General features: G+C 63.6%; 65 protein-coding genes and 1 pseudogene (2 of these 66 only partly in view). 52 read left to right on the top strand and 14 right to left on the bottom strand.

Annotated elements, in window-relative coordinates; translation table 11 throughout:
• From fusA to SALB1_RS19400, 31 genes are all read left to right on the top strand, one after another.
• Positions 1-1,900, top strand: the 3' portion of a protein-coding gene (gene fusA / locus SALB1_RS03115; protein ID WP_109992531.1) for an elongation factor G. 215 nt of this gene lie to the left of the window's left edge; only the last 1,900 of its 2,115 coding nucleotides appear in the window; its start codon lies off the left edge, out of view; it ends in the stop codon at positions 1,898-1,900.
• A gap of 12 nt (positions 1,901-1,912) precedes the next feature.
• Positions 1,913-3,103 carry an elongation factor Tu gene (gene tuf / locus SALB1_RS03110; protein WP_109992530.1) on the top strand — a complete coding sequence of 397 codons (1,191 nt, stop codon included), beginning with the start codon at positions 1,913-1,915 and terminating at the stop codon, positions 3,101-3,103.
• Positions 3,104-3,118: 15 nt separating this feature from the next.
• Positions 3,119-3,433: a 30S ribosomal protein S10 gene (rpsJ, locus tag SALB1_RS03105; RefSeq protein ID WP_006913628.1), complete on the top strand. Its 315-nt coding sequence runs from the start codon at positions 3,119-3,121 to the stop codon at positions 3,431-3,433.
• Positions 3,434-3,580: 147 nt separating this feature from the next.
• Positions 3,581-4,285 (top strand): 50S ribosomal protein L3, encoded by a 705-nt coding sequence (gene rplC, locus SALB1_RS03100; protein WP_109992529.1) that lies wholly within the window; start codon positions 3,581-3,583, stop codon positions 4,283-4,285.
• Positions 4,286-4,315: 30 nt separating this feature from the next.
• Complete coding sequence (gene rplD, locus SALB1_RS03095; protein ID WP_109992528.1) at positions 4,316-4,924, top strand: 50S ribosomal protein L4; 609 nt, start codon at positions 4,316-4,318, stop codon at positions 4,922-4,924.
• Entirely contained in the window at positions 4,921-5,223 is a 303-nt protein-coding gene (gene rplW, locus SALB1_RS03090; RefSeq protein WP_109995243.1) for a 50S ribosomal protein L23, read from the top strand. Before rplD ends, rplW begins: the two co-directional genes overlap by 4 nt.
• A gap of 25 nt (positions 5,224-5,248) precedes the next feature.
• Positions 5,249-6,085, top strand: a complete 837-nt coding sequence (rplB, locus tag SALB1_RS03085) for a 50S ribosomal protein L2 (protein ID WP_109992527.1) — start codon at positions 5,249-5,251, stop codon at positions 6,083-6,085.
• Positions 6,086-6,112: 27 nt separating this feature from the next.
• Complete coding sequence (gene rpsS / locus SALB1_RS03080; RefSeq protein ID WP_109992526.1) at positions 6,113-6,382, top strand: 30S ribosomal protein S19; 270 nt, start codon at positions 6,113-6,115, stop codon at positions 6,380-6,382.
• A 15-nt stretch (positions 6,383-6,397) separates the two neighbouring features.
• The gene (gene rplV, locus SALB1_RS03075; RefSeq protein ID WP_109992525.1) at positions 6,398-6,730 is read left to right on the top strand and encodes a 50S ribosomal protein L22; all 333 of its coding nucleotides are present in this window, start codon (positions 6,398-6,400) and stop codon (positions 6,728-6,730) included.
• 26 nt (positions 6,731-6,756) lie between these two features.
• Positions 6,757-7,434, top strand: coding sequence for a 30S ribosomal protein S3 (rpsC, locus tag SALB1_RS03070; protein ID WP_109992524.1), 678 nt, complete (start codon positions 6,757-6,759; stop codon positions 7,432-7,434).
• Between the two features lie 6 nt (positions 7,435-7,440).
• Entirely contained in the window at positions 7,441-7,854 is a 414-nt protein-coding gene (gene rplP / locus SALB1_RS03065; protein ID WP_109992523.1) for a 50S ribosomal protein L16, read from the top strand.
• Positions 7,855-7,862: 8 nt separating this feature from the next.
• Positions 7,863-8,057, top strand: coding sequence for a 50S ribosomal protein L29 (rpmC, locus tag SALB1_RS03060; protein WP_109992522.1), 195 nt, complete (start codon positions 7,863-7,865; stop codon positions 8,055-8,057).
• A 5-nt stretch (positions 8,058-8,062) separates the two neighbouring features.
• Positions 8,063-8,362 (top strand): 30S ribosomal protein S17, encoded by a 300-nt coding sequence (gene rpsQ, locus SALB1_RS03055; protein ID WP_109992521.1) that lies wholly within the window; start codon positions 8,063-8,065, stop codon positions 8,360-8,362.
• Between the two features lie 8 nt (positions 8,363-8,370).
• On the top strand, positions 8,371-8,736 hold the full coding sequence (rplN, locus tag SALB1_RS03050; protein WP_109992520.1) for a 50S ribosomal protein L14: 366 nt from the start codon (positions 8,371-8,373) through the stop codon (positions 8,734-8,736).
• Positions 8,733-9,065, top strand: a complete 333-nt coding sequence (gene rplX, locus SALB1_RS03045) for a 50S ribosomal protein L24 (RefSeq protein ID WP_109992519.1) — start codon at positions 8,733-8,735, stop codon at positions 9,063-9,065. Before rplN ends, rplX begins: the two co-directional genes overlap by 4 nt.
• A gap of 7 nt (positions 9,066-9,072) precedes the next feature.
• Positions 9,073-9,636 carry a 50S ribosomal protein L5 gene (rplE, locus tag SALB1_RS03040; protein WP_109992518.1) on the top strand — a complete coding sequence of 188 codons (564 nt, stop codon included), beginning with the start codon at positions 9,073-9,075 and terminating at the stop codon, positions 9,634-9,636.
• A 2-nt stretch (positions 9,637-9,638) separates the two neighbouring features.
• Positions 9,639-9,944, top strand: a complete 306-nt coding sequence (gene rpsN, locus SALB1_RS03035; protein WP_109992517.1) for a 30S ribosomal protein S14 — start codon at positions 9,639-9,641, stop codon at positions 9,942-9,944.
• A gap of 26 nt (positions 9,945-9,970) precedes the next feature.
• On the top strand, positions 9,971-10,366 hold the full coding sequence (rpsH, locus tag SALB1_RS03030) for a 30S ribosomal protein S8 (RefSeq protein WP_037341330.1): 396 nt from the start codon (positions 9,971-9,973) through the stop codon (positions 10,364-10,366).
• Between the two features lie 25 nt (positions 10,367-10,391).
• On the top strand, positions 10,392-10,922 hold the full coding sequence (gene rplF, locus SALB1_RS03025; RefSeq protein WP_109992516.1) for a 50S ribosomal protein L6: 531 nt from the start codon (positions 10,392-10,394) through the stop codon (positions 10,920-10,922).
• A gap of 36 nt (positions 10,923-10,958) precedes the next feature.
• Positions 10,959-11,318, top strand: a complete 360-nt coding sequence (rplR, locus tag SALB1_RS03020) for a 50S ribosomal protein L18 (protein ID WP_109992515.1) — start codon at positions 10,959-10,961, stop codon at positions 11,316-11,318.
• A gap of 12 nt (positions 11,319-11,330) precedes the next feature.
• Positions 11,331-11,840, top strand: a complete 510-nt coding sequence (gene rpsE, locus SALB1_RS03015) for a 30S ribosomal protein S5 (protein ID WP_037341324.1) — start codon at positions 11,331-11,333, stop codon at positions 11,838-11,840.
• An 11-nt stretch (positions 11,841-11,851) separates the two neighbouring features.
• On the top strand, positions 11,852-12,037 hold the full coding sequence (gene rpmD / locus SALB1_RS03010; protein WP_109992514.1) for a 50S ribosomal protein L30: 186 nt from the start codon (positions 11,852-11,854) through the stop codon (positions 12,035-12,037).
• Complete coding sequence (rplO, locus tag SALB1_RS03005; RefSeq protein ID WP_109992513.1) at positions 12,038-12,466, top strand: 50S ribosomal protein L15; 429 nt, start codon at positions 12,038-12,040, stop codon at positions 12,464-12,466.
• Positions 12,467-12,468: 2 nt separating this feature from the next.
• On the top strand, positions 12,469-13,812 hold the full coding sequence (gene secY / locus SALB1_RS03000; protein ID WP_109992512.1) for a preprotein translocase subunit SecY: 1,344 nt from the start codon (positions 12,469-12,471) through the stop codon (positions 13,810-13,812).
• A gap of 61 nt (positions 13,813-13,873) precedes the next feature.
• Entirely contained in the window at positions 13,874-13,990 is a 117-nt protein-coding gene (gene rpmJ, locus SALB1_RS02995; RefSeq protein WP_006913650.1) for a 50S ribosomal protein L36, read from the top strand.
• Positions 13,991-14,108: 118 nt separating this feature from the next.
• Entirely contained in the window at positions 14,109-14,465 is a 357-nt protein-coding gene (gene rpsM, locus SALB1_RS02990) for a 30S ribosomal protein S13 (protein ID WP_037341317.1), read from the top strand.
• A 37-nt stretch (positions 14,466-14,502) separates the two neighbouring features.
• Entirely contained in the window at positions 14,503-14,904 is a 402-nt protein-coding gene (gene rpsK / locus SALB1_RS02985) for a 30S ribosomal protein S11 (protein WP_109992511.1), read from the top strand.
• A 27-nt stretch (positions 14,905-14,931) separates the two neighbouring features.
• Positions 14,932-15,555, top strand: coding sequence for a 30S ribosomal protein S4 (rpsD, locus tag SALB1_RS02980; RefSeq protein WP_109992510.1), 624 nt, complete (start codon positions 14,932-14,934; stop codon positions 15,553-15,555).
• Positions 15,556-15,594: 39 nt separating this feature from the next.
• On the top strand, positions 15,595-16,581 hold the full coding sequence (gene rpoA, locus SALB1_RS02975) for a DNA-directed RNA polymerase subunit alpha (RefSeq protein WP_109992509.1): 987 nt from the start codon (positions 15,595-15,597) through the stop codon (positions 16,579-16,581).
• A 52-nt stretch (positions 16,582-16,633) separates the two neighbouring features.
• A complete protein-coding gene (rplQ, locus tag SALB1_RS02970; protein ID WP_109992508.1) occupies positions 16,634-17,017 on the top strand; it encodes a 50S ribosomal protein L17 in 384 nt (127 codons plus the stop codon).
• 231 nt (positions 17,018-17,248) lie between these two features.
• Complete coding sequence (locus SALB1_RS19400) at positions 17,249-17,377, top strand: hypothetical protein (protein WP_255414483.1); 129 nt, start codon at positions 17,249-17,251, stop codon at positions 17,375-17,377.
• Here the strand turns inward: SALB1_RS19400 and SALB1_RS02960 are convergent.
• Entirely contained in the window at positions 17,374-20,379 is a 3,006-nt protein-coding gene (locus tag SALB1_RS02960; protein WP_109992506.1) for a DUF748 domain-containing protein, read from the bottom strand. The two genes, SALB1_RS19400 and SALB1_RS02960, sit on opposite strands and share 4 nt — an antisense overlap.
• Before the next feature lie 71 nt (positions 20,380-20,450).
• On the opposite strand from SALB1_RS02960, the gene SALB1_RS02955 reads away from it, so the two are divergent.
• A complete protein-coding gene (locus SALB1_RS02955) occupies positions 20,451-21,317 on the top strand; it encodes an NAD(P)-dependent oxidoreductase (protein WP_109992505.1) in 867 nt (288 codons plus the stop codon).
• A gap of 120 nt (positions 21,318-21,437) precedes the next feature.
• Here the strand turns inward: SALB1_RS02955 and argH are convergent, their stop codons facing one another.
• Positions 21,438-22,829 (bottom strand): argininosuccinate lyase, encoded by a 1,392-nt coding sequence (argH, locus tag SALB1_RS02950; RefSeq protein ID WP_199678676.1) that lies wholly within the window; start codon positions 22,827-22,829, stop codon positions 21,438-21,440.
• 89 nt (positions 22,830-22,918) lie between these two features.
• Here argH and SALB1_RS02945 point away from each other — a divergent pair, with 89 nt between their 5' ends.
• The 8 genes from SALB1_RS02945 (at position 22,919) to cynS (ending at position 31,071) form a co-directional block, all read left to right on the top strand.
• On the top strand, positions 22,919-23,974 hold the full coding sequence (locus tag SALB1_RS02945; RefSeq protein WP_109992503.1) for a sensor histidine kinase: 1,056 nt from the start codon (positions 22,919-22,921) through the stop codon (positions 23,972-23,974).
• 5 nt (positions 23,975-23,979) lie between these two features.
• Positions 23,980-24,702, top strand: a complete 723-nt coding sequence (locus SALB1_RS02940; RefSeq protein ID WP_255414482.1) for a LytTR family DNA-binding domain-containing protein — start codon at positions 23,980-23,982, stop codon at positions 24,700-24,702.
• Positions 24,703-24,765: 63 nt separating this feature from the next.
• Positions 24,766-25,686, top strand: a complete 921-nt coding sequence (gene hemC / locus SALB1_RS02935; RefSeq protein ID WP_109995242.1) for a hydroxymethylbilane synthase — start codon at positions 24,766-24,768, stop codon at positions 25,684-25,686.
• Positions 25,687-25,702: 16 nt separating this feature from the next.
• On the top strand, positions 25,703-26,473 hold the full coding sequence (locus SALB1_RS02930; protein WP_109992501.1) for a uroporphyrinogen-III synthase: 771 nt from the start codon (positions 25,703-25,705) through the stop codon (positions 26,471-26,473).
• A gap of 33 nt (positions 26,474-26,506) precedes the next feature.
• The gene (locus SALB1_RS02925) at positions 26,507-28,387 is read left to right on the top strand and encodes a uroporphyrinogen-III C-methyltransferase (protein ID WP_109992500.1); all 1,881 of its coding nucleotides are present in this window, start codon (positions 26,507-26,509) and stop codon (positions 28,385-28,387) included.
• Entirely contained in the window at positions 28,387-29,565 is a 1,179-nt protein-coding gene (locus tag SALB1_RS02920) for a heme biosynthesis HemY N-terminal domain-containing protein (protein WP_109992499.1), read from the top strand. The genes SALB1_RS02925 and SALB1_RS02920 overlap by 1 nt, the downstream gene beginning before the upstream one ends.
• A 27-nt stretch (positions 29,566-29,592) precedes the next feature.
• Positions 29,593-30,471, top strand: coding sequence for an SDR family oxidoreductase (locus SALB1_RS02915; RefSeq protein WP_109992498.1), 879 nt, complete (start codon positions 29,593-29,595; stop codon positions 30,469-30,471).
• A 168-nt stretch (positions 30,472-30,639) separates the two neighbouring features.
• On the top strand, positions 30,640-31,071 hold the full coding sequence (gene cynS, locus SALB1_RS02910; protein WP_109995241.1) for a cyanase: 432 nt from the start codon (positions 30,640-30,642) through the stop codon (positions 31,069-31,071).
• A 109-nt stretch (positions 31,072-31,180) separates the two neighbouring features.
• On the opposite strand, the gene SALB1_RS02905 is transcribed toward cynS, so the two are convergent.
• A complete protein-coding gene (locus SALB1_RS02905; RefSeq protein WP_158590594.1) occupies positions 31,181-31,819 on the bottom strand; it encodes an EF-hand domain-containing protein in 639 nt (212 codons plus the stop codon).
• A gap of 216 nt (positions 31,820-32,035) precedes the next feature.
• Between SALB1_RS02905 and SALB1_RS02900 the strand changes: the two genes are divergently transcribed.
• The 6 genes from SALB1_RS02900 (at position 32,036) to SALB1_RS02875 (ending at position 39,774) form a co-directional block, all read left to right on the top strand.
• Positions 32,036-32,758, top strand: coding sequence for a response regulator (locus SALB1_RS02900; protein ID WP_109992496.1), 723 nt, complete (start codon positions 32,036-32,038; stop codon positions 32,756-32,758).
• Positions 32,755-34,089 (top strand): ATP-binding protein, encoded by a 1,335-nt coding sequence (locus tag SALB1_RS02895; RefSeq protein WP_109992495.1) that lies wholly within the window; start codon positions 32,755-32,757, stop codon positions 34,087-34,089. Before SALB1_RS02900 ends, SALB1_RS02895 begins: the two co-directional genes overlap by 4 nt.
• A 399-nt stretch (positions 34,090-34,488) precedes the next feature.
• Positions 34,489-35,481 (top strand): zinc-dependent alcohol dehydrogenase family protein, encoded by a 993-nt coding sequence (locus tag SALB1_RS02890; protein ID WP_109995240.1) that lies wholly within the window; start codon positions 34,489-34,491, stop codon positions 35,479-35,481.
• Positions 35,478-35,984, top strand: coding sequence for a GNAT family N-acetyltransferase (locus tag SALB1_RS02885; protein WP_255414480.1), 507 nt, complete (start codon positions 35,478-35,480; stop codon positions 35,982-35,984). Before SALB1_RS02890 ends, SALB1_RS02885 begins: the two co-directional genes overlap by 4 nt.
• Positions 35,985-36,017: 33 nt before the next feature.
• On the top strand, positions 36,018-37,487 hold the full coding sequence (locus tag SALB1_RS02880) for a RimK family protein (RefSeq protein ID WP_109992494.1): 1,470 nt from the start codon (positions 36,018-36,020) through the stop codon (positions 37,485-37,487).
• A gap of 118 nt (positions 37,488-37,605) precedes the next feature.
• Positions 37,606-39,774, top strand: a complete 2,169-nt coding sequence (locus tag SALB1_RS02875) for a malate synthase G (protein WP_109992493.1) — start codon at positions 37,606-37,608, stop codon at positions 39,772-39,774.
• Between the two features lie 107 nt (positions 39,775-39,881).
• On the opposite strand, the gene SALB1_RS02870 is transcribed toward SALB1_RS02875, so the two are convergent.
• Genes SALB1_RS02870 through SALB1_RS02855 form a run of 4 tightly spaced genes read right to left on the bottom strand, consistent with a single transcriptional unit; the run spans position 39,882 to position 44,010 of the window.
• The gene (locus tag SALB1_RS02870) at positions 39,882-40,229 is read right to left on the bottom strand and encodes a hypothetical protein (RefSeq protein ID WP_109992492.1); all 348 of its coding nucleotides are present in this window, start codon (positions 40,227-40,229) and stop codon (positions 39,882-39,884) included.
• Entirely contained in the window at positions 40,229-40,861 is a 633-nt protein-coding gene (locus tag SALB1_RS02865) for a cytochrome c oxidase subunit 3 (protein WP_109992491.1), read from the bottom strand. The genes SALB1_RS02870 and SALB1_RS02865 overlap by 1 nt, the downstream gene beginning before the upstream one ends.
• Before the next feature lie 30 nt (positions 40,862-40,891).
• Positions 40,892-42,985, bottom strand: coding sequence for a cbb3-type cytochrome c oxidase subunit I (locus SALB1_RS02860; RefSeq protein WP_109992490.1), 2,094 nt, complete (start codon positions 42,983-42,985; stop codon positions 40,892-40,894).
• Positions 42,986-42,999: 14 nt separating this feature from the next.
• Positions 43,000-44,010: a cytochrome c oxidase subunit II gene (locus SALB1_RS02855; protein WP_109992489.1), complete on the bottom strand. Its 1,011-nt coding sequence runs from the start codon at positions 44,008-44,010 to the stop codon at positions 43,000-43,002.
• A 374-nt stretch (positions 44,011-44,384) separates the two neighbouring features.
• Between SALB1_RS02855 and SALB1_RS02850 the strand changes: the two genes are divergently transcribed.
• The 5 genes and pseudogenes from SALB1_RS02850 to SALB1_RS02830 all read left to right on the top strand — a co-directional run bounded on the left by SALB1_RS02850 (position 44,385) and on the right by SALB1_RS02830 (position 47,156).
• Positions 44,385-44,771 carry a YidH family protein gene (locus SALB1_RS02850; RefSeq protein WP_109992488.1) on the top strand — a complete coding sequence of 129 codons (387 nt, stop codon included), beginning with the start codon at positions 44,385-44,387 and terminating at the stop codon, positions 44,769-44,771.
• The gene (locus SALB1_RS02845) at positions 44,764-45,093 is read left to right on the top strand and encodes a DUF202 domain-containing protein (protein ID WP_109992487.1); all 330 of its coding nucleotides are present in this window, start codon (positions 44,764-44,766) and stop codon (positions 45,091-45,093) included. Before SALB1_RS02850 ends, SALB1_RS02845 begins: the two co-directional genes overlap by 8 nt.
• Before the next feature lie 75 nt (positions 45,094-45,168).
• Positions 45,169-45,339 carry an ArsB/NhaD family transporter gene (locus SALB1_RS19815; protein WP_370453241.1) on the top strand — a complete coding sequence of 57 codons (171 nt, stop codon included), beginning with the start codon at positions 45,169-45,171 and terminating at the stop codon, positions 45,337-45,339.
• Positions 45,336-45,742, top strand: a pseudogene (locus SALB1_RS19810) (ArsB/NhaD family transporter). Before SALB1_RS19815 ends, SALB1_RS19810 begins: the two are co-directional and overlap by 4 nt.
• Positions 45,743-46,214: 472 nt before the next feature.
• Complete coding sequence (locus SALB1_RS02830) at positions 46,215-47,156, top strand: ABC transporter substrate-binding protein (protein WP_109992485.1); 942 nt, start codon at positions 46,215-46,217, stop codon at positions 47,154-47,156.
• 67 nt (positions 47,157-47,223) lie between these two features.
• Here SALB1_RS02830 and SALB1_RS02825 read toward each other — a convergent pair whose 3' ends face one another.
• From SALB1_RS02825 to tcuA, 7 genes are all read right to left on the bottom strand, one after another.
• Positions 47,224-48,282, bottom strand: coding sequence for an AbrB family transcriptional regulator (locus SALB1_RS02825; RefSeq protein WP_109992484.1), 1,059 nt, complete (start codon positions 48,280-48,282; stop codon positions 47,224-47,226).
• A gap of 7 nt (positions 48,283-48,289) precedes the next feature.
• Positions 48,290-49,597 (bottom strand): TRAP transporter large permease, encoded by a 1,308-nt coding sequence (locus SALB1_RS02820; protein WP_109992483.1) that lies wholly within the window; start codon positions 49,595-49,597, stop codon positions 48,290-48,292.
• Between the two features lie 61 nt (positions 49,598-49,658).
• Entirely contained in the window at positions 49,659-50,219 is a 561-nt protein-coding gene (locus SALB1_RS02815) for a TRAP transporter small permease (protein WP_109992482.1), read from the bottom strand.
• Between the two features lie 12 nt (positions 50,220-50,231).
• A complete protein-coding gene (locus tag SALB1_RS02810; protein WP_109992481.1) occupies positions 50,232-51,263 on the bottom strand; it encodes a TRAP transporter substrate-binding protein in 1,032 nt (343 codons plus the stop codon).
• Positions 51,264-51,393: 130 nt separating this feature from the next.
• Positions 51,394-52,071 (bottom strand): GntR family transcriptional regulator, encoded by a 678-nt coding sequence (locus SALB1_RS02805; protein ID WP_109992480.1) that lies wholly within the window; start codon positions 52,069-52,071, stop codon positions 51,394-51,396.
• Between the two features lie 66 nt (positions 52,072-52,137).
• Positions 52,138-53,265, bottom strand: coding sequence for a tricarballylate utilization 4Fe-4S protein TcuB (gene tcuB, locus SALB1_RS02800; RefSeq protein WP_199678674.1), 1,128 nt, complete (start codon positions 53,263-53,265; stop codon positions 52,138-52,140).
• The gene (tcuA, locus tag SALB1_RS02795) at positions 53,258-54,649 is read right to left on the bottom strand and encodes an FAD-dependent tricarballylate dehydrogenase TcuA (protein WP_109992479.1); all 1,392 of its coding nucleotides are present in this window, start codon (positions 54,647-54,649) and stop codon (positions 53,258-53,260) included. Before tcuA ends, tcuB begins: the two co-directional genes overlap by 8 nt.
• Positions 54,650-54,880: 231 nt before the next feature.
• On the opposite strand from tcuA, the gene SALB1_RS02790 reads away from it, so the two are divergent.
• Positions 54,881-55,259: the 5' portion of an IS481 family transposase gene (locus SALB1_RS02790; protein WP_109992478.1), read on the top strand. It continues 569 nt past the right edge of the window; only the first 379 of its 948 coding nucleotides appear in the window; the start codon lies at positions 54,881-54,883; the stop codon falls past the right edge of the window.

The raw sequence follows: 55,259 nt of genomic DNA, 5'->3' as shown, positions 1-55,259 counted from the left end.
GCAGGGCATGGAGCAGCAGTACCCGGAGCAGTATCGCGTCAACATCATCGATACACCGGGCCACGTCGACTTCACCATTGAGGTCGAGCGCTCGCTGCGTGTGCTCGACGGGGCGGTGTGCGTGCTTGACGCCAACGCCGGTGTGGAGCCGCAGACCGAGACGGTCTGGCGTCAGGCCGACAAGTACCACGTGCCGCGCATTACGTTCGTCAACAAGATGGACAAGCTGGGTGCGGACTACTGGCGCTGCATCGACATGATGAAAAAGCGTCTGGCCACCTATCCGGTGACCATTCAGCTGCCGATCGGTGCCGAAGACCAGTTCGAAGGCATTGTCGACCTCATGCGCATGCAGGCGATCTACTGGAATCAGGAAGATGCCGGGCGCACCTTCGAGGCGCGCGACATCCCCGCGCATCTCCAGGCCGATGCCGAAAAGTATCGCGAAGAGATGATCGAGGCGGCGGCCGAGGCCGACGAAGAGATCATGGAGATGTATCTCGAGAACGGCGAGCTGACCAACGACCAGATCAAGTCCGGTCTGCGCAAGCGCGTGATCAACAACGAGATCACCCTCTGTCTGTGCGGCACCGCCTTTAAGAACAAGGGCGTGCAGGCGATGCTGGACGCCGTGATCGATTATCTGCCGTCGCCGACTGAGGTGCCGCCGATCAAGGGCCAGGACGCCAACGATCCGGACAAGCCGATCGAGCGTCATGCCTCCGACGATGAGCCGTTCGCCGCGCTGGTGTTCAAGATCGCCACCGATCCGTTCGTGGGTTCGCTGTCGTTCATTCGTGTGTATTCGGGTGTGCTGCAGTCGGGCGATTCGATCTACAACCCGATCGAGAACAAGAAGGAGCGCGTCGGCCGTATTTTGCAGATGCACTCCAATACGCGTGAAGAGATCAAGGAAGTGCGTGCAGGCGACATCGCCGCCGTGGTCGGTCTCAAGAACGTGACGACGGGTTACACGCTGTGCGCACCCGATTCGCAGGTCATCCTGGAGCGCATGGAGTTTCCGGAGCCGGTGATCGCGGTCGCCGTCGAGCCCAAGTCGAAGTCCGACCAGGAGAAGATGGGCGTGGCCCTGTCGAAGCTGGCACAGGAGGATCCGTCCTTCCGTGTGCGCACCGACGAGGAAACCGCGCAGACCATCATCTCCGGCATGGGCGAGTTGCATCTCGAGATCATCGTCGATCGCATGAAGCGCGAGTTCGGTGTCGAGGCGAACGTCGGTGCGCCACAGGTGGCCTATCGCGAAACCATTCGCAAGAAGGTCGAGCAGGAAGGCAAGTTCGTGCGCCAGTCGGGTGGTCGCGGCCAGTACGGTCACGTCTACCTGCGCATCGAGCCGCAGGAAGAAGCCGGCGCCGGTTATGAGTTCGTCAACGCCATCGTCGGCGGCGTCGTGCCCAAGGAATACATCGGCGCGGTCGACAAGGGTGTGCAGGAGGCGATGACCAACGGTGTGGTCGCGGGCTACCCCATGGTCGATGTCAAGGTCACCCTGTACGACGGGTCGTACCATGATGTTGACTCCAACGAGGCGGCGTTTAAAATAGCTGGCTCGATGGCGCTCAAGGATGGGGCCCGCAAGGCTTCGGCCGTGTTGCTCGAGCCGATGATGGACGTCGAAGTCGTCACGCCCGAGGAGTACATGGGCGACGTCATGGGCGATCTTAACCGGCGTCGCGGCAATCTGAAGGGCATGGAAGACATCCCCACCGGCAAGCAGATTTCGGCTACGGTGCCGTTGTCCGAGATGTTCGGTTATGCGACCGATTTGCGCTCCATGAGCCAGGGTCGTGCCACCTACACCATGCAATTCGACAATTATGCAGAAGCGCCCCGAAATATCGTCGAGGCGTTGACTCGCAATCAACCGGAAAAGGCATAAGAGGAAGTCGCCGTGTCCAAATCAAAATTCGAGCGTAACAAGCCGCACGTCAACGTCGGCACGATTGGTCACGTGGACCATGGTAAGACGACGCTGACGGCCGCGCTGACGGTGGTGTCGAACCGGTTGTTCGGTTCAGAGCTGTCGGCGTTTGATGCCATCGACAAGGCGCCGGAAGAAAAGGCGCGTGGTATCACGATCTCCACCTCGCACGTCGAGTACGAGAGCGAAGCGCGTCACTATGCGCACGTGGACTGCCCGGGGCATGCGGACTACGTCAAGAACATGATCACGGGTGCTGCGCAGATGGACGGCGCGATCCTGGTCGTGTCGGCGGCCGACGGCCCCATGCCGCAGACGCGCGAGCACATTCTGCTGGCGCGCCAGGTGGGCGTGCCGTTCATCGTCGTGTACCTGAACAAGGCCGACATGGTGGACGACGAAGAGCTGCTCGAGCTGGTGGAAATGGAAGTCCGCGAACTGCTGGACGCCTACGACTTCCCGGGCGACGACACCCCGGTGATTGTCGGCAGTGCGCTCAAGGCGCTGGAAGGCGACGAAGGCGAGCACGGATCGGAATCGATCGCCAAGCTCGTGCGGGCCATGGACGAATTCATTCCCGACCCCGAGCGTGCCGTGGACGGCGCCTTCCTGATGCCGGTCGAGGACGTCTTCTCGATCTCCGGTCGTGGCACGGTCGCCACCGGTCGTGTCGAGCGCGGCGTGATCAACGTGGGTGACGACATCGAAATCGTGGGTATCAACCCCACGACCAAGACCACCGTCACCGGCGTCGAGATGTTCCGCAAGCTGCTGGACCAGGGTCAGGCGGGTGACAACATCGGCGCGCTGCTGCGCGGCACCAAGCGCGAAGACATCGAGCGTGGCCAGGTGCTGGCCAAGCCGGGCTCGATCACGCCGCACACCAACTTCGAATGCGAAGTGTACGTGCTGAAGAAGGAAGAGGGCGGTCGCCACACGCCGTTCTTCAAGGGCTATCGTCCGCAGTTCTACTTCCGGACGACGGACGTGACGGGCGCTTGCGAGCTGCCGGCGGACACCGAGATGGTGATGCCGGGCGACAACGTGACGATGAACGTCGAGCTCATACATCCGATTGCGATGGAAGAAGGCCTGCGCTTCGCCATTCGTGAAGGCGGTCGCACCGTGGGTGCGGGCGTCGTGACCAAAATTACGGCCTGAGGCATTTGAATCGTCATGGCAGCTAGTCAGAACATTCGTATTCGTCTCAAGGCGTTCGACCATCGATTGATCGATAAGTCGGCCCGGGAGATCGTCGAGACCGCCAAGCGCACCGGTGCGCAGGTCCACGGCCCGATCCCGCTGCCGACGCGCAAGGAGCGCTATACCATCCTGATTTCGCCGCACGTCAACAAGGACGCCCGGGATCAGTATGAAATCCGCACGCACAAGCGGATGATGGATATTGTCGAGCCTACCGAGAAGACGGTCGACGCGTTGATGAAGCTCGACCTTGCTGCGGGCGTCGACGTCCAAATTAAATTGCAGTAAGGGCGACACAAGTCCCCGGGGCGTGTTATACTTCTCGCCCTCTTGTTGGAAGAGGCCCGCGATCACGCGGGCCCTTTGCACTGGAAAACCATACTTGAACTGTCGCCCCCTCTAGCGAGTGGCGATAAGCGAGAAGGTACTTAATAAATGGCTATTGGATTGGTAGGTCGCAAGCGCGGCATGACGCGCGTGTTCGACGACAACGGCGTGTCCGTGCCTGTCACGGTCGTCGAGGTCGAGCCGAACCGCGTCGTCCAGAAAAAAGATGTCGAAACCGATGGCTACCGCGCACTGCAGGTTACGACCGGTACGCGTCGCGCAAACCGCGTGACCAGGCCGGCCGCCGGGCACTTCAAGAAGGCCGGTGTCGAGGCAGGTCGCGGTATCTGGGAGTTTCGCGTGGACGGTGATTGGCCCCGGGTTACGGCCGGCGCACCCGGCACGGCCGATGGCGAAGAAGCCGTCGCGCCGGAGCAGGTCGAGATCGAGGTCGGCGGTGAGCTGACGGTATCGGTCTTCGCCGCCGGGCAGTACGTCGACGTAATCGGGCGCTCCATCGGTAAGGGCTACGGCGGTGTGATCAAGCGTCACAATTTCCGTTCCCAGCGGTCGACACACGGTAACTCGAAGGCGCATCGCGCGCCGGGCTCGATTGGTCAAAACCAGTCGCCGGGTCATGTGTTCAAGGGCAAGAAGATGGCCGGCCAGCTGGGTAACGCCCGTACCACGGTCCAGAACCTGGAAGTGGTTCGCGTGGACGAAGAGCGGGGTCTCATTCTTGTTCGCGGCGGTGTGCCGGGTGCCAAGAACGGTGACGTCATCATTCAGCCGGCGGTCAAGAAGGCCGGTTAACGGCGTGCTGGCGAATAGGCAGGTTTAAGCATGGAACTGAATCTCGCAAGCGGCGACAAGTCGGTTTCGGTGTCGGACGCCGTTTTCGGTCGCCCGTTCAACGAAACCCTGGTGCATCAGATCGTCACGGCATATCTCGCCGGTGGTCGTGCGGGCACGAAGGCGCAGAAAAATCGTGCGGAAGTGCGCGGCGGCGGCAAAAAGCCGTGGCGTCAGAAGGGCACGGGCCGCGCCCGGGCTGGCACTATTCGCAGTCCGATCTGGTCCGGTGGCGGCGTCACGTTCGCAGCCAGTCCCCGCGATTTCTCGCAGAAGGTCAATCGCAAGATGTATCGCGCTGGCATGAGTGCGATCGTCTCGGAGCTGGTTCGGCAGGATCGCTTTTCGGTGGTTCCGGACCTGGCGCTCGAGTCGCGTAGCACCAAGGGCCTGCTCAAGGCCCTGTCCGAGCAGTCGGTTGAGGCGCGTGGTGTGCTGGTTGTGTCCGAAGTCGACGACAAGCTCGGCTATTCGGCGAACAATATCGTCGGCTTCGACGTGGTCGCGGTCACGGACCTCGATCCGGTCACGCTGGTCGGCGCCGAGCATGTATTGATGACGGAAAGCGCGCTGCAGGCGTTCGAAGGATGGCTGGCATGAATAAAGAGCGCATCTATCAGGTGCTGCGTTCGCCGCTCGTCTCGGAAAAGGCATCGGTGGTTGGCGACTCGGCCAACCAGGTGGTCTTCCAGGTTGCCGGCGACGCGAACAAGCACGAGATCGCCGAAGCGGTCGCATCCCTGTTCAACGTCAAGGTCGTGGGTGTGACCACGTTGAACAACAAGCCCAAGCAGAAGCGTTTTCGCGGCCAGGCCGGTTTGCGAAGCGGTTTCAAGAAGGCTTATGTGACGCTGGCCGAAGGCGACGAAATCGATTTTCTTGACGGCGCCGCCCAGTAGGGCGACGTAGCGGAGCTAGAATACTATGGCACTCAAGAAAGCCAATCCGACATCAGCGGGCCGGCGGTTTGTGGTCAGCGTCAAGCGCCCGGATCTGCACAGCGGCAGGCCGCATGAGGCGCTGCTGGTCAAGAAGCACAAGCACGGTGGTCGCAACACGCACGGCCGGATTACGGTTCGTCATCGCGGCGGCGGTCATCGTCAGCACTATCGGCTGATCGATTTCAAGCGCAACAAGGATGGCGTTCCGGGCAAGGTCGAGCGTCTGGAGTACGATCCGAATCGCAGCGCGAACATCGCGCTCGTGCTCTATGCCGACGGCGAGCGCCGGTACATCATCGCGCCGCGCGGCGTCGAAGCCGGGACGCCGATCGTGTCCGGTCCGCAGTCGCCGATTCGCCCGGGTAACGCATTGCCGCTGGCTAGTATCCCGGTGGGTACGACGGTGCACTGTGTGGAAATGCGTCCCGGCAAGGGTGCCCAGTTGGCGCGCAGCGCCGGCACCAGCATTCAGATCGCGGCGCGGGCCGGTGAGTATTGCGTGTTGCGCCTGAAGTCCGGCGAAACCCGTCGCGTGCACATCAACTGCAAGGCGACTGTCGGCGAGGTTGGTAATAACGAGCACAGCCTGCGTCAGCTCGGCAAGGCCGGCGCCACACGCTGGCGGGGCAAGCGTCCCACCGTTCGCGGTGTGGCCATGAACCCGATCGACCATCCGCATGGTGGTGGCGAGGGCCGCACCAGCGGTGGTCGGCATCCGACCAGTCCCTGGGGTTGGAAGACCAAGGGCTTCAAGACTCGTTCGAACAAGCGCACCGACGGCATGATTGTCCGTCGGAGCTCCAAGCGCAAGAAGCGCTAGGGCGCCAGACAAGGTACGGGATAAGTTATGCCACGTTCTCTCAAGAAAGGTCCCTTCGTCGACCTGCATCTGGCCAAGAAGGTCGAGGCGGCTCAGGGTGCGAGCACGAAGCGTCCGATCAAGACCTGGTCGCGTCGCTCGATGGTGACGCCGGACATGATCGGCCTCACCATCGCGGTCCACAACGGCCGCCAGCACGTTCCGGTATTCGTGTCCGAAAATATGGTCGGGCACAAGCTGGGTGAATTTTCGCCGACCCGGACCTTCAAGGGTCATCTCGGCGATCGCAAGGGTTAACGCGGAGATATCGAGATGGAATCTGTCGCAAAATTGCGGTTCGCGCGTATCTCGCCGCAGAAGGCCCGCCTGGTCGCCGACGAAGTCCGCGGCATGCCGGTTGAGCGGGCGCTCGAAGTGCTTGAGTTCTCGACCAAGAAGGCGGCGCGGATCGTGCACAAGGTGCTCGAGTCGGCGCTTGCCAATGCCGAGCACAACGAGGGTGCGGATATCGACGAGCTCAGGATCGCGGCCATCATGGTCGACGAGGGGCCGACGATGAAGCGAATGAAGCCGCGCGCCCGCGGCAGCGCCGATCGCATCCTGAAGCGGACGAGTCACGTCACCATTCGAGTGGCCGACCGCTAGGCGGTCCAACGACAGCGGATAAAGATATGGGTCATAAAGTACATCCCGTCGGTTTCCGGCTCGGCATCACGACCGAGTGGTGCTCGCGCTGGTACGCCGAGGGTCAGGGTTACGCCGATGCGCTGAACACCGATCTGGCGGTGCGCGAATTCATTCGCGAAAAGCTGTCGCATGCGTCGGTCAGTCGTATTCAGATCGACCGTCCGGCCCGTTCGGCTCGCATCACGATTCACACCGCACGGCCGGGTATCGTGATCGGCAAGAAGGGCGAGGACATCGACAAGCTGCGGTCCGAGGTCGCGGCACGCATGGGTGTGCCGGTGCATCTGTCGGTCGAAGAGATTCGGCGTCCCGAGCTGGATGCCTATCTCGTCGCGCAGAATATCGCGCAGCAGCTCGAGCGTCGCATCATGTTTCGCCGCGCCATGAAGCGCGCGGTGGGCAACGCCATGCGCCTGGGCGCTGGCGGTATCCGCGTGAACGTTGCGGGCAGGCTGAACGGGGCCGAGATTGCGCGTACCGAGTGGTACCGCGACGGCCGTGTGCCGCTGCATACGCTGCGCGCCGACATCGATTATGGCCTGGCGGAAGCCAAGACTACGTACGGTGTCATCGGCGTCAAGGTCTGGATCTTCAAGGGCGAAGTGTTCGACACCGAGCCTAAAGTCGAAGAAAGCGCCGAGTCCGGCGCTGCAGCGGGGTAAGGCGTTATGTTGCAACCCAAGCGAGTCAAGTTCCGCAAAGTGCAGAAAGGTCGTAACCGCGGCCTGGCGCAGCGTGGCAACGAAGTCAGCTTCGGCGAATTCGGCCTCAAGGCCGTGGAGCGCGGTCGGCTGACGGCGCGGCAGATCGAGGCCGCACGTCGCGCCATGACCCGCTACATCAAGCGTGGCGGCAAGACCTGGATCCGCGTGTTTCCGGACAAGCCGGTAACCAAGAAGCCCATCGAAGTGCGTATGGGCAAGGGCAAGGGCAATGTCGAGTTCTGGGTCGCCAAGGTCCAGCCCGGCTCCATGCTCTACGAAATGGAAGGCGTTTCGCGTGAAGTGGCGCAGGAAGCGTTCCGGCTTGCCGCTTCCAAGTTGCCGGTCAAGACCGTGTTCGTCGAACGCAAGGTGATGTAGAGGCGATCATGAAAGCGACAGATCTGAGACAGAAATCGGCTGACGAGCTGAACGACGAACTGGTGGCGCTGCGGCGCGAGCAGTTCAACCTGCGCATGCAGCAGGGCAGCGGTCAGCTGGCGGCGACGCATCAGTTCGGACGTATCCGGCGCGATATCGCCCGTATCAAGACCGTGCTCAACGAAGCACGCAATCAGGGTTAACTCCGATGAGCGATACCAACACGCAACCCGAAGCAGGCGAAAAGCGCCAGCGCGCGCTCGTGGGCCGCGTGGTCAGCAACGCGATGGACAAGACCATCGTGGTGTCGATCGAGCGGCGCATGCAGCATCCGCTGTATGGCAAGTACGTCAAGCGCAGCACGCGACTCAAGGCACACGACGCAGACAATGTCTGCAATGTCGGCGACTGGGTCGAGATTCGTGAGGGTCGCCCGATCTCTCGTCACAAATCGTGGTCGCTCAGCCGTGTCGTAGACAAGGCTGGCGAGTTCGATACTGCAGGATAGCCAAGGTCATGATTCAGACAGAATCGGAACTCAGCGCAGCCGACAACAGCGGTGCCCGTCGCGTCCAGTGCATCAAGGTGCTGGGCGGTTCGCACCGGCGCTATGCTCGTGTCGGCGACATCATCAAGATCACGGTCAAGGATGCCATTCCGCGTGGCCGTGTGAAAAAAGGCGATGTGATGAACGCGGTCGTGGTGCGCACCAAGCGTGGCGTGCGTCGTGTGGATGGCTCGGTCATCCGCTTCGACAGCAACGCCGCCGTGCTGCTCAACGCCAACAACGAGCCGGTCGGGACCCGTATCTTCGGGCCGGTGACTCGTGAACTGCGTGCCAAGTTCATGCGCATCATTTCGCTTGCGCCGGAGGTGCTATGAGCTCCAGCAAAATCCGTAAGGGCGACGAAGTCATGGTGGTGGCCGGTAAGGACCGGGGCCGCCGCGGCACCGTCACGCGTGTGCTCGACAACGGCAAAGTGGTGGTCGAAGGCCTGAACATGGTTAAAAAGCATGTCAAGCCGGACCCCAACCAGGGTGTACAGGGTGGTATCGAGGAAAAGGAGATGCCACTTCACGTGTCGAACGTGATGCTGTACAACCCGCAGACCGAAAAAGGCGAGCGTGTTGGTTTCAAATGGCTGGGTGAAGGTGAAGACCGGCGCAAGGTGCGCTTCTTCAAGTCTTCCGGCGAAGTAGTGGACGCGTAGGCGAGTCATGGAAAACGCAGAACAGACAATTGCGCCGCGGTTGAAGGCCGTTTACAGGGATCGCATTGTCGGCGAGCTGGTCGAGAAGTTCGGCTACAGCAGCCGCATGGCGGCGCCGCGGATTGCGAAGATCACGCTGAACATGGGCGTGGGCGAAGCGGTGTCGGATCGCAAGGTGATCGAGGCCGCGATGGGCGATATGGAAAAGATCGCCGGGCAGAAGCCGGTGATGACGCGTGCCCGCAAGTCGGTCGCCGGGTTCAAGATCCGCGAAGGCTGGCCCATCGGCTGCAAGGTAACGCTCCGCCGCGCCCGGATGTATGAATTCCTAGACCGCCTGGTCAACGTGACGTTACCGCGTATCCGCGATTTTCGCGGTCTGAATCCGCGTTCCTTCGACGGGCGGGGCAATTACAGCCTCGGCCTCAAGGAGCAGATCGTGTTTCCCGAGATCGATTACGACCGTGTGGACACGCTGCGCGGCATGGATATCGTGATCTCGACCACCGCGTCGAGCGATGAAGAGGGGCGGGCCCTGCTTGAAGGGTTCAACTTCCCCTTCCGGAGATAATTATGGCGAAGAAAAGCATGATTGCGCGTGATGAAAAGCGCATGAAGATCGTAGCCAAGTACGCGGCCAAGCGTCAGGCGATCAAGGCCCGGATCGACGATCCGCAGGCCACGCCCGAAGAACGTTATGCCGCTGCCCAGGAATTGCAGGCGTTGCCGCGCGACGCGAGCCCGACCCGGGTTACGCGCCGTTGTCGAGTGACCGGGCGCCCGAAGGGTGTCTATCGCAAGTTCGGTCTGTCCCGTAACAAGCTGCGCGAAGCTGCGATGCGGGGCGAAGTGCCCGGCCTCGTGCTCTCGTCCTGGTAGTTCACAGTTAATAGGTATCGGTACGCATGAGTATGACTGACCCCATCGCCGACATGCTGACCCGTATTCGTAACGGGCAGTCGGCGGACAAGGAAAGCGTTGAAATGCCCTCCTCGAAGCTCAAGCTCGCGATTGCGAAGGTGCTCGAGGATGAAGGCTACATCAGTGGCTACGAAACGGCCGAGGTCGACGGCAAGCCGCGGTTGCGGATTGGCCTGAAGTACTTCCAGGGCCACGGCGTGATCGAGTATATCGAGCGTGCGTCGAAGCCCGGGCTGCGTCTTTACTGCAACAAGAACGATGTGCCCGAGGTCGTGGGTGGCCTGGGTATTTCGATCATCTCGACGTCGCAGGGCGTGATGTCCGACCGGGCGGCCCGCGCGGCCGGCCACGGCGGCGAAGTCCTCTGCTACGTATCGTAAAGCCGGTCAGGCGAGGAGCAATAAGATGTCGAGAGTAGCCAAAGCGCCGGTGAATATCCCCAGCGGCGTCGAATGTGTCGTCAATGGGCGCGATATCACGGTCAAGGGCAAGGGCGGCGAGCTCGCGTTCCGTCTGCCGCTGGGTGTGGATCTGGAAGTTTCGGATGGCGTGGCACGAGCCCAGGCCACCGGTCGCCAGCCGAACATGGCCATGGCCGGCACGGTGCGGGCGACGGTCGCCAACATGGTGCACGGCGTGACTGAGGGTTTCGAGCGCAAACTGCAGCTCGAAGGCGTCGGTTATCGCGCCCAGGCCCAGGGCAGCAAAGTGAATCTTTCGCTGGGCCTGTCGCACCCGGTGGTCTACGAAGTGCCCGCGGGCGTGACGGTGGAAACGCCGAGCGCGACCGAAATCGTACTCAAGGGTGCCGATAAGCAGGTCGTGGGTCAGGCCGCGGCCGAGATTCGCGCCTGGCGTCCGCCCGAGCCCTACAAGGGCAAGGGTATTCGCTATGCGGGCGAACGAATCATCCGCAAAGACGCCAAGAAGAAGTAGCGCGTTTTCGCCTACAGCAACGGATTCAGGATCGTTATGCACAAGAAAACGGTTTCTCGTCTGCGGCGTGCGCGCCGGGCCCGAATGCACATGCGCAAGCTGGGCGCGCACCGCCTGTCGGTGCATCGCACGCCGCAGCACATTTATGCACAGATCGTGTCGCCGGACGGCGGCCAGACCTTGGTGTCGGCCTCGACGGTCGACAAGGATCTGCGGGGCGAAGTCGCGGGTCATCGCGGCAACAAGTCAGCCGCCGAGCTGGTCGGTCGCACGATCGCCGAGCGCGCCAGGGCCGCGGGCATTCAGGAGGTCGCCTTCGATCGCTCGGGCTTTGCCTATCACGGTCGCATCAAGGCGCTGGCGGATGCCGCGCGTGAAAACGGCCTGCAGTTCTAACGGATACGAGATATGGCAACACGTAACGAACAACGCACCGAAGGCGACCTGCTCGAAAAGCTGGTCACCGTCAATCGCGTGGCCAAGGTGGTCAAGGGCGGCCGTCAGTTCGGCTTCACGGCGCTGACCGTAGTCGGCGACGGCGAGGGTCGCGTCGGCTATGGCTATGGCAAGGCCCGCGAAGTGCCGCTCGCCATCGCCAAGGCGATGGAGGCCGCGCGCAAGAGCATGGTGCGCGTGCAGATCAAGGAAGGCTCCACGCTGCAGCACGCCATTGTCGGCGAGCACGGCTCCAGCAAGGTCATCATGCGCCCGGCCTCGGAAGGTACCGGTGTGATTGCGGGCGGCGGCATGCGCGCGGTGTTCGAGGTTGCGGGCGTGAACAACGTACTGTGCAAGAGCTACGGCTCGCGTAATCCGATCAACCTGGTGCGGGCGACCATCAACGGTTTGCGCAACATGCATGATCCGGAATTCATCGCGGCCAAGCGCGGCAAGTCCGTCGAAGACATTACGGCGTAAACGAGGCGGTCATGGCAGACAAGCGGATCAAAGTGACGCTGATCAAGAGCCCTATCGGCCGCATTGCGCGACATCGCGCCTGCGTGCGGGGCCTGGGTCTGCGTCGTGTGAATCACTCGGTCGAAGTGACCGACACCCCGGAAAATCGCGGCATGATCAACAAGGTTGCTGACATGCTTGCGGTCGAGGAGGTTTAAATGAAGCTCAACGACCTGCATTACACCGATGGTTCGCGTCCGGACGCCAAGCGCGTTGGCCGCGGCTCCGGTTCGGATCTCGGCAAGACCGCGGGCCGCGGTCACAAGGGCCAGCATTCGCGCAGCGGCGGCTACACGAAGGTCGGCTTCGAAGGCGGCCAGATGCCGCTGCAGCGCCGTATTCCCAAGCGCGGCTTTCATGCGACCGGGTCGGGTGTGGTCGAAGTCCGTCTGGACAGTCTGAACAAGTTGAGCGGCGAGATCGACCTGGCGGCGCTCAAGGCGGCCCATCTGGTGCCGCGCCAGGCGCGGGGTGCCAAGATCATCGCTTCCGGTGAACTGTCCTCGGCGGTGACGCTGAAGGGTGTGGCGGCGACAGCCGGCGCCCGTCAGGCGATCGAATCGGCGGGCGGTTCGGTCACCGTATAGACATGGCCAAGCGTCCCAACAACGCAGGCGGCGGCATGATGCCCAATGCCGGCAATCTCACCGAGATCCGGCAGCGGCTGTTATTCCTGCTCGGCGCGCTAGTCGTGTTCCGTATCGGGAGCTTCATTCCCGTGCCCGGTATCGATCCGGCGGAGTTGGCCCGGTTGTTCCAGCAGCAATCGGGAACGATTCTCGACGTCGGTGTCATGTTCACCGGCGGTGCGTTGAAGCGGTTATCGATCTTCGCGCTGGGCGTAATGCCTTATATCTCCGCGTCGATCATCTTCCAGCTCCTCACGGCGACCGTTCCGTCGCTCAAGGAGCTCAAGAAGGAAGGTGAATCGGGCCGGCGCAAGATCACGCAGTACACGCGTTATGGGACCGTTGTGCTGGCCAGTTTCCAGTCGGTCGGCACCGGTGTGGCGCTGTGGAACCAGGGCATCGCCCTGAACGGGGTGAGTGAATTCAGTTTCATCTTCACCACGGCGATCACACTCACGACCGGCGCGCTGTTCCTGATGTGGCTCGGTGAGCAGGTGACCGAGCGCGGCATCGGCAACGGCATCTCGATGTTGATCTTTTCGGCGATCGTGGCCGGACTGCCGTCGGCCATCGGCGGCACACTGGATCTGGTGCGGACCGGCGAGCTCAGTTTTTTCTTCGTCGTCGCGTTGTTCGTCGGTGCGCTCGCGGTGCTCGCGTTCGTGGTGTTCGTCGAGCGTGCACAACGGCGGATACCGGTGCATCATGCGCAGCGCCAGAGCGGTCGGCGGATGTATTCCGCCCAGACACAGCATCTGCCGTTGAAGCTGAATATGGCCGGTGTCATCCCGCCGATTTTTGCCTCCAGCATCATCCTGTTTCCGGCAACGATCATCCGCTTTCTCGGTCAGGGCGGGAGTGTCGCGAACTGGGTGTCGAATGCGATCGCGCCGGGGCAGCCGCTGTATGTGCTGTTCTATTCCGGGATGATCATCTTCTTCTGTTTCTTCTATACCGCGTTGGTGTTCGACTCGCGCGAGACAGCAGATAACCTGAAGAAGTCCGGTGCATTCATTCCGGGGGTTCGGCCCGGTATTCAGACGGCCAACTACATCGATACGGTGCTGACGCGGCTCACGGTCGCCGGTGCGGTCTATGTCACGCTGGTCTGTCTGTTGCCGGAGCTGCTGATCCTCAAGTACAACGTGCCGTTCTATTTCGGCGGCACGTCGCTTCTGATCATTGTTGTGGTGGTCATGGATTTCATGGCGCAGTTGCAGGCTCATCTGATGTCCCATCAGTACGAGGGCCTGATGCGCAAGAACAATCTAAAGGCGGGCGGCCGGGCCGGCATGCTGCGATAGCAGTGTGTCGCGCCCGCTGTTCGGCGGTCATGGTGACGTGAGTCACGTGTAGAGGGACGAGATGAAAGTTAGAGCATCGGTCAAGAAAATTTGCCGCAACTGCAAAGTCATTCGCCGCAATGGCGCGGTGATGGTGATTTGCTCGACGGACCCCCGGCATAAGCAGCGCCAGGGCTGATTCGCTTCGGCGGTATTGTCAAAGTCAGTTTTTAAGGATATGATGGCGGGCTTTTCCGGCGTCGTTCGCGCTTTTTGAAGCGAACACGTCCGCACCCGCGAGCTGGGAGTTCAATCAAATGGCGCGAATCGCTGGAGTCAATCTCCCGATCAACAAGCATGCAGCCATTGCGCTGACGTCGCTTTACGGCGTGGGTCATACCCGCGCTCGTGAGATCTGCAAGGAGGCCGGTGTAGCCACCGACACCAAGATCAAGGATCTCACGGAAGGCGAAGTCGAGGCGCTGCGTGCGCAGGTGCAGCAGTACACGATCGAAGGTGACCTTCGTCGCGAGGTGTCGATGAACATCAAGCGGCTGATGGACCTCGGCTGCTACCGCGGCATGCGTCACCGCCGCGGGCTGCCGGTGCGCGGTCAGCGCACGAAGACCAATTCGCGGACTCGCAAGGGCCCGCGTCGTCCGATTCGTCGATAAGCGCCTTTTCGCGCGAGATCACAGGTAGATAGACATTATGGCGACAGCATCCACCTCGAACAGCCGTAGCCGCAAGGTGCGCGCGCGTCGGAACGTTACCGATGGTATCGCGTTCGTGTATGCCACGTTCAACAATACCATCATCACGATTTCCGATCGGCAGGGCAACGTCTTGTCGTGGTGCACTTCGGGCACCTGCGGATTCAAAGGCTCACGCAAGAGCACGCCGTTCGCTGCACAGGTTGCGGCCGAGCGTGCCGGCGAGGGCGCGTCACAGTACGGCGTCAAGAATCTCGAGGTTCGCGTGAAGGGCCCGGGTCCGGGGCGTGAAGCCGCGGTGCGCTCACTGAATGCGTCCGGCTTCAAGGTGACGAGCATCATCGACGTGACCCCGATTCCGCACAACGGCTGTCGTCCGCCCAAGAAGCGCCGCGTCTAGCGCGCTTCGCGACATAGGTAATTAATCATGGCGAAATACACCGGTCCCAAGTGTAAGCTTTCGCGTCGCGCCGGCACCGATCTGTTGCTGAAGGGCCGCGGCCGTTCGCTTGAAGGCAAGTGCAAGATCGATACGTTGCCCGGCGCCCAGGGCGCCGCGCGTCGTCAGCGGCTGTCCGACTATGCGCTGCAGCTGCGCGAGAAGCAGAAACTGCGGCATATGTACGGCGTGCTTGAGAAACAGTTCCGCAATTACTACAAGAAGGCGGCGAGCCAGAAGGGCGCCACCGGCGTGCTGCTTCTGCAGCTGCTGGAGTCGCGTCTGGACAACGTCGTCTATCGGATGGGTTTTGCGGCGACGCGCGCCGAAGCGCGTCAACTGGTGAATCATAAGGCCGTCGCGGTCAATGATTATCCGGTCAATATCCCGTCGTACCAGGTCCGGGAAGGCGATGTGATCGCCATCCGCAACAAGGCCAAGCAGCAGAACCGGATCATCGAGGCGGTTCAGGTTGCTTCGCAAATCGGACTCGCGGACTGGGTGGAAGTCGATGAGAAGGGCCTGAAGGGGACGTACAAGTCGGTGCCGGATCGTGATCAGGTATTGCCTGACATCAACGAGAATCTGGTCGTCGAACTCTACTCCAAGTAATCAAGGCCGCGCTGCATTCGCAGCCAGAGGTATTTGCATATGCAGTCCAACGATTTGCTGAAGCCGCGCCTGGTCGAGGTGGAGCGTGTGAGTGATCGGCGTGCCAAGATCTCGCTCGAGCCGCTCGAGCGTGGTTACGGGCATACCCTGGGCAACGCCATTCGTCGCATTCTGCTGTCGTCGATCCCGGGCGCTGCCATCACCGAGGTTAGCATCGACGGCGTGCTGCACGAGTACACCACCGTCGACGGCATGCAGGAAGACGTCATCGACGTCCTGCTGAACCTGAAGAATGTCGCCGTGCGCATGCACGAGCGTGACGAGGCCGAGTTGCACCTGCACAAGTCGGGTGAGGGCGCGGTGACCGCGGGCGATATCGTCACGGATCACGATGTCGAGATCGTCAACCCCGACCTCGTAATCGCGCATCTGACCAGCGGTGAGTTGCGCATGAACATGAAGGTGCGCAAGGGCCGCGGTTATCACGCCGCGCAAAGCAAGGCGGAACCGGGCGAAGAGGACACGGGGGCCAGTGAGATTGGCGGTCTGCGTCTCGACGCCTCGTTCTCGCCGATCCGCCGGGTCAGTTATTCGGTCGACCGTGCGCGCGTCGAGCAGCGCACCGACCTCGACAAGTTGATTCTCGATATCGAGACCAACGGCAGCGTGGAGCCGCAGGATGCCGTACGCACGGCGGCTGCCACGCTCTACGATCAGTTGTCGGTGTTCGTGGATCTGGAAGCCCGCGAGGAGGCCTCGCGCCAGGGCGATTCCAGTGCCATCGATCCGACGCTGCTCAAGCCGATCGAGGATCTGGAGTTGACGGTTCGCTCGACCAACTGCCTGAAGGCGGAAGACATCCACTATGTGGGCGATCTGGTCCAGCGTACCGAAACCGAGCTGATGCGCACGCCGAACCTGGGCAAGAAGTCGCTGACCGAAATCAGCGAAGTGCTGGCCGAGCATGGTCTGAAGCTGGGTATGACGGTCGAGAACTGGCCGCCGGCCGAACTCGAGAAAGCCTAAACGCATCGGAATCACGGAAATCCGGTCGTCCCTTCGCTAAGGAATCATCGTTATGCGTCATCGCAAAAGCGGCAGCAATCTAGGGCGTGAGTCCTCGCATCGCGCTGCCATGCTCAAGAATATGTCCTCCTCGCTGTTCAAGGAGGAACTGATCCGGACCACGTTGCCGCGCGCCAAGGAGTTGCGCCGCATCGCGGAGCCGCTGATCACGCTCTCCAAGACGGACAGCGTGCACAACCGTCGTATCGCCTTCTCGCGCCTGCGCGACAAGGAGGCGGTCGGCAAGTTGTTCGGCGAACTCGGCACGCGATACGCCGATCGCCCGGGCGGATATCTGCGCATCCTCAAGTGTGGCTATCGTCCCGGCGATAATGCCCCGATGGCGTTCGTCGAACTGGTTGATCGCCCCGCGATCGCGGATGACGACGACGAGTGATCGGGTGCGGGTAACCGCCTGAGTCGCTGCAAGCCGGCCCCTTGAGGGCCGGTTTTTTTTGGGCGCTCGGTTGTCGCGCGGGCGACAGGCAATGCCGGGGGCAACTCGTCCGGGACCGCGTCGTCGCGGCCTGCAGCGTGGCCGTCGTGGCTGGCGCATGTGGTCTTCGCATGACGCCGAATGACGGACCCACGCCCTGTCCGGTGCGAGATGCACGCCAGATTCCGGACAGTGGCGCATCTTCTTGCAGATACGGGTCAGCGGGCGGGAATCGACGGTGCCCACAACGCGCGCGTCGTGTTCGCGTTCATCGGTGTGGATCTGCGGATGAACGCCCTGGAACAACAGAAACAGCGCTAATGCTTGTCGAGCGAAAACTTCACCGCGGGCCTGGCCTTATTGCTGTCGACCACTGATGGATTGCCCGCGATAATGCGGGCCGGGTTGACGTTGCGCGCCGCCAGATAGTCCTTGACCGCACTCTGGCGTTGCCGCGCGAGTTGTTCCAGCCGGGCGTGCTGCGCGGCGGGCGTGCCATGGAGCTTGAGAGCCTTGGCGTCCGCCGGCACCGCCTGGCCGGCGAGGTGCAGCGTCCAGCCGGGGTGGCTGCGCATGGCCTTGGCGATGAGCGCCAGATACTTGCGGTCCGCCGGCCGTACGTAGTGCTTGCCCTTGGTGAAGATGGCGGGGCGGTCCTCGACCGAGCGGAACAGGTTGAGAAAGCTGTTCTTGGCGTTGTTGAGCAGTCCGAGTGGCGAATAGTTCGACAGCAGCGCGGTGCGCAGACCCGCCAGAACGGCCTCGCGGATCAGGTTGTTGATCGAAAAGTAGGGGGTGGTGACGTCGCCGAGAATCTTGGTGCGGAAATGGATGATGTCGTTGTGTCCGCGGAGCAGCTTGAGGGCGGTGTTCATCGAAATGCCGTACGCGATATCGGTTTCCTTGGTCGCGCTGTTGGCGAGGCGGAAATTGGTCAACGTGGTATCGAGGACACCGTTAAGCTGCCCCTTTGTGGCGGAGAGGTTAAGCGTGCCGTCGGCGACGCCGTTGGCGATCCGGCGCCCCATGGCCGCGTCGAGATAACCCGACAGCGGTGCAAGCGCGAGGGAGCGTAGCCAGGCGTTCAGATCCATGCGGATGCCGTGGGGCGCAAACGGTGCGATCTTGCCGCGGCTGTCGAGGTGGCCGTAGGCGCCGACATCGAGCCCGAGGGTATAATGGGCGTCCTGATTCGGTTTGGCCGTGTCGAGGTTGTCGAGGGTGAAATGGAGCTTCGAGCCGGTCAGGTGGACGGCGGGCGTGGTCGTCTTGTCGACGAAGGCGATGGCCGGCCCCGAAAGGTGCATATGATCCACGGCGTAGGTCGCACTGGCAGCGCCGGGACCGGACGCCGCGCCCGGGCTCGAGGCTTTCGCATGAGGTTTCGACGCCTGATTCGATGCGGTCATGCTGCCCACGAATTGGCTGATGACACCGATACCGTGCTTGTCGTGCCGGGTATGGATGTTGGCGCCGCCAAGCTCGAGATCATGGACGCGGTAATGCTGCAGGTCGCGTAGGGCAAACTGTTTCGCCTGCATCGACACGGCCCGGATGGCCGCGCCGTCGCCGTGGCTGTCGCCGAGCATGCGGACTCCACTCGCTTTCAGATCGGCCACGCGGATGGCGTCGAGGCCGTCGATGGCGATGCCGCTCGCATTCGTTTGCAACAGCTCGATCCAGGGCGCGTTGATGGCGGTATCGACTGCGTCGAGCTTGTGGCTATGCGCGGCCCCCGATAGCGTCAGCCGCAGCGCGCGGCCGCTGGCGTCGGGTTGCTCGGCGTACTGGCCGTCGAAGCCGAACTGCGCGGCCGACATCCGGATCGGGGCGCCCGGTATGTTCAGATGTACGTTGCCGGCCTCGAGCTGGCCTTTTGCACGGCGCGAGAACAGCTGAGCGCTGTGCATGGCGACCTGGCCCTGCCAGGCCACATGGTCGGCGGTGACGTGACTCGTTTTCGGCACGTCGAACACCAGCTGGTTGCTGGTGAGGTGGCCGTCAGTCTGGATATGCGTGCCGTTGCCGGCCAGGCGGGTGGTGGTCTTGCCGGTCCAGTTGAGCGTGGCACTGTTCAGATCGACCGTCTCCGGCACGGTGAATCCCATGCCGGTGGCCGCGAAGCCGCCATCGGTGTCGACCCGGGTCTCGTCCGGGGTGAGCGTGAGGTTCAAATCGCCCGTGAGATGCTCGGCGGCGCTGGAGAGTTTCAGCCAGTTGCCGGAGACCAGATGGGTATCCTGCGCGCTCAACTTGCCGTGGCTCGTGACCCGCGTTGTGTGCTGGCCCAGTTTCGCGTCTGCCTTGCCATGCCACGATGCGCTCTTCTGGCGGAAGTCGAGCTGGTTTGCGCGTTGGGCGACCACGTCGGCAAGCGCCACCTTGCCATCGGCATGGATATGCCCAGGCTGGCTGTGGTTGCGCCAGAGCGTGGCCTGTTCGTCACCCTGCCAGGACAGACTGTCGCCCCGGACATCGGTGCCGTCGGTGGTGGCCAGATGGGCGTTATGCCATGCGCTTCGCCCCTTGACGCCGAGCGTCAACCGGCCGTCGGCGGCATACGTCATCGATAACTGTTGATCCGCGTCGAGCCGACCGTCGAGTGCCGTGACATAGCCCAGCCGCGCCACCGGCATGAAGGCCTGCATCGAGAAGTGGGATGCCTTGAGCGTCAGGTTCGCGCGCCGCGTATCGCCCAGCGGGCTCAACCGGCCTTGCAGGTCGAGCCGGCCGTCGGCGACCCGCAGCTGGACCTTGGCATGCGTCGCCTGTTGTGGTTGCCAGGTGGCGATGGGGCCGAGGTGCAGCCCGTGGACCACCAGCGTCTGATCGACCGCCGGTTGGTCGCCATGCGTCGGCGCGCGATAGTGCAGGGTGACCTGATCGACTGCGACTTCGCCGACGCCGAATCCCCAGTTGTGCTGCCCGCCGCCCGCACTGGGCAGCGGGATCGGTACGCCGGCGATCGTGGGCTGTTGTCTGGCGTTGCGGCCGGCATCGATGTGCGCATTGGCGAGCCGAATATAAGACAGATCGATGTGATGATCGGTCAACGGCCAGTAATCGATATTTACCGCGAAATGGCCGATGCGGAAGCGACGATTGTCCGGGCCGTGGCCACTGACATCGTCGAGACTGATCTGGCCGGTGAAGATATCGGCGTGCACGTGGCCGATATCCGCCGTGATGCCTTCGGCTTTCAGATAATGCTGCAGGGCATACCGCAAGACGAAAGGCGGGGCGATGATCAAGGCGGCCGCGATCATCACGATCAGCGCGCCGGTTGCGATCAGCGCCCATCGCGCGCCACGTCTGACTGCCATGTGTTCGTCGGTTTGGGCCCTCGGTTTCAAAAGCTTATCATCGATCGGAAACCACGCATGGAATCGAAGTCATGAACAGTGCATTTCTGGGGCTCGGTGGCATGGGCCACGGCATGGCCGCCAACCTTCACGCGGCCGGTCTGCTGACGGCCGTCTATAACCGCACCACCCGCCGGGCCGAGGATTTCGCCGGCGAACACGATGTGAAAGTCGTCGCCGACCCGGCCGAGGCCGCCGCCCACGCCGAGGCGATCGTGATCTGCGTCTCGGCGGATGACGACGTACTGGCCATGGTCGATGCCCTGACCGGCGCGCTGACCGAGCGGCATGTCGTGATCGATTGCTCGACGGTGGCCAGCGATACCGCCCGGGAAGCGGCGCGACGCGTCGGCGAAACCGGGGCGGCGTTCGTCGACGCCCCGGTCTCCGGCGGCACGGAAGGGGCCAAGAACGGCACGCTGTCGATCATGGTCGGCGCCGACGACGCGGTGTTCGAACGCGTCAAGCCAGTGCTCGAGGCCATGGGCTCGGGCATCACCCTGATGGGGCCGATCGGCTCCGGCCAGGCGACCAAGGCGGTCAACCAGATCATGGTGGCCGGCATCAACCAGGCGGTGTGCGAGGCCATGCGCTTTGCCGCGGCCATGGAGCTGCCGCTGGAGAAGGTGGTCGACGTGGTCGGTTCGGGCGCGGCCGGCAACTGGTTCGTCAATCATCGTGGCAAGACCATGGTGAAGGATGTCTTTGACCCCGGCTTCAAGTTGAAGCACCACCACAAGGACCTCGGCATCTGCCTGCACATGGCAGGCTTGAAGCACGGCAAACTACCGCTGTCGGCCAAGACGCGCGAGGAATACGAACAGCTCATGGCCGACGGCCATGGCGACGAGGATATCTCCGCGCTCTACCGCGCCCGGGCGGATCTGTTCGAGCAATAGAACCCGGTCCGCGGGAAAGCTGTCCGCAAATGAACGCAAAATAAACGCAAATCAAGAACGATTTTCTGTCTTATTTGCGTTTATTGGCGTTCATTGGCGGACCGTTCTTGTCAGAACGCCTTAAAGACCCAGGGCTTTGCGCGCCCGCGCCGCGGCGGCGCGTACCTGGTCGGGCGCGGTGCCGCCGATATGGTTGCGGGCGGCGACCGAGCCTTCCAGCGTCAGCACCTCGTAGACGTCTTCGTCGATCGCCGCCGAATATTCGCGCAGGGTGGCCAGTTCCAGTTCGGCCAGGTCGCAGCCTTCGCGGATGGCGCGCGAGACACAGTTGCCGACGATTTCGTGCGCATCGCGGAAGGCGACGCCGGCCCGCACCAGGTAATCCGCCAGATCGGTGGCGGTGGCGAAACCGCGGCGCGCGGCTTCCCGGCATTGTTCGCGCTTGACGGCGATATGCGGCGCCATATCGGCGAACAGGGCGAGGCACGCGCCGACGGTGTCGGCGGTGTCGAACATCGGGATCTTGTCTTCCTGATTGTCGCGGTTGTAGGCCAGCGGTTGGCCTTTCATGAGTGTGAGCAGGGCGGTGAGATGACCCTGTACGCGGGCGGTCTTGCCGCGGGTGAGCTCGGCCACGTCGGGGTTTTTCTTCTGCGGCATGATCGAGGACCCGGTGCAGTAGCGATCGGGCAGTTCGACGAAATCGAAGGCCGGGCTCATCCACAGGATCAGTTCCTCGGAAAAACGCGACAGATGCATCATGATCGTCGCCGACGCCGAGACGAATTCGATGGCGAAATCGCGATCCGAGACGGCGTCCAGGGAGTTGTCGATGACGCCGTCGAAGCCGAGTTCGTTGGCCACCATCTCGCGGTCGATGGGAAAGGTGGTGCCGGCCAGCGCGGCGGCGCCCAACGGCAGCACGTTGGCACGGGCGCGGATCTGGGCCAGCCGCTCGGCGTCGCGCGCCAGCATCGCCTGCCAGGCCAGCATGTGGTGGCCGAAAGTCACCGGCTGGGCCACCTGCATATGGGTAAAGCCCGGCATGATGGTATCGGCCTCGCGTTCGGCGAGTTCGACCAGCCCGGCGCGCAGCCGGTTGACTTCGCCGAGCAGCGCATCGAGCGTGTCGCGCAGCCACAGGCGCACGTCGGTAGCCACCTGATCGTTGCGCGAACGCGCGGTGTGCAGCTTCTTGCCGAGCGCGCCGATATCCTCGGTCAGCCGCGCCTCGATGTTCATGTGCACATCTTCGAGCGCGGCATCCCAGGGGAATTCACCGGCGCTGATCCGGGTCTCGATCGCTTTCAGGCCCGCCTCGATCGCGCCGAATTCGTCGGCGGTGAGCACGCCGATGGCCGACAGCATGCGCGCATGCGCGATCGAGCCCGCGATGTCGTAGGGCGCCAGGCGCGTCTCGAACGAGATCGATTCGGTGAACGCGGCCACCCGGGCATCCGGGCCCTCGGCGAAACGGCCGCCCCAGGTCTGATGGCTCGATTGCGTGCTCATCGGTGCATCCATTGCGTGCGGAGTGGGCGCGCGAGTATAGCAATGCGCCGGCTTGACGCCGTGGCCCGGTTATTCAAAAACTGTGGGCGATGCCCGAGTCCGAATCGCCGACCGCCATACTGCCCGACTTCTGTACCGGCGCGCGCGTGCTCCGTGTGCTTCTGGTGTGTGAGGCGGTGGCGATCGTGCTGGCGCTGGGCGGCTCGATGTCGGGCGATCTATGGCGGCGGCTGTTTCTGTTGTCGGTTTATCTTCAATGGATCGGCGTTTGCAGCGCGGCGGCGCTGTGTCTGATACGCCGCTACGCGCAGGGGCGGGATACGCGCATCGTGGTGGTCCTGTCATACATCAGCCTGTTGCTGGTGACCCTGGCAGTCACCGAGATCGTGTTCGCGGCCGGACGATTCACCGGGTTTGGATTACTGATCGAGCACAGTGGCCAGGGGGCGTTCGTGCTGCGCAGCATGGGCGTCTGCGCGGTGGTCGCGGCACTGGGGCTGCGTTATTTCTGGCTGCGCGCGTCCTGGGCGGCGCACGCCGAGGCCGAGCTGCGCGCCCGGCTGGAAGCGCTCCAGGCCCGTATCGAGCCGCACTTCCTGTTCAACACGCTCAACAGCGTCGCCGCGCTGATCACCTATCGGCCGGCCGAGGCGGAAACCGCGCTGGAGGATCTGGCGACGTTGCTGCGGGCCCGCTTGAACGCCGAAAGTCCGGCCGCGATCCGGCTCACCGACGAAATGCGTCTTATCGATGCCTATGTCCGGATCGAGAAACTGCGCCTGGGCGACCGGTTGGCGATGGACGTCGATCTGTCGCCGGCCGCACGGGAGGCGCGGCTGCCGTCGCTGTGCCTGCAGCCACTGGTGGAGAACGCCATCGGCCACGGCGTGGCGCGCTTGCCCGACGGTGGAACGGTCCGGGTCCGCGCCTGGATGGAGGCCGGTGCGCTGTTCGCCGAGGTGCGCAACCCGGTGGCTGCGAGCACGGGCCGTGTGCCGGGGCATCGCCAGGCATTGTCGAATATTCGGCGTCGACTGGCACTGGTTTACGATGGGCAGGCCCGGCTCGATTTCACGCATGACGATACTTGGTTCACGGTTAGGCTTGTATTACCCCAACAAGAGCGAGAAGACGCGTTGAAATGAATGTCATGATCGTCGACGACGAGCCGCTCGCCCGCGAGCGGCTGCGCCGCATGATCGAGACCTTTCCCGGCCATGCCGTGATCGGCGAGGCCTCCGAGGGCCGGTCGGCCATCGAACGCGTGTCCGAATTGGCGCCGGACGCCGTGCTGCTGGATGTACACATGCCGGGTATGGACGGCCTGCAGGTGGCACGCGAACTGGCCAACACCGATCTGCCGCCAGCGGTAATCTTCATCACGGCGCACAGCGAGCACGCGCTGTCGGCGCACAACAGCCAGGCCGACGGCTACCTGCTCAAACCGGTGCGGCGCGATGATCTGGCGGCCGCCCTCGCCCGGGCGCGTCAGCCGAGCCGGGCCCAGTACAGCGCGCTCGCTGGCCAGCTGGATGGCCGCGGCCCGATGGGCTATGTGAGCGCACGCACCCGCGATGGCATCGAGCGCGTGGCGATTCGCGACATCCTGTATTTCTGGGCCGACCGGAAATACACCTCGGCGTTCCATCTGCACGGTGAACTGCTGATCGAGCAGTCGCTGGCGACATTGGAACAATCGCTGGCGGAGAACTTCATGCGGGTCCACCGCAAGGCGCTGGTCGCCCGTGCCCACGTTACCGCACTCAAATACAATAGCGATGGCAGTGCCTGCCTGACCCTGCGCCACGTCGCGACCACGGTGCCAGTGTCCCGGCGCCGCCTGGCCGAGGTCCGGGCGCTGCTCGAATCCTGATTCATCCGCGGCGGTCGTTGGTTGTCGATCGCCGAGAAAACGACCACCCGCGAGCCTTCGTTCATGCCCAAGACCCTGCGTATCGCCACCCGCCAGTCCGAACTCGCGCTGTGGCAGGCCCGTCATGTGCAGTCGCGCCTGGCGATCGCCCTGCCCGACACCGACGTCGAACTGCTGCCGATCCGGACCGAGGGCGATCGCGTCACCGACCGGCCGTTGTCGGCCATCGGCGGCAAGGGATTGTTTCTCAAGGAACTTGAATCCGCCATGACGAACGGCGAAGCCGATCTGGCGGTACATTCGATGAAGGACGTGCCGGCCGAACTGCCGCCCGGGTTCGCGCTGCCGGTGGTGCTGGCGCCAGCGAGCCCGCTCGATGCGTTCGTATCCAACACCTACGACACCCCGGAAGTCATGCCGGCCGGCGCGGTCGTGGGCACATCCAGCTTGCGCCGCGCCGCGATGATCAAGCATCTGCGCCCGGATCTGGAGATCCGGAACCTGCGCGGCAACGTGCAGACCCGGCTGGCCAAGCTGGACGCCGGCGAATACGACGCCATCCTGCTGGCCTGTGCCGGGCTGGAACGGCTGGAACTGGCTGCGCGCATCCGTTGCGAGCTAAGCCCCGAGCAGAGCCTGCCGGCGATCGGCCAGGGCGTGCTCGGCATCGAGATCCGTGCCGCCGATGAGGACACCGCCGCCGCCATCGCCGCGCTCGACGACGAATACACCCACGTGCGCATCGATGCCGAGCGCGCGGTCAACAGTCGGCTCGAGGGCAGCTGTCATCTCCCGATTGCGGCGCATGCCACGCACGACGGCGTCACACTGCGCCTGCGGGCCTGTGTCGGGCGCCCGGACGGCACGCAGATGGTGCGCGACGAAATCAGCGGCCCGGTCGACGAGGCGGCCGAACTCGGGCATGCGCTAGCCGAACGCCTGCTGGCCGCCGGCGCCGACCGCATCCTCGCGGCTCTCGGCTGAGCCGCACGCGCTTCGCATGTCGCCCCCCGATCTGTCCGGTGCCACAGTCTGGCTGACGCGGCCGATCGCGCAGGCCGAGGCATGGCGCGCCGCGTTCGAAGCGGCTGGCGCGAATGTAATGGTGGAGCCGTTGCTGGTCATCGAGCCGCCGCCGGATGCCGCGGCGGCCGCGGCCGCGCTCGACCGGGCGGAAACCGCCGATATCGTGATCGCGACTTCGGCCAACGCAGTGGCGGGTGCGGCCCGTCTGCGTCCGTACTGGGCGCCCCGGGGGTCGCTCGTGGCCGTCGGCGCGGCGAGCGCCGAGGCGCTGTCGCGTTATACCGGCGCCACCGTGGCCAGGCCCGAGCGTGCCGATACGGAAGGGTTGCTGGCGTTGCCGCGACTGCGCCAGGTGGCCGGGCGGCGCGTTGCACTGCTCTCGGGCGAGGGCGGGCGTGCGGCGCTGGCCGACGCCCTGATCGCGCGTGGCGCGCAACTCGACAAGATTGCACTGTATCGCCGCGTGCCCGCGGCGATCGGCGATGCGCGACTGCGGCAATTGCTGTCGGCGGATGCCGTGATCGTGACCAGCGCCGAGGCCTGGCGGCATCTGGCCGCCCTCGCCACCGGCGCCAAACGCGCACGGCTGGCGCATCTGCGGTTGGTGGCGGCCAGCCAGCGTGTGGTACAACAAGCCGGCTGCGACGTTGATGATTGGTCGGTCGAACCGGTGGTCATCGAACGCATGGATGCGGCGGGCGCCGTGGCTGCACTGGACCGCGTCTGGCCGCTCCGAGGACAATGACGGTAACCGACACCGGGGGATAGCCGCTACCTTATGACTCAAGACAAGCGCGACAAGAACGACGCCGATCGAGCTCAGTCCTCGGCCAAGCCCGAAGACAACAGCCAATCGAGCGGCAGCAAGCCGTCGGAGGCCGCCCCGAAAACGGCGTCGGCGGCCGGCGACAAGCCGGCAACCGATAACAAGGCGGCGCCGAGCGATGCCGGCCGGGGCCAATCGGAGGCCGGGTCGGGCGCTTCCGGCGGCGAGTCGAACAAGCCGGGCGGCCAGGGCGCGCCCGGGCAGAAAAGCGCTTCGAGCCCCGGTGCCGGGGCCGGGGCGTCAGCGAGTGCGAAGCCGTCCGGCGGTGCCAAGGAAACGGCCAAGACCGGCGGCGACTCGCGTCAGGACGCCGACCGTGGCAAGGCCAAGTCCACGTCCGCTGGAAGCACTGCCACTGCTGGCTCGGGCACGAAGTCGTCCGGCGCCGCCAGCGCTGGCGCGAGCCCGCGTTCGGGCGCGCCGGGCACCCGCGGCGGTGCCACGAGCGGCAGCGGCCGGAACGCGGCCGCGTCGTCAGGCGGCGCGGGTCGCGGTGCCGCGAGCACGGCCGGTGGTACGCGGGGCCCGGGCGGCACGAAACGCGATGGCAAGCGGCGCAATATCGGCCTGCTCTTAGCCGTATTCGCGCTGATTATCGCCATTGTCGCGGCGGCCTGCACTGGCTATCTCTGGTATCGCGGTCAGCAGCGTATCGGCGATCTGGACTCGCGCATCAATACGGTTGATAACAGCCTGCAGCACAATGTCCAGAAAGTGATCATGCCCAAGCTGTCTGACATGCATGACAAGCTGTCCGATATGCATGATCGGTTGCACAAGTTCTCGCAGCGGACCGATCAACTGTCGCAGAAGCTGGACCAGCGCCAGCAGCAGATCGCCCAGTTGCAGCAGACCATCCAGCATGTTCAGGCGCAGAACAAGCAACTGTCGAATCAACTCGGCGGCGATCACAGCCGGTTCGTCGACCAGCGCATTGCATTATTGCTGGAAGCGGCCAACCAGCGGCTCCAGATCGAGCATGATCCGAAGGGCGCGGCTCGGGCGCTGTCGCTGGCCGATGACGCCATCCAGCGCAGCGGCGATCCCGAGCTGCATCCGGTGCGTGCCCAGATCGCCAGTGAGAAGGCAGCGCTCAAGGCGTTGCCCAATCCCGACATCGAAGGCCTGTCGCTCAAGTTGTCGAATGCGATCCAGCAGGTTCCGAAACTGCCGCTCAAATCCCATGTGCCGAGCCACTACCAGCCGAAGTCCGGCCACGGCGGTGCCGCGAGCGCCGGCGCGCAGGGCGGCAAGGGCGGCGACAATGGCGGTACGTTGGAATTCGCGGGCATCAAGCTGGCCCGCATGTGGCACCAGTTCGTCGACTCGGCCGGCAACGCGCTGTCGCGGATGGTCACCATCCGGCATGCCAACGGCACCGAAAACGCGCCGGCATTGATGGCACCCGACCAATCGTATTTCCTGGTTCAGAACCTGCAGCTGCAACTGCGTACGGCCCGTCTGGCCCTACTGGGCGGCAATGCGCAGACCTATCACGATGCGCTGTCGCAAGCGCGTGACTGGATCCGCAAGTATTTCGATACCAGCGATTCGTCGGTTTCGGCCGTGCTGAACGACCTGTCCCAGCTTTCGCAGGTCAAGCTCAATTGGCAGGCGCCGGATCTGTCGTCCAGCCTGAAAACGCTGCGCCGGATCATGGCTCGCGATCAGAACAACCAGAACAATGGGAATGGCGCGTCGTCCGCGGGCGGCAGTGCCTCCGGCCAGTCCGCGGGCGCGGGGTCGTCCGGCGGCGGGGCCGCCCAGCCCGGGCAGGCCGGATCTGGCAGCAAGCAAGGCAATAAAAACGCCAATGCCGCGGGGAGCTCGTGATGCGTCGTCTGCTGCTCGCCTTCTTTGTCTTTGTCCTGCTCGGCATTTTGTTGTCGGTCGTGTTCCGGCATCACCCGGGCTATGTACTGGTCACCTTCGACGGCTGGCAGGTCGAGACCTCGCTGCTGTTCGCCTGTGCCGCCGTGCTGCTCGGCGTATGGGCCCTGGCCCTGGTATGGCGCATCTTCGTCACGCTCGTGTTCGCGCCGCGCAATATCCGGGGCTTTTTCGGCCGGCGTCGTCGGCGCAAGGCGCGGCGTTCGCTCTACGCGGGGCTCGAACATCTGGCCGAGGCGCGTTGGGCTCGAGCTGAGGCCGATCTGCAGGCATTGGCCGAATCGAACGAGGCGCCCGGCCTGAATCATCTGTTTTCCGCGCGTGCCGCCCAGTATCAGGCGCATCTGGGCGATCGCGACCGCTATTTGCAGAAAGCGGCGGAACGCAAGTCGGTCAGCGAACTGGCCGTGCTCATCACCCAGGCCGAATTGCAGATCGCGGCCGGGCAGACGACCGAGGCACAGGCCACGCTGACGCGTTTGCATGAACTCGAGCCACGCCATCCCTGGGTGCTGCGCATGCTTGCCGATCACGCCATGGCCTGCGGAGATTACGAGCGGGTCTACGGCCTGTTGCCGGAGCTCGACAAGTATGCCGCGTTGTCAGCCCAACGCCTGCGCGAAATGTCGATCGCCGCGTACAAGCATCGGTTGTCGCAGCAGAGCGATATCGGTGGCCTGACCGCGACCTGGCGTCGGATACCCAAGGATTTGCGCCAGGCGCCCGAGATCGTGCGTCACTACGTGCAGTGCCTGAAGCAGCAGCGTGCGGATGACGAGGCCGCGAACGTGATTCGCAATACGTTGAAAAAACAATGGGTCGCCCCGTTGGCGCTCATCTTCGGTGACCTGCAGTGCAGCGACGAAACCGAACAGCTCGCGACCGTCGAGGAATGGATCAAGATCCATGGCCGCGAATCCGAGCTGATGCTGGTGGCCGGCCGATTGTGCCTGCGCAATCAGCTCTGGGGCCGGGCCCGCAGTTACTTCGAAGCCAGCCAGGCGCAGCACGCGCGCGCGGACGCACTGCTCGAACTCGGCCATTTGTTCGAGCAGATCAACGAAGTGGACCAGGCGCGCTCGGCCTATCGGCGCGGGCTGGAGCTGCGCGCCTCGCAATGAGGCGGCGCGGGCGCGCGGGCTGACGTCGTGGCTGCGGCCGGCATTTCGACCCTGATCATCGGTTGCGGCGATACCGGTGTCCGGCTCGCTGCACGCGCGGTGGGGGTCGGTGACGACGTACTGGGCGTGGTGCGCAGCGCGGCATCCGCGACCCGCGTGCGTTCTGTCGGCGCCGATTCATTGGCACACGATCTGGATGGGGAAATCAGTGCGCTGCCGGCGTGTCGTCGACTCGTCTACAGCGCGCCGCCGTCGCGCGATGGCGAGACCGACGAACGCATGCGACGGGTGCTGGCGGCGATGCCGAATGTGCCGGCGCATGTCGTGTACATAAGTACCAGCGGGGTGTACGGCGATTGCGGCGATGACTCGGTCGATGAGACCCGTCCCGTGGCGCCGGCCAGTGCCCGCGCCAAGCGGCGCGTTGACGCCGAACGACAGATCGCCGCCTGGGCCCCGCATGCCGTGATCCTGCGCGCGCCGGGCATCTATGGGCCCGGCCGGCTGCCGGTCGATCGCGTACGGGCCGGCGAGCCCGTGCTGGCCGATGCGGCCGGGGGCTGGACCAATCGCGTGCATATCGACGATCTCGCCGGCATGGCCTGGCGCGTGGCGCGGCAACATCCCCCGCACACCCTCTACAATGCCTGCGACGGCGCGCCCACGCGTCGCGAAGCTTACTACGACACGCTGGCGGAATTGCTTGACGTGCCGGCGCCACCCAAGATCGACTGGGCCGAGGCCCGCCAGCGATTCTCGGCCATGCGCCTGTCGTTCCTGGCGGAATCCCGCCGTCTGTCGAATCGGCGGATCGTGGCTGACACCGGCTATCGATTGGTGTTTCCCGATTACCGCGACGGGCTGATCGCCAGTCTGCGCGGGGAGAACACAAGCGCCGGGTACTGAGTGGCGCCCGACCCGGGCCGGCGACTTCGGGTCGATAACCGGGGTCGCGCCGCCCGATCCAGCGGCCGGTGGCACGCCATGGCATGTTTTCTGCAGTATGCCGAGCGGTCGCGTATGGCGGCCTCATTCACCATTGCGGGAGACCGATCCGTGATCGATAAGCAGCAGATGAAACGAGCCATTCTCGAGGCCAAGAAAGCCAAGGGAATGCGTTGGAGCGAGATTGCCGAGTCCATCGGCATGGCGCCGGTCTGGACCGCATCGCTGGCGCTGGGCGAGGCGTCGGCCACCGAAGAAATCGCCGAAAAATTGTGTGCCCTACTCGATCTCGACGCCCAGGTGGCCGAGGCTTTGCAGGAGCCGCCGCTTAAGGGGCAGTGGCTGGATCGGACGGTACCCACCGATCCCATGATCTATCGTTTCTACGAGATCATGGCGGTTTACGGGCCAGCGGTGAAAGCCTGTGTCCACGAGGAATTCGGCGACGGCATCATGTCGGCAATCGATTTCATGATCGATGTGGAGCGGGTCCCGGACCCCAAGGGCGACCGGGTCAAGATCACCATGAACGGTAAATTCCTGCCCTACGTACGCTGGTAGCCGGGCGCGGCTCCGGCCCGGTGTTGTGATGGGGTCGCGGGCGATGCGTCGGGCCGGCGCGTTGCGCCGGCCCTTCCCGGGGAGGCATGCCCCATTGATCGGCGCGCGATCAGTCTGCCTTGCCCTGCGTCTGATCCAAGTCCGGCTCGTGCCAGTCATGCGGGTGATGATGCCAGTGCTGGGCGGCCTCATTCCATTCAGCCGCGGACACATAGCCGTCGTTGTTGCGGTCCATATGGGCAAAGATCTCGTCGGTGCTGGGCTTGCCCCGATGGCTCCGGCGGTGGCCCTCGTGGTGGTCTCGGCGGTGATGATCGTGATCGCCCGGCCCGGGCGCGTTCCCCGGATGGCTGGAGGGCGGGGGTGGCGGCATGTCGCCTTCCGGCGGGCCCATGTGATGGCGGCCCATCGGCGGTTTCATCTCGTCGGCCGAGATCACGCCGTCGCCGTTGGCGTCCAGCTTGGCGAATAGGTGATCGGCGCGGGCCTTGGCCTGGGCCTCGAATTCGCTTTTCTCGATCTTGCCGTCGTGATTGGTATCGAGCTTGTCGAACATCTGTTGCTTGATCACTTCCCGCAGCCTGGTCATCTCGGCAGCCGTGAGCCGGCCGTCGCCGTTGGTGTCGAGTTTTTTGAAGATGGCCTGGCTGTCGGGATCGTGATCCGCTGCGCCATTGTCGGCGGCGAACCCCGCGGCCGAGACCGACAGGCCGGCGACGAGCAGGGAAAGCGTCAAATATTTTTTCATCACGTACTCCTTTGCGGATGAGCGTGGGGCGCCTGCGAAGGCGCCTTCCACGAGGCTCATTACCGCCCGGAAGTGTCCTTCAAATCTGTCGCCGGGCCACGAGTTTGTCGCCGATTGTGTCAGGCCGGCGCGCTGGCGTATTCGGTTACAACACTGGGCCGGACGAGGGCGCGGCCCGCGTTATATTGACGCCAGAATCCGTACACTGCCCACGTCATGGCCGAACCCAGTCCGCATATTCTGGTGGTCGACGATCATCGTGACATCCGCGATTCGCTGAGCCGCTATCTCGCCGGCCACGGGTTCCGCGTGTCGGCGGCCCCCGACGCCGCGGCCGCGCGCCGCCAGATCCGCGATGCCGCGCTCGACCTGGTGATCCTCGACATCATGATGCCGGGCGAGGATGGGCTGTCCCTGTGCCGCTGGCTGCGCGAGACCAAGGCGATTCCCGTGATCCTGCTGACCGCCGTGGCTGAGGAGACCGATCGCGTGATCGGTCTGGAAATGGGCGCCGACGACTATGTCACCAAGCCGTTCTCGCCGCGTGAGCTGTTGGCGCGCGTGCGCGCGGTCCTGCGCCGGGCGGCCTCGTTGCCCACCCAGCGCGACGTGGTCGACGACCAGATCGTGCGTTTCGATCGCTGGGTCTTTCACGTCGCGCGCCAGGAACTCGAGGACGAAACCGGGCTGTCGGTCGCGCTGTCGACGGGCGAATTCCGGCTGTTGCTGGCCTTCGTACGCCACCCGAATCGGGTGCTGTCGCGTGAACAGTTACTGGACCTGACCCAGGGGCGCGAGGCCGAGGTGTTCGATCGCAGCGTGGATAACCAGGTCTCGCGGCTGCGGCGCAAGGTCGAGCGCGATTCGACCCGGCCGCAGCTGATCAAGACGGTCTGGGGCGGCGGTTATCGCTTTACCGCGATGGTCGTCGGCCAATGAAGCGCTGGCGGCCGCGCGGGCTGGCCGCGCGCATTATCGTGCTGACGCTGCTGGCGCTTGTGATCTCCCAGTGCGTGAGCTATCTGAGCTTTCGTAGCGGGCGCCAAGGCTTTATCGAACACATGATCAGCGATTACATGAGCCAGTCGGTGATCTCGGTGGACCACAGTCTGCGTTACGCCAAGCCGGGCCACGAGGGCGATCTGGTGCGTTCATTGTCGAGCCGGCCGGTGCACTTCGACCTGGTCCGGCGACCGCCGCATTGTGCCGCCCACAATGCAGACTCGCGTCGTTATGCTCGCGATTTCGCCGAGCGCTTGAACGTGTCGCTATCTCGGGTACGGGTTTGTGTCGGTCGCGGTCTGATGCACAGCCAACACGGCCCGGGACGCATGGCGGTTGAGCTGGCGTTTCGCCGGGACGATGGCCGCTGGCTTGATGTCCGCCAGCGGCTGCCCGGGCAGATCGAACACTGGGCGCAGGCCTCGTTACGCAATCTATTGATCACGCTCGCGCTGATGAGTGTGGCGGTGATATTCGCCAGTCGCCGGATCACGCGGCCGCTACTCGATCTGGCCTCGGCCGCCGAACGCTACGGCCGCGGCGAGCGCATCCGACCCATCCGTGAACGAGGCAGCGACGAGATCAAGCGCACGATTGTTGAATTCAACCGCATGCACGAGCGCATCGATCGTTTTGTGGCTGAGCGCACACGGCTGGTGGCGGCCTTGGCGCACGATTTGCGCACACCGATCACCGCGCTGCGCCTGCGGCTGGAATTCTTGCCCGACGACGACAACACGCGTGCGATGAATGCCACGCTCGCGGATATGGCGCATATGTCGGAGGCTGCGCTCACCTTCATGCGCGAGGAAGCCAGCGCCGAGGCCACGCGGCGCATGGATCTTACCGCGTTGGTGGATGCCGTGGCCGAGGATTATCGCGCCGCTGATGCGCCGGTACGGTTCGAACCGGGCGCGCCGATTCCGTTGGTCTGCCGTCCCGTTGCCATTCGGCGCGCCTTGCGCAACGTGATCGACAATGCGCTGGCCTATGGCGAGATCGCCGAGCTCGCGCTCGCCGACAGCGGGCAGCAGGTCGTCATCGAGGTCGCCGATCGCGGGCCGGGGATCGGCGAGGCCGAGATGGATAAGGTGTTCGATGCCTTCGTGCGCCTGGAAACCTCGCGCAATCGCGAGACCGGCGGGGTCGGTCTCGGGCTGTCGATCGCACGGTCGGTGATCCGTGCCCACGGCGGCGACATCACGCTCGCCAATCGGCCCGAGGGCGGACTCGTGGTGCGCATGACACTGCCGCGCGCGCGGATGTGAACCACGCCGCGAAAAGACATGCGTGGGCCAGGGCCTGTTGCCGTTTCGTACACATGCCGCGTCGGAGGCCGCAAATCCGTCGAGACAAGACGCGCAACGCGGTATCGGCGCCCTGATTGATGTTGTGGGCGGCCCAACCCGAAGGGACAAGCGCCCGACGATTAACAATACGACGGCAATCCAACGTTGGTGCTCTCTCACGTCGAACGACTACGCCACGTTCGCTAGGCTTCGTCTTGCCGCCCGAAGTCATTTTTCAGGAAGCGCCTGGTGCGGACGGCACGAAACGGCGACAAGCTGTGGGGTGACATACGCTTGCGTCGGCACGCTAAGCTACTCGGGATTCTATTCAACGCCGCTGGCGACCGCGGGTCGCCGATGCCGGCACAGGAGCATGTGATGACACGAGCCGTACGTATTCACGAAACCGGCCACGCCGATGTTCTGAAGATCGAGGATGTCACCGTCGGCGAACCCGGTGAGGGTGAAGTCCGGATCAAGGTCGAGGCGATCGGCCTCAACCGGGCCGAGGTAATGTTTCGCGAAGGCGCCTATCTGGAGTCGCCGAATCTACCGGCGGGCATGGGCTATGAAGGCGCGGGCGTGGTTGAGGCAGTCGGCCCCGGGGTGAGTGATTTCGCCGAAGGTGACGCCGTGGCAGTGGCGCCGGCGTTTTCCATGAACGCCTACAGCATGTACGCCGAATCCACCATTGTGCCCGCGTATGCGCTCACGGCGCGCCCGGCGGGGCTGGATGCGATCCAGTCCGCCGCGGTCTGGATGGCGTATCTGACCGCCTACGGCGCGTTGGTCGAGTTTGGCCAGCTGCAGGCTGGCGAGGCCGTGCTGATTCCGGCGGCATCGTCCAGCGTCGGACTGGCAGCGATCCAGATCGCCAATCACATCGGCGCCACGCCCATCGCCATGTCGCGTACCAACGCCAAGGTCGAGCAACTCAAGCAGGCCGGGGCGGCGCACGTGATCGTATCGGAATCGCAGGATATCGCCGGCGAGACCATGCGTCTCACCAATAACGCCGGCGCGCGCATCGTGTTCGATCCGGTCGCTGGGTCCACCGTCAACGACCTGGCTGCGGCGATGAGTCCGGGTGGCACGCTGTTCCTGTATGGCGCGCTGGCCAACCAGCCGACGCCGTTTCCGTTGTTCACCGCGCTCGGCAAGGCGTTGACGCTGCGCGGCTACACCGTGCTGGAGATATTCGCCGACCGCGATGCTTTTGCGCGCGGCAAGCGGTTCGTGTTCGACGGCATCGCCGCGGGAACGCTCGAGCCGACGGTGGATCAGGTGTTCGGCTTCGATGACATCGTGGCCGCGCATCGGTACATGGAATCGAATCAGCAGTTCGGCAAGATCGTCGTTCGCGTGCCGTGACCGCAGCGCCGCACTGCGGCCACGATCCGATTCGACGGGCCGGCGTCTCCGATCTGGATGCGCTGATGGCGCTGGAGCGTGCTTGTTTCGCATGCGACGCCCAGTCGCGGCGCAGCATGGCGCATCTGATCGGCCGCGCCCACGGCGACGTGCGCGTCATGGACGAGGGCGGTCGGATCGTGGCGGCGAGCGTATTGCTCTATCGTCAGGGCACGCGGGTGGCCCGCATCTATTCCATCGCGGTCGACCCGGCCGTGCGCGGGCGCGGTTTCGCCCGCCGATTGATCGACGATGCCGAAGAGTGCGCCCGGGCGGCTGGCTGTGCACGCCTGAGTGCCGAAGCGCGGTGGTCCAACCGGGCCTCGCGCGCGCTGTTCGCGGCCTGCGGTTTCAGCGAAACGGAGCGATTGGCCGATTACTACGGGCACGACCCGGGCCGATACGAAGACGGCGTGCGTCTGGTAAAACGTCTGCTATCGGGCGCCGGCCCGGTTTCGCCATAATCCGGCGATCTTGAACATCGACTGGAGCGCCGAATGGCCGAACCCGTGATTGTGGTCGAATCCCTGCGTGACTGGCGCGCCGCGCCGCCGGCGGCGCGGCTGGTACTGGCCGACGACTATCTAGCCGACCCGGCCCATGCGGATGCCGGTCTGCACGTGATCAACCTCTGCCGCAGCACGCGTTATCAGAGTCTGGGCTACTATTGCTCGCTACTGGCCGAGGCCCGTGGCCAACGCGTTATTCCGTCCGTGGCGCGCCTGGCGGATCTGTCGCGCAAGCTGCTTTACACCAGCGAAATCCCGGCGATCAACGAAGCGTTGTCGGCGCTCGATGCCGGTACCTGGCAGGCGCTGCCCGACGATTGTCATATCGTGCTCGGGCGCTGCCGCTATCCGGAGCTGGAGAAAGTCGCCCGCCGTGTGTTCGAACAGTTCGCGGTGCCATTGATCAACCTCGAGTTGCGCGAGGCCGCCGGTGCGATGCGGGTGGGCCGGCTGCGCACACTCTCGCTGCGCCAACTCGACGGCGCCGAGGCCGATTTCCTGTCCGAGGCGATGAACGCCTATCTCGCCCGTGGCTGGAAACAGCCGGATCGGCGCCCGCATGCCCGTTTCGATGTGGCCATGCTGGTCGATCGCGACGATCCCCAGCCGCCCTCGAACGAAGCCGCGCTGGCCCGCTTCGTCGCGGCCGGGCGTGAACTGGGGCTGGAGGTCGAGCGCATCACCAAGCGCGATCTCGGGCGCCTGGCCGAATTCGATGCGCTGTTCATTCGCGAGACCACGCGGCTGAATCATCACACCTACGCGTTTTCACGCCGCGCCGAGCAGGAAGGCCTGGTCGTCATCGATGACCCCACTTCGATCTTGCGTTGCACGAACAAGGTTTATCTTGCCGAGTTGCTCACGCGCCACAATGTCGCCGCGCCCCGGGCCGCGATCTTCGGCGACAACGAGATCGAGCGGCTGCCCGAGCTGCTCGGTTTCCCGATGGTGCTCAAGGCACCGGAGGGCGCGTTCTCCAAGGGCGTGTTCAAGGCCGATGACATCAACGAACTGCGCGAGATCGCCGCGCGGCTGCTGGACGACTCCGAGCTCGCGCTGGCCCAGGAATTCATGCCCACGGCGTTCGACTGGCGCGTGGGCGTGCTGGGCGGCCGGGCGCTGTATGTCTGCCAGTACATGATGGCCGGCGGGCATTGGCAGGTGGTGGACTACAACGGCGCCGACGGCATCAGCGAGGGTGATTCGCGTACGCTGGCCGTGGCCGATGCGCCGCCCGAGGTGGTCGAGATTGCGATCACGGCGGCCGGGCTGATCCGCGACGGGCTGTACGGCGTGGATATCAAGCAGACCACCGACGGGCTGCGCGTGATCGAGATCAACGACAACCCCAGCATCGATGCCGGCATCGAGGATGCCGTGGCCGGCGAGGGGCTGTACCGCGAGATCATGGCCGAATTCCTGCGCCGCCTGGAGGCGCGCACCCAGGGTATTGCATGATCAGGCCGACTGGTTTGCGCAGGCTATGGCTTTCGCTATAGTCGATTGTCCTCAATGCACCTCATTTTTACGGAGCGCGGGCCAGCCGCGCCGTCCACACAAGCGAGAAAGGCTTAGTATGACCCAGCGAATCGAACGCGCCGGATTGCAGATCGGCAAGCCGTTGTACGATCTGATCGAGACCGCTCTGCCCGGAACCGGAGTCGACTCCGACATGTTCTGGGCCGAGCTGGCCGCCCTGGTCGAGGAATTCGGGCCCAAGAACGCGGCTCTGCTCAAGCATCGCGTCGACATCCAGGAAACCCTGGACAAATGGCACCGCGAGCATCGCGGCGACGCCTTCGACCGCGATGAATACCGCCAACTGCTCACCGAACTCGAATACATCGTGCCCGAGGGCGAGGACTTCGCGGTCTCGACCGACCACGTCGACCCCGAGATCGCCACCGTGCCGGGGCCGCAGCTGGTGGTGCCGATCACCAACGCGCGCTTTGCGTTGAACGCCGCCAATGCGCGCTGGGGCAGTCTTTACGACGCGCTGTACGGCGCCGACATCATTCCCGAGACCGAAGGCGCCGAGAAGGGCAAGAGCTACAATCCCAAGCGCGGCGCCAAGGTGGTGGCGCAGGCCGCCGAGTTTCTGGATGCGCACTTCGCGCTCGATGGCGGCTCGCATGCCGATGCCCAGGCCTATCGCATCGACAACGGCCGGCTGGCGGTCGATATCGGCTCCGGCCATGTGGAACTCGCTGAGCCGCATCAGTTCGTCGGCCATCAGGGCACGCCCAGTCAGCCGTCGGCGATCCTGCTGGTGCACAACGGCCTGCATATCGAGATCCAGATCGATGCCAACGACCCGGTCGGCAAGGACCACGCCGCCGGCGTGAAGGATGTGCTGATGGAGGCCGCCGTGACGGCCATCCAGGACTGCGAGGACTCGGTCGCCGCGGTCGACGCCGAGGACAAGGCGCTGGTCTATGGCAACTGGCTCGGCCTGATGAAGGGCGATCTCACCGAAGAGGTGGACAAGGGCGGCAAGACCTTCACCCGTAAGCTGGCCGACGATCGCGTCTATACCGCGGCCGATGGCAGCGAACTGAGCCTGCCCGGGCGCAGCCTCATGCTGGTCCGCAACGTCGGCCATCTGATGACCACGCCGGCGGTGCTCGACGGCCAAGGCAAGGAAATCCCGGAAGGTATCCTCGATGCGTTGGCCACCGCCACCATCGCGCTGCACGATCTCAAGGGCAACGGCCCGCACACCAACAGTCGGGCCGGCTCGGTGTATATCGTCAAGCCGAAGATGCACGGTCCGGCCGAGGTGAACTTCACGGTTGCCATGCTCGGCCATATCGAGAACGCGCTCGGCATCGCGCCCAATACGCTCAAGATCGGCATCATGGACGAAGAGCGTCGCACCTCGGTCAACCTCAAGGAATGCATCCGCGAGGCGCGCGAACGCACCATCTTCATCAATACGGGGTTTCTCGATCGCACCGGCGACGAGATCCATACTTCGATGGAAGCCGGGCCCATGTTGCCCAAGGGCGAGATGAAATCCACCGCCTGGCTCACGGCCTACGAAGACAACAACGTCGACACCGGTCTGGCCTGCGGCCTGCGCGGTCGCGCCCAGATCGGCAAGGGCATGTGGCCGGCGCCGGACAACATGGCCGCCATGATGGACGCCAAGATCGGCCATCCCGAGGCCGGGGCCAACTGTGCCTGGGTGCCGTCGCCGACCGCCGCCACGCTGCACGCCATCCATTACCACCGCTGTGACGTGCTGGCACGCCAGAGCGAGCTGGAATCGCGCCACCGGGATTATCTCGAGGATCTGCTGACTATTCCGCTGCTCGATCGTGAGCTGTCGGCCGATGAGATCGCCAAGGAACTGGACAACAACTGCCAGGGCATCCTCGGCTATGTCGTGCGCTGGGTCGACCACGGTGTGGGGTGCTCGAAGGTGCCGGATATCACCGATACGGCGCTGATGGAGGACCGGGCGACCTGTCGCATCTCGTCGCAGCATATCGCGAACTGGCTGCACCACGGCATCGCCACCGAGAACGACGTGCGCGAAACCCTGATGCGCATGGCCAAGGTGGTCGATCGACAGAACGAGGGCGACCCGAACTACATGCCGATGTCGGCGGACTTCGATGCCTCGATCGCCTTTCAGGCTGCCTGTGATCTGGTGTTCAAGGGCGTCGAACAACCTTCCGGCTACACTGAACCTGTTCTACATGCCCGGCGACGGGAGCTCAAGGCTGCTCGGGCGGGTTAGTTGAACCGCGGCGGCGGCCTTGATTGCCCGGCTGCAGTTGCGCAGCTGGGCAAAAAAAAAGCCCCGATTACGGGGCTTTTTTTGGTGGCTGGCGCGAATCGGTCCAGTCAGCCGCCGGCCGTCGTGCGTATCATTAGATAATGGAACATAAATAACGTCAGGCCGATCGCCATCAGAACCAGCGGTGCCGTGAGCACGAATGCTGCGGTGTGCCACCGCATCGCCTTGGACAGATTGAGGTTGAAAAGTAAATAAACCTGCCCAGTAGCGGCGATCGCAGCCAGTATCGAGATCCAGGCAATGGTCATGTCACGGGATAAGTCGAAACCGGCTGTCACGATGCAGCTGATGAGCAATGCCACAAGCGCGAGCACAAAGGCGGCCACATATCGCCCGGTGCTCGCCTGCTGGACTTCGGGATGGGCCAGTGGATCGTGATGATCGTGCTCAGCCATTAGCTCACTCCAATCAAGTAGACGAAGGTGTAGACGGCGACCCAGACCAGGGCCTGGAAGAACCAGAAGAGGCGCAGATTGATCAAGCGCCCCACAACCGGCTCGGTGAAGCCGTCGCGGGCCACCTGCACCATCATGGCCGCCATCCAGATAAGCCCGACGATAACATGAGCCCCATGGATCCAGACGATGGTCCAGAGATTGGAAAGAAAGGCACTGGCCTGGGGTAACGCGCCGTCCCGGGCCAATCCCGAGAACTCATACATCTCCTCGAGTATAAACACCGCTCCCAGTGCCAGGGACAGGCCCATCCAGCGCAGCGTTTCGCCGCGCCGGCCGTGTTTGATGGCCACGAAAGCCAGCCCAAGCATGAATACACTAGATAGCAGAAACAGCGTCGGAAACAGGCCTTCAACCGGATGGATGACTTGGTCTGCCGTGATGCTGCTGGTGCCGTAGGCGGCCAGATAGACGCCGTTGGCCGCAAACAGCCCGGCAAAGATCATGGCGTCACTCATCATGTACAACCAGAAGCCGAGCGAACGGAGCCCGATGGTATCGGGATGCTCGGATTCCGGTTGCCAGAGCTCGACGCCTTCTGGATTTCCGCTTGGTTTTGCGTGGTTAGCCATGGGCGATCATTCCGTATGCGTATGAGCCGATTAAGATGTAGCGATTCGGCTGCCAGGGGCGGCCTCGTTGGGAGCATGCAGCGACTGCTGTGCCTCGCTATCCATTTGCGCCAAGTGGGCCTGCTCGATGCGCTCGACCTCTGAAGCCGGCACGATATAGTCCACATCTTTCTGAAACATCCGGACTATCAGAGTGATGATCACAGCTGCCACGGCAAAGCCGGCCAGCCACCATATCCGCCAGACAGCGGCAAACCCGAATATCGTGGCGAACGCCCCGAGCACCAGTGGCAACATGCTGTTCTTCGGCATGTGAATATCGGCATAGTGCGGCGGTACGAGCGAAGTCAAGCCATGTTCGCGACGCCAGGCCCACTCGTCGTAGTCATGAACAATGGGTGTGGCCGCGAAATTATAGAACGGCGGCGGGCAGTGCGTCGCCCATTCCAGGCTGCGTCCGGTGCGCCAGGGATCGGATGTAACCACACGGTTCTTCTCCCGATCGCGCAGCGAGACCGCAATCTGCAGCACGAACGCGACCACCGAGGCCGTGTACAGAGCGATGCCGAAAACTTCCAGGATCAGAAGTGGCCACCAGCCCGGGTGGGCGATGTAGTCCAGACGGCGCGTCATGCCCAGAAAGCCGAGTGCATACATGGGCACGAACACGAATACCGAACCGCCCCAGAACAGCCAGAAAAACAAGCGGCCGAGGCGATCATCCAAATAGAAGCCGAAGACCTTGGGCCACCAGTAGGTCACGGCGCCAAACAACGCAAACACGATCAGCAGGAACATGTTGTGGAAGTGCGCGACCACGAACACGCTGTTGTGTGTGACGTAATTAATTGCCGGAATTGCCAGCATCATCCCGGTCATGCCACCACCGATGAGCAGCAGCACGGAGGTCACCGCCCAGAGCATGGGTGTTTCCAGCCGTATACGGCCCTTGTACATGGTGAAGACCCAGTTGAATACCTTCACCCCGGTCGGAATGCCGACCAGCATCGTGGCGATGCTGAAGAACGTATTAACGACCGGACCCTGGCCCATGATGAAGAAATGATGCAGCCAGACTGCCCAGGACACACCCGCAATACCCATCGTTGCCACAATCATCGCGGCATGGTTGAACAACGGCTTTTCCGAAAATGTCGGAATGATCTCGGATAGGAAGCCGAATGCCGGAAGCACCACAAAATACACCTCCGGATGGCCCCACACCCAGAACAGGTTGGTGTACATCATGAAATTACCGCCACCGTCGGCGGTGAAGAAATGGGTGCCGATGTAGCGGTCTAGGGTGAGCAGGAACAGCGCCACGGTCAGCACTGGGAAAGACGTCAGTGCGATGATATTCGTGCCGAGAGCGGTCCAGGAGAACATCGGCATCCGCAGCAGCGTCATACCCGGCGCCCGCATCTTGAGGATAGTGGCTATTATATTGACCGCCCCGACGGTCGTGCCGATCGAACTAATCTGGATAATCCATATCCAGTAGTCGACCCCCACGCCTGGACTATGGCTCAGCTGCGTTAACGGCGTGAGGCCGACCCAGCCGGCATGCGAGAAGGAACCGACAAACAGCGACACCATGACCAGCGCGGCGGCGGAAGCAGTAAGCCACAGACCGATCGCGTTGAGGAACGGATAGGCCATGTCGCGCGCGCCAATCTGGATTGGCACGATCAGGTTCATCATACCCACCAGCAGCGGTGTGGCTGCCACGATGATCATCAGGGTGCCGTGTACCGTGAAGATCTCGCTGAGGTGGAATGGCGTAAGGAACCCGTGCTCTGCGCCCAGGATACCGGGCGACTGCGGGCCTACGGCCATGGCCTGATGCGCCCGGATCATGCCGGCCTCGAAAAAGCCGCGGAAGAGCATGATCAGGCCGATGAGGCAATACATGATGCCGATCTTCTTGTGATCGACCGTCGTCAACCAATCACGCCAGAGCCAGCCCCACAGCCGATAATAAGTCAGTGCAGCAAGCACAGTGCCGCCACCGGCGACGACCAGCGCCAGCGCGAACATGATCCAGGGGTTGTGGTAATGCAAATCGAGCAGCATCGGCAGCCGCCCGAAGATCGGGTTCCAAGGACCTGGAATATTCATGAACATAACGTGTGCCGCCTCTAGTTTGCGTTGGTCCCGTCGAAAGGCTGGGATGACTTGGGGCCTGTGCCGTGCTGCCGGGCGAATTCTTTCGAAGTCATATCCTCCGTCAAGCGCATCGGCCAACTCCCGGTGAGCTGTCCCGACTTGACGTCCGCGATCACATCATTGAACAGATGCGGCGCGACGCTGCCGTAGACCGTCCAGGTATTGCCTGTATTCACCGTGGGCTGGGCAAATTGCTTGAACTGAGCCATGTCCATCTGATGCGACGAGCTTTGCGCCTTGGTCACCCAATCCTGAAACGCCCCCGGTTTGACCACCTTCAAGTCGTAGTTCATCCAGGCAAAGCCGGGCCCGCTGAACTCGGTGGAGTAGCCGCGATACGTGCCGGTACGGTCGAGCAGGAAATTATGTTTGGTGCGCATGCCCGGCATGGCATAAATCTGATTAACGACCTTCAGAATATAGAAGTCGTTAGTGGCGCCAACTGCGGTCAGTCGCAACTCCACCTTGCGGTGAGTCGGCACGATGAGACGGTTTGCAACCGCAATATGTAGCTTGGGGTAGATGAATAACCACTGCCAATCCGTGGAAATGACGTCGACCTTGAGCGGCGGAGGCGGATTCTTCTGTTGAGCAACCTCCGCTTGCACCGCCTGTGGATTGTACGGTCCAACCGCACGCATGCCCTGGTAGCTGAAGTAGGACATGACACCAACCAACACCAGGGGAAATCCCCATACGATGCCCTCAATCGTCCAGGAATGGTTGAAAGTTGGATCGTAACGGCCGCTACCCCCGCGCCGAAAACGAAAGTACACCCAGATAAGCAGTACCGTGGCCGGCAAGATTATCAGGCCGAGCAGCAGCACATCGACGACCAGGTAGAACACCGAGGACCGGGCCAGTGGGCCATTGGGGTGAAGAATCCAGAGCCAGGGCCCATCTTTGTCGCAGCCGGCGAGCGGGAGCAGCAGACAACAAAGAATCAGAACCTTGAGCGCTGGACTGCGATAGAGCTTATTCATGAGCGATCCGTTCCACTATTGGGCTACGACCAGGTGGGTGCCAACCACGGTCGGCATATACGGCACATCGTACCGTTTCGACGCAGCAGGTTGCGCGATTTCTGGAACCTGCATACCCACGCACCCGGTAAAGGCACACCGTAACCTACGACATAGGTCGTAAACTACGGCACTAATATGTTGCTATATAACGACAGCTGCGTCCATGAACGACCGCTTAACTTGCGGCTTCGACTACGCAACGAGCGATAATCCGTATTGTCGTCGCGCCACCGGATCGTCGGTGGGCGGCGCCGTTTGCCCGCCCGCCGGTATCCCTTGAAGCGACGATCAGTGATAATCAGGCACAGCATATAACGTCATTCTCTGTCGTAATGAAACGCCGCGCTAGCGAGCAGCAGCCCGACGCGGGTGTCGACCACGAGCCGGATTACCGGTTCACACTGGCCAACGAACGGACCTTCCTGGCATGGATTCGCACCGCGCTGGCCCTGTTGGCGGGCGCCGTCGCGGTGATGCAGTTGGTTCCGGACTTCGGTCTGCCCGAGGGGCGCAAGCTGCTTTCGGGGCTGCTTGCAGTGCTCAGCGTCGCCACCGTGGCGGGTAGCGCGCTGCGCTGGCGCTCGGCGCAGTGGGCCATGCGTTGCGATGCGCCGCTACCATCGACACGCTTGCCATGGCTGCTTGCTGCTGGGGTCATTCTCGTCGGCCTGATCGTTATCGTACTGGCCCTGCTGTTCGGGGTGAGCGCGGGTGACTGAACGCCTGATCCCGGGGCGCGCCGGTCTGCAGGCCGAGCGTACCGACTTGTCCTGGTCGCGCACCTCCTTGTCGTTTGCCGTCAACGGCACGCTGTTACTCGTTCGCCATCATCTGCCCGGCCCGATGTGGCTGCACGGTTTCGCCGCTGGGGTCGCGGTGCTGCTGCTGCTGTTCACGCTGGCCATGGCCCGGCGCCGGTGCCGTGTACTCGAGCAGCGACCGCTACCGGTGCCGCTGGCCGACCCGTTTGCGCTGCTCCTGGTGAGCGTTGGTACGCTGGTCATGGGTCTTCTGACACTGGCATTGTTGGTTTGGCCCTGAGCGTGGTCGGGACGCAGCGCTCGAGGCTCCAAGGTTGATTTGCCTGGCACTGGCCATATTCGTCGTCACGCGCGCGTGGTGGTCACGCAGCCGCGCGAGCTCGGGATCGGCTGGAGCACGACCGGCGGCGCGCTGGTTTCGCTCGCCGTCGGCATGGTCTCGCTGGACGTGGCCACGGTCGGGGGGCGTCGGGAACGCCACGCTGACCTCCGTCGCGATCATCGTCATCAGTCTGCTGTTGGATGAACCAGCTGTTTTCGTTGGACCGCGCCACATGTCGGCCGGGCCGGCAACGGGCGCGGCCAGCGTCTGCTGGTGCTAGTGATGCTGCTGGGCACCGTCTCGTGGTCGATATTTTTGGGCCTCGGCGTGTGCTGTTGCGGGCGCCATGGCAGATCGTGGTCTTTTCGCTCGGCATGTGCGTTGTCGTCTTCGGACTGGTCAACTCTGGACTGACGGGCTGGCCGATGGCCTGCGCGAGTTGGCGACCAGCAACGTGTGGCTGATCGCGGTGGCGGCTGGATTTCTCTTGGCTGGACTGTCGTCGGTGATGAATAACTTGCCGACCGTGCTTGTCGTCGCGTTGTCGACCCAGGCCGCGCATGCTCGCGAGGCGGCGCACCAGCTTATTGACCCGGCACAAAAATAGATGATTTTTCGGGTTAATAGCGCGAGTATGCGACCGCATGCGCGCCGCGGCCATTGGCCGCGAAGCCTTTGAAAATAAAAGACGGACAGGTGCCGGCTTTTATTTTTGAAGGCGTTGAAAACAGCTGATGAAGTCAGCTGTTTTGATGCCGGATTAATAATAGTGCATGCCAAAGTCGTCGGCGTGGATCTGGGGCTAAAGCTCACCCCTATCGGCAGTATGGCCAGGCTGCTTCGGCTGCAGGTGGCTGGAGTGACGGGGGCTTGCGATCGGCTGGGGCCAGTATTGCCGCATCGGCTGCGCACTGACCCCGCCGGTATGGTTGGCCTGTCTCGGGGCGCTGGCCGTACGGTTGCCCCTTCGGCGCTGTTTCGGCGAGTGACCCCGGACCGAGTGTTATCATGCCAAGGTCGTGCCGGCCAGAATGGGTATCGACGTGCCGCACGATTCGGTTTTTTTATGAGGGACTCAAATGAAACGATTTCAATCGTGGGCCGCGCGGCTGAGCGCAGCGGCCATTGTGCTGGTGGCGGCCACCGGCATCGTCGTCACGGCCCAGGCGGAAACGGTCAAGTTCGGGGCTCCGCCGTGGCCCGGCGTCACGGTCAAGACCACCATCGCCCGTAAGATTCTGGAAGCGGCGGGCTACGACACGAAAGTGACCAACGCCAGCTGGACCATCGACCTTCAGGGCGTGGGCCGCGGTGATATGGACGCGGACCTGGGCATCTGGATGCCGACCCAGAAGTCGACCGTCGAGCCGATGGTGAAGTCCGGCAAGATCAATCTGCTGGTCAAGAACGTGCCGGACGCGAAATATGATCTCGTGGTACCAGGCTACGTGTGGAATGCCGGCGTGCACAGCATCGCCGACCTGAACAAGCATGCCGCCAAGTTCCACCATCGCATCTACGGTATCGAGGCCGGCAACGACGGCAACGAAATCGTCAAGACCGCGATCAAGAACAACACCTACAACCTGGGCAGCTGGAATCTGCGTCCGTCGTCCACCGCGGTCATGCTGACCGAGGCCGGCCGCAAGATTCGCAAGAAACAGTGGATTGTGTTCCTCGGCTGGAAGCCACACTGGATGAACATCAAATACGACCTCCACTATCTCAAGGATCCGAAGAAAATCTGGGGCGGTGGTTCGTCGGTCTACACCGCCATCAACCCGGCGTTCGAAAAGAGCAACCCGAATGTCACCCGCTTCCTCAAGCAAATGGTGGTGCCGTCCAAAATCCAGAGCCAGTGGATTTACGACTTTGGCTACAAGCACCAGTCGGCGACGAAAGTGGCCGACAACTGGATCAAGAACCATATGGATACGGTGGCCCAGTGGCTGGACGGCGTGAAAACTGCCGATGGCTCAAGCGACGCCCTGACCGTTGTCAAGCAGAAGCTGGGCAGCTGATCGATTGTTGAGGCGCCAGCTTCGCGCTGGCCACGGCCGGAGTCCGCATGGCGGGCTCCGGCTTTTTTTATTGTGTGCGTCGGCGCGCTGAGAACACGGCCGGGCCGGCGATCAGGATAATCAGCACGCGCAGCATGTTGTGCACGGTCACGAAGGCGGGTTCGATGCCGAGTGCCAGGGCGATCAGCGAGATGCCCGACATGCCGCCCGGCGAGAAGGCCAGGAACAGGGCCTCAAGGTTCAACCCGGTCAGGGCATGCAGGCCGAAGGCGAAGCCGGCCGATATGACGAGCATGGTCAGGGTCGAGGTCAGCGACAACAGCAGCCCGCGGCGGACTTCGGCAAAGCTCGCGCCCGCGAACTGGGCGCCAATGGAACTGCCGAGCACGACTTCGGCGATCAGGATCGGGGCATTGGGTACATGGATGGTGGCCAGGCCACTGACCTGAACCACGCCCATCGCCATCAATGGCCCGAGCATGATCGCGCCCGGCAGCCGCAGTACTTTAGAGGCCGCGGCGCCGATGGCGCCAACCGCCATCAGGATCAGCCAGTGGCTTGCGGTCACGTCGGCCAGCGACACATAACGGTTCGCATTACCGGAGCCGGCGTGTGCCACCAGCAGATGAAAACCGAATACGAGCACGAACACCACCAGCACGATGCGCACTGCATGCATGAGCGCAATCACCCGCTCGGCGCCACCGTAGTCGCCGCCGATCACGGTCATGGCCATGAAGCCGCCGGGCGCGGCCGAGAAATAGGCCGTGGGCGCGTCGTAGCCGCCGACTCGGCGAAAGAACAGATACTGCGCGCTGGTAACGAGTCCTACGTAAAGCGCCACCGCGCACAGCGACACCGGCCAGCGGGCGAGATTGCCGAGGATCGAAGGTTGCAGCGTAGCGCCGATCATCAACCCGATCACCACGAGCACCAGGTTGCGTAGCCATCTGGGAATACGCGCGGTGACGCCGCTCATCACTGCGATCGCGGTGCCGGTGATCGCGCCCAGCAGCCAGGGCATGGGCAGATGGACGAGCGCGAACACGCCGCCGCCGACGGTGGCCGTTGCCAGGGCCGCGGCCAGTGGTCGAAGCGCAGCGGCTGCGCGCCGGAGGTCGCTCATGCATCGCCTACCGGCTGAAGGAGGGTAGCCAGAGCGCGATCTGCGGGAAGAGGATCACCAGGGCCAGGCCGACCAGCCCCATCAGCGCGTAGGGCAGCGAGCCGCGCAGCACGTCCGTGATGGTGTAGTCGTCCGACAGCGACTGGACGACGAACAGATTCATGCCGACGGGCGGCGTCACGGCGCCGATCTCCATGTTGATCACCAGGATCACGCCGAACCAGATCAGGTCGATGTCCAGCGCTTTGAGCGCCGGCAGCAGGATCGGCACGGTCACGAGGATCGCCGCCGAGGCATCCATGAACATGCCGAGCAGGAGATACAGCGCATTGATCGCGATCAGGAACTGCCACTGAGCGAGCTGCAGGGTGTCGAGCCAGCTTGCCACGTCCTGCGGCACGCGCAGCAGCGACAAGGTGTTGCCGAACACCGAGGCGCCGGCGATCAGCATCAGAATCATCGCGCTGGTCTTGACGCTGTCCAGCGTGGCCAGCCCCAGCAGGCGGGCGCCCAGCGTGCGCTTCACGACGAGGGTCAGAATCAGTGCATAGGCGACGCCGATGGCCGCGGCCTCGGTGGGCGTGGCCAGACCGGCGTAAATACTGCCGAGCACCACCACGATCATCGCCAGGCTGCCGATCATGCCGAGTGACATCGGCGGCAGGTCGAGCCCGGTATCGGCGGCGGCCGTGCCGGCCGGAGCGCCGGCCGGAGCGAGCGAGCCCCCGGCGGTACGGACCACGGTATAGGCCGCGAACAGCAGCGCCAGCATCAGGCCGGGCAGGATGCCGGCCAGAAACAGTTTGCCGACCGAGGCGCCGGTGACCAGCGAATAAAGAATCAGCGAGATGCTCGGCGGGATCAGGATGCCGAGACTGCCTGCGACGGCCACCGCACCGGCGGCCATGCGCTTGTCGTAGCCGCGCTTGATCATCTCCGGAATGCTGATCGAGCCGATGGTGGCGGCGGTGGCGGTCGACGAGCCGGAAATGGCCGCGAAAATGGCACTGGCCAGGATCGCGGCGATGACCAGTCCGCCCGGCAGGCGCCGGGTCATGCGTTGGGCGAAGTCGAACAGATCCCGCCCGGCCTCGCCCTTGAGCATGATCTGGCCCATGAAGATGTATAGCGGGATGGCGATGATCACGAACGAGTTCACGTCCGAGTACGAAATCTGGGCCAGGGCGTTGATGCCGGGATCCACGCCGATCGTGAGCATGTAGCCGAGCACGCCGCTGATCAGGAGCGCGATCGCGATCGGCACGCCCAGAATCAGCAGAGCGAACAGGGCCACGAGCATCAGGATGAAATGCATAGTCGGCTACCGGAAAAACACGCGAGGTGTGAAGAGGTTCGGAAGGGGGCCGGCCGCCCTATCAGTCGGCGGGCTGGGTCGCTGCGGCTGAGGTGCCGGCCAACAGAGCCAGCAGTTTGTGAATCTCGGCGGCCAGCCAGCCGGCGCCGCCCACCGGCAACGCCAGTTTGGCAACCCAGACTGGCCACTGGGCGGTATCCAGCGTCTTCTCGTCGAACATCCAGCTGCTGTGCGCCTGGGTGTAGCCCGAGTAGATGAACACTGCGAGAAAGCCGGCGACCAGGACGAACCGCACCAGGACCAGCACCATCGCCCCGCGTCCCAACAGGTGTTCCAGCGAGATGCCCGAGGTGACGTGGGCACCGCGATAGCCGGTGTAGGCGGCGCCGAGGAAGGCGAGCCAGATCAAGGCAAAGGTGTCCAGGTCGTAGGTCCAGGAGTTGTCGATCGACACGGATCGCAGGGTGATGCCGAGCAGCACCGAGGCGGTCAGCGTCAGGGTGATGACCGCGGCGCCTGCCCCGGCCGCCTGCCCGAGCCATCCGAACACCCGAGCGGCGCCGGCCAGAGCAGGCCGGCGCGCGCTGTCGGATCGCGAGAGAGGGTGACGCTCGCTGGTCATGGTCTGATCCGTTTACTGACTGACGGGGGCGTCGACGTCGTGCAGGATCTTCTTGCCCTTGGCGCCCGCATCCTTGAGATAATTCCTGCGCGCCTGGGCTTCGGTGGCCTGCTGCCAGGTCTTGAGCTGGGCGTCGGTCGGACGATAGACCTCGTTGCCGTTCTTCTTCATCAGCGCGATGTCATTGTTGAACTCTTTTTCGATCGCGGCGACCGCATCGTTTTCGGTGCTGGCCACGGCCTTCTTGATCGTTGCGCGCTGGCCCGGCTTCAGGCTCATCCACCACTGGCGGTTGACCTGCACCGGATAGACCAGCGGCGCATAGTGAATGGCCGTGACGTACTTGCCGACTTCATACCACTTGCGCGATACGATCGAGGACAAGCCGGATACGCCGCCATCGAGCGTGCCGCGCTGCATGGCGGTATAGACCTCGCTGGAGTCCATCGCCACCGGTGTGGCGCCTTCGGATTTCAGGAACTGGGCCGAGAGCTTGCCCTCGGAGCGCAGCTTCAGGCCCTTGAGATCGGAAGGCACCTTGATCGGGTGTTTGTTGTTGATATAGCTCAGCGCGTAGCCGTAGAAGCTCCAGCCGATCACCTGGGCCCCGAAACGGTTGAGTTGCTTGTTCACGTCCTGACCGAGCGGGCCGTGCAGCTTATTCAGCAGCTTGGAGGCATCGTCGACCAGGAACGGGATGGTGTCCCACTGCAGGGCCGGCGCCTGGTTGGACCACCAGTGCATGCCGCTGATGACCATGTTGGCGGTGTTGTTGGCCACGCCCTGGCCGATGTTGGATTCCTTGAGCAGCGAGCCCGACGGGAAAGTCTGCACAGCGATCTTGCCGTGGCTCATCGACTCGATCTTGTTCGCAATCTCCTGTCCCTGGTCGGCCACGGCCGTGTTCGGCGGCATGTACCAGGCCATGCGGATGGTCAGATCCGCAGCACTGGCGCCCTGGGCGCCCAGAAAGGCGAACGTCGCGACCAGCGCGCCGCTCGCCCACTTGAAACCAACGCTTTTGTTGTTATCGAAATATTTCATGCTTGTCTCACCCGGTTGATGCCCCAAGACGGTAAAACCGCCACATTCGCATATCAATGTATACAAAAGAATGCATACGCTGATAGGCGACTAATGTTGTAGATCGCGGGCCACGCCCCTGTTGCCCTGCCTATTCGGGGCCGGGGCCGGTTTCGTCGGCGTTGAACATCTTAGCGCGCATCAGCTTGAGACGTGCACGCTGGGCGTTGCGGATATGGGCCCGTGCGGCCGTTTCGGCGGCTGTTTCATCGCGGGCGTTCAAGGCCGCGATGATCGCTTCGTGTTCGTCGTGGGCGCTGTCGTAGCGTCCGGCTACCCGCAGCGAGGTACCGCCGAGCAGCGCCATGGAGTCGCGCAGATTGAGTAGCGCGTGTTCGAGAAACCGGTTATGGGCCGCGCGATAGAGCGAGGCATGAAACACCCGGTTCAGCTCGGCAAGCCGGTGCGGATCATCCGCGAATGGCGGTTCGGAAGCGACCAGCTCGGCCAGTTCCTCGACTTCGGCGGCCGAGGCATGGCGGGCCGCGAAGCCGGCTGCCGAGCCTTCCAGGATTTCGCGCAGGTCATACAGCTCCATGGTCTGCTGGTGATCCAGCGATGAAATCACCGCGCCCTGGTGCGGTACGATCGAGATCAGCCCCTTGCTCTCCAGCCGCCGGATGGCCTCGCGGGCGGGCGTGCGGCTGATGCCGAAGCGTTCGGCGATCTCGACTTCGCGCACGCGCGTGCCGGGTGCCAGCGAGCCGGACCGGATCGCCTCCTTGAGCTGCAAGTAGGCGGCTTCGCCGCGGGATACGTTTTTAGCCATCTCCCCTCGTTAATCTCGCACTCGCCGATGCGTTTACAGCGAGCTTATCGCATTGGATGGGCCCGATCAGCTTCGCGCTGCGGCCCGCTGTTCGTGGGCATGGCGCACCAGCGCGGCTACGCGGTGCAGACCGTGCACGAACTTGCCATAGGGCAGGCTGACGAACAGTGCGGCGACAATGCCCAGATGAACGGTCAACGCCAGACCCATCAAGGGCGTGGCACGCAGAATCAGCACGGCCAGTCCGGAGACGCTGGTCGCCAGCAGCATCACGATGAATACGAGCCCGATGTCGGCCGTGCGCGATTTGCCCCGGGCCGATGCCGGCCGGCCGGTCAACAGCCCGATCGGGCCGGCGATCAGGCCGATACCGCCGAGCACGCCAAGGATGACCACCGGGTGCCAGATCGGGTAGGGCGCCTCATAGCCCAGGTAGTGACAGACCGTGGCCAGGCTGGTCGAGGCCAGACACAGCACGAAGCCGTAAGCCGTGGCGTGGTGGCACCAGCGCCGATGATCGCTCGGCCGGCCCGACACGCCGGTACAGCCGGGACCGCCGCCGTGCAGATAGCGCAGCGTGGCCGTATCGTGGATCGCCTGTCGGATCGAGCCCGCTTCCAGCGGTTCGCCGCCGTGGGTGGCGCGCCAGAAGCGGCGCACGCTCAGCGTCATGGCGAGGATCGCATAGCCGAGCAACGTGCCGAAGATGGCCACCAGCACGCCGTGCGGGATCAGGTGGTAGAAGGCGCCGCTGCCGCTGTAGTTGGCGAACAGCGCGCCCGCGGCATGCCAGCCGATCACGCCGGCGATGAATGCCGCCACGAACGTCACAGCGGCGAGCCCGATCCAGAACGCATTGCGTGTGAACAGACCGGAGAACGCCGCCGGCCAGACATAACGCGGGTAGGAATTCTCGCGTAGATCGGCCATGGCCTGCGGCACGTTGATGCCGAATTCGTGCGGCGGCGCGTACTGGCAGGCGTCATAACAGGCGCCGCAGTTGTGGCAGAGATTCGACAGATAATCGACATCGGTTCCGTCGAAGGCGCGCCGCAGTTCCATCGCCGGAAACACCGCGCACAGCCCTTCGCAATAACGACAGGCGTTGCAGATCGACATCTGACGCGCGACCTCGTCCTGGTCCATGCGGGTCAGATCGGCCAGATTGAAATCGGAAACCCTCACATCAGACATGGCTCGCGGCTCCTTCGCCGGCCAGGCGGCCGAATACGCTGCCGATGGTCATGCCGATGCCGGCCAGATAACCCTGCCCGAGCACATTGCCGGCCATGATTTCGCCGGCGGCATAGAGGTTGTCGGCCGGCCGGCCGTCGGCCATCTGCATGCGCGCGCCGCGATCGACCTTCACACCGAGATAGGTGAAGGTGATGCCGCAACGCAGGGTGTAGGCATAGTAGGGCGGGGTATCGATCGGCCGCGCCCAGTGCGATTTCGGCGGTTCGATGCCTTCCGTGTGACATGCGTCGTAGGCCGTGTGGTCGAAATGCCCGACCCGGCAGGCGGCGTTGAATTCGTCGATCGAAGCCCGGGTCGCCGCGGAATCGAGGCCGATCTTTTCGGCCAGTTCCTCGATCGTGTCGGCTTTTTCCGGCGTAAACACCGAGGGCATGAATAACTTGATCGACTTGGCATCGATGAACACATGCCCGACTTGTTCGGGCTGGCCCGCTACCAGCCGGCCCCAGATCGCATAGCGCTTGGGCCAGAAATCCTCGCCTTCGTCGTAGAAACGCTGTGCCTCGGCATTGAGCACGACGCCGAAGGGCACGCAGTCCAGGCGGGTGACGATACCGCCGTCGAACTTCGGCGCCCGCCCGTCGATGGCCACCGCGTGGCCCTGGGTCGCGTCGCCGACCTGCGCCACGCCGTTGTCGAGTAACAGCCGCAGCAGTTCGCCGCGGTTGTAGGGCGTGCCGCGGATCAGGAAATTGGCGGCGGCCGGGCCCCAGGCTTCGGTCAGCCATTCGAGGTTGGCTTCGAAGCCACCCGAGGCGGCAACGAAAGCATTCGCCCGGATGGTCTCGCGCTGCCCGTCATGTTCGATCGTGGCCGATTCGAAACGGCCGCCCGCGATCGCCAGATCCACGACGGTTGTTTCATAGCGCACGACCACGCCCAGCTTGCCGGCCGTGCGGTAGAGGGCGTTCAATAAGGTTTTGCCGCCGCCCAGAAAGAAGGCGTTGGTGCGGCCGAGCGACAGCGTGCCGCCCAGCGAGGGCTGATAGCGCACGCCTTGTGCGTAGAGAAAATCCCAGAGCTCGGCGGATTTCTCGAGCGTCAGGCGGGCGAGCTCACGATCGGTGTGGCCGGCCGTGACCCGCAGCAGATCTTCCCAGAATTCATCCACGGGATAGGGTCCGGTGAGCGTCTCGTTGCCGGCCTCGTGGGCCACGCGCATGTTGCGGGTATGCCGGGTATTGCCGCCGCGATAGGGCGTCGGTGCGCGCTCGACCACGAGCACCGAGGCGCCGGCGCGGGCGGCCGTGATCGCGGCGCACAGCGCGGCGTTGCCGCCGCCGGCGATCAGAACATCATAGGCCGCATGATCGCTGCTCATCGAATCGGGTACCCACCGTGGTTACGCCTTTGTCATAATTTATACGGTTGTATACAAAAAAATACAAATAAAATCGACACGCCGCGATCCCACCGGGGCGGCGGCCACGGGCAGCGGTTAACCGCCGATTGGAACAGGCCCTAGATGTGATCTTTCAGTAGGTTGTTCATCCGAGCCGACCGCCCTGAAACTGATGGGTGCCGAATCCTTCAAGCTTCAGGAGTGACCCGGATGAACACCCACAAGAATGCGCGTTTGACCGTTCATGGTCGAGACCTGTTGGTCCGTCGAATCCTTCAACATGGTCAGCGCCCGGTCGAAGCGGCGCAGGCCATGGGCGTGAGCGTGCGGACCGCTTACAAGTGGCTGGCCCGATATCGCGAGCACGGTCAGTCCGGCTTGTATGAACGCAGTTCGCGACCGGCTCGTTGCCCCCATCGGCTATCCGAGGCAACCCGGCAGCGGATCGTGGCCTTGCGGCGTGAGCGGCGTATCTATCGCGCGATCAGTCGCGAACTGGGCGTGCCCGTGACCACGATCGCACGCGTGCTTCAGCGAGCCGGCCTGAACCGACTGTCCGCGCTGGATCCCGCGCCGCCGGTCAAGCGCT

This window comes from Salinisphaera sp. LB1 (assembly GCF_003177035.1).
GTDB lineage: Bacteria > Pseudomonadota > Gammaproteobacteria > Nevskiales > Salinisphaeraceae > Salinisphaera.
The sequence above is the reverse complement of the archived record's forward strand: the minus strand, read 5'-3'. Positions and strand labels throughout refer to the sequence as shown.

Coding starts and splice junctions, on each gene's coding strand:
- rpsJ (WP_006913628.1), top strand. CDS start 3,119: ATGGCAGCTAGTCAGAACATTCGTATTCGTCTCAAGGCGTTCGACCAT.
- rplC (WP_109992529.1), top strand. CDS start 3,581: ATGGCTATTGGATTGGTAGGTCGCAAGCGCGGCATGACGCGCGTGTTC.
- rplD (WP_109992528.1), top strand. CDS start 4,316: ATGGAACTGAATCTCGCAAGCGGCGACAAGTCGGTTTCGGTGTCGGAC.
- rplW (WP_109995243.1), top strand. CDS start 4,921: ATGAATAAAGAGCGCATCTATCAGGTGCTGCGTTCGCCGCTCGTCTCG.
- rplB (WP_109992527.1), top strand. CDS start 5,249: ATGGCACTCAAGAAAGCCAATCCGACATCAGCGGGCCGGCGGTTTGTG.
- rpsS (WP_109992526.1), top strand. CDS start 6,113: ATGCCACGTTCTCTCAAGAAAGGTCCCTTCGTCGACCTGCATCTGGCC.
- rplV (WP_109992525.1), top strand. CDS start 6,398: ATGGAATCTGTCGCAAAATTGCGGTTCGCGCGTATCTCGCCGCAGAAG.
- rpsC (WP_109992524.1), top strand. CDS start 6,757: ATGGGTCATAAAGTACATCCCGTCGGTTTCCGGCTCGGCATCACGACC.
- rplP (WP_109992523.1), top strand. CDS start 7,441: ATGTTGCAACCCAAGCGAGTCAAGTTCCGCAAAGTGCAGAAAGGTCGT.
- rpmC (WP_109992522.1), top strand. CDS start 7,863: ATGAAAGCGACAGATCTGAGACAGAAATCGGCTGACGAGCTGAACGAC.
- rpsQ (WP_109992521.1), top strand. CDS start 8,063: ATGAGCGATACCAACACGCAACCCGAAGCAGGCGAAAAGCGCCAGCGC.
- rplN (WP_109992520.1), top strand. CDS start 8,371: ATGATTCAGACAGAATCGGAACTCAGCGCAGCCGACAACAGCGGTGCC.
- rplX (WP_109992519.1), top strand. CDS start 8,733: ATGAGCTCCAGCAAAATCCGTAAGGGCGACGAAGTCATGGTGGTGGCC.
- rplE (WP_109992518.1), top strand. CDS start 9,073: ATGGAAAACGCAGAACAGACAATTGCGCCGCGGTTGAAGGCCGTTTAC.
- rpsN (WP_109992517.1), top strand. CDS start 9,639: ATGGCGAAGAAAAGCATGATTGCGCGTGATGAAAAGCGCATGAAGATC.
- rpsH (WP_037341330.1), top strand. CDS start 9,971: ATGAGTATGACTGACCCCATCGCCGACATGCTGACCCGTATTCGTAAC.
- rplF (WP_109992516.1), top strand. CDS start 10,392: ATGTCGAGAGTAGCCAAAGCGCCGGTGAATATCCCCAGCGGCGTCGAA.
- rplR (WP_109992515.1), top strand. CDS start 10,959: ATGCACAAGAAAACGGTTTCTCGTCTGCGGCGTGCGCGCCGGGCCCGA.
- rpsE (WP_037341324.1), top strand. CDS start 11,331: ATGGCAACACGTAACGAACAACGCACCGAAGGCGACCTGCTCGAAAAG.
- rpmD (WP_109992514.1), top strand. CDS start 11,852: ATGGCAGACAAGCGGATCAAAGTGACGCTGATCAAGAGCCCTATCGGC.
- rplO (WP_109992513.1), top strand. CDS start 12,038: ATGAAGCTCAACGACCTGCATTACACCGATGGTTCGCGTCCGGACGCC.
- secY (WP_109992512.1), top strand. CDS start 12,469: ATGGCCAAGCGTCCCAACAACGCAGGCGGCGGCATGATGCCCAATGCC.
- rpmJ (WP_006913650.1), top strand. CDS start 13,874: ATGAAAGTTAGAGCATCGGTCAAGAAAATTTGCCGCAACTGCAAAGTC.
- rpsM (WP_037341317.1), top strand. CDS start 14,109: ATGGCGCGAATCGCTGGAGTCAATCTCCCGATCAACAAGCATGCAGCC.
- rpsK (WP_109992511.1), top strand. CDS start 14,503: ATGGCGACAGCATCCACCTCGAACAGCCGTAGCCGCAAGGTGCGCGCG.
- rpsD (WP_109992510.1), top strand. CDS start 14,932: ATGGCGAAATACACCGGTCCCAAGTGTAAGCTTTCGCGTCGCGCCGGC.
- rpoA (WP_109992509.1), top strand. CDS start 15,595: ATGCAGTCCAACGATTTGCTGAAGCCGCGCCTGGTCGAGGTGGAGCGT.
- rplQ (WP_109992508.1), top strand. CDS start 16,634: ATGCGTCATCGCAAAAGCGGCAGCAATCTAGGGCGTGAGTCCTCGCAT.
- SALB1_RS02960 (WP_109992506.1), bottom strand. CDS start 20,379: ATGGCAGTCAGACGTGGCGCGCGATGGGCGCTGATCGCAACCGGCGCG.
- SALB1_RS02955 (WP_109992505.1), top strand. CDS start 20,451: ATGAACAGTGCATTTCTGGGGCTCGGTGGCATGGGCCACGGCATGGCC.
- argH (WP_199678676.1), bottom strand. CDS start 22,829: ATGAGCACGCAATCGAGCCATCAGACCTGGGGCGGCCGTTTCGCCGAG.
- SALB1_RS02945 (WP_109992503.1), top strand. CDS start 22,919: ATGCCCGAGTCCGAATCGCCGACCGCCATACTGCCCGACTTCTGTACC.
- SALB1_RS02940 (WP_255414482.1), top strand. CDS start 23,980: ATGATCGTCGACGACGAGCCGCTCGCCCGCGAGCGGCTGCGCCGCATG.
- hemC (WP_109995242.1), top strand. CDS start 24,766: ATGCCCAAGACCCTGCGTATCGCCACCCGCCAGTCCGAACTCGCGCTG.
- SALB1_RS02930 (WP_109992501.1), top strand. CDS start 25,703: ATGTCGCCCCCCGATCTGTCCGGTGCCACAGTCTGGCTGACGCGGCCG.
- SALB1_RS02925 (WP_109992500.1), top strand. CDS start 26,507: ATGACTCAAGACAAGCGCGACAAGAACGACGCCGATCGAGCTCAGTCC.
- SALB1_RS02920 (WP_109992499.1), top strand. CDS start 28,387: ATGCGTCGTCTGCTGCTCGCCTTCTTTGTCTTTGTCCTGCTCGGCATT.
- cynS (WP_109995241.1), top strand. CDS start 30,640: ATGAAACGAGCCATTCTCGAGGCCAAGAAAGCCAAGGGAATGCGTTGG.
- SALB1_RS02905 (WP_158590594.1), bottom strand. CDS start 31,819: ATGAAAAAATATTTGACGCTTTCCCTGCTCGTCGCCGGCCTGTCGGTC.
- SALB1_RS02900 (WP_109992496.1), top strand. CDS start 32,036: ATGGCCGAACCCAGTCCGCATATTCTGGTGGTCGACGATCATCGTGAC.
- SALB1_RS02895 (WP_109992495.1), top strand. CDS start 32,755: ATGAAGCGCTGGCGGCCGCGCGGGCTGGCCGCGCGCATTATCGTGCTG.
- SALB1_RS02890 (WP_109995240.1), top strand. CDS start 34,489: ATGACACGAGCCGTACGTATTCACGAAACCGGCCACGCCGATGTTCTG.
- SALB1_RS02880 (WP_109992494.1), top strand. CDS start 36,018: ATGGCCGAACCCGTGATTGTGGTCGAATCCCTGCGTGACTGGCGCGCC.
- SALB1_RS02875 (WP_109992493.1), top strand. CDS start 37,606: ATGACCCAGCGAATCGAACGCGCCGGATTGCAGATCGGCAAGCCGTTG.
- SALB1_RS02870 (WP_109992492.1), bottom strand. CDS start 40,229: ATGGCTGAGCACGATCATCACGATCCACTGGCCCATCCCGAAGTCCAG.
- SALB1_RS02865 (WP_109992491.1), bottom strand. CDS start 40,861: ATGGCTAACCACGCAAAACCAAGCGGAAATCCAGAAGGCGTCGAGCTC.
- SALB1_RS02860 (WP_109992490.1), bottom strand. CDS start 42,985: ATGTTCATGAATATTCCAGGTCCTTGGAACCCGATCTTCGGGCGGCTG.
- SALB1_RS02855 (WP_109992489.1), bottom strand. CDS start 44,010: ATGAATAAGCTCTATCGCAGTCCAGCGCTCAAGGTTCTGATTCTTTGT.
- SALB1_RS02850 (WP_109992488.1), top strand. CDS start 44,385: ATGAAACGCCGCGCTAGCGAGCAGCAGCCCGACGCGGGTGTCGACCAC.
- SALB1_RS02830 (WP_109992485.1), top strand. CDS start 46,215: ATGAAACGATTTCAATCGTGGGCCGCGCGGCTGAGCGCAGCGGCCATT.
- SALB1_RS02825 (WP_109992484.1), bottom strand. CDS start 48,282: ATGAGCGACCTCCGGCGCGCAGCCGCTGCGCTTCGACCACTGGCCGCG.
- SALB1_RS02820 (WP_109992483.1), bottom strand. CDS start 49,597: ATGCATTTCATCCTGATGCTCGTGGCCCTGTTCGCTCTGCTGATTCTG.
- SALB1_RS02815 (WP_109992482.1), bottom strand. CDS start 50,219: ATGACCAGCGAGCGTCACCCTCTCTCGCGATCCGACAGCGCGCGCCGG.
- SALB1_RS02810 (WP_109992481.1), bottom strand. CDS start 51,263: ATGAAATATTTCGATAACAACAAAAGCGTTGGTTTCAAGTGGGCGAGC.
- SALB1_RS02805 (WP_109992480.1), bottom strand. CDS start 52,071: ATGGCTAAAAACGTATCCCGCGGCGAAGCCGCCTACTTGCAGCTCAAG.
- tcuB (WP_199678674.1), bottom strand. CDS start 53,265: ATGTCTGATGTGAGGGTTTCCGATTTCAATCTGGCCGATCTGACCCGC.
- tcuA (WP_109992479.1), bottom strand. CDS start 54,649: ATGAGCAGCGATCATGCGGCCTATGATGTTCTGATCGCCGGCGGCGGC.